Raw genomic sequence first — 57,671 nt, 5'->3', positions numbered from 1 at the left:
TCGGAAGCTCGAACGGACGACCACGTCCGTCAAGAATTATCCCGGTGACGCCGCCCGGAAGTTCGGTTTCGACCTTATTTCCCTTACCCTTCCCCAGGTCCAGGCCGCGAAGCGGTACCAGCTCCGCTTTGGCTTTAAACGGCAGACCGTTATCTGCCACGCCCAGAGGGATGAGTTTCATCTGACCGAATTCGAGTGTGCCCGCCTCCACTTTTCCATCAAGAAGAGTGATTTTATATTCCATGACCGGACCAGGCTTTTTCACTTCACCGGCCGGAGCGACACATGTGCCCAAATGAATCAAACAGTCCTTGTTGAATACTTCGGTGGCGGCTTGTTTATGTATCGTGGAAAGGATCCCCAACTGAGGCATCATGAAGATGGAATCCACGGCAAGGCGGGTGATTCCTTCAGGCAGAAAAGCATCAATCAGCATCAGGGCCGATTGCTGTCGTCGCGGGGCATGGGAGAGAACGCCTCCGGAACCGACCAGGATATCGAGTGTCATCATATTAACCAGCGTGGCTCCTGAGGCGGTCTGCTCGAAAGCATCGGCGATTGTCCTCTGCTGCTGTACGCCTTTGAGCACGGTGGCGAAATTCTTATGTTGAATGAAAGCCAGGCGGAGCGCCTCTTTGGCGATAGCCTGCTCGAAGATCAGTTCCTCCATCGATTGCGGTATGGTCGTGGGCCGGATCATTTTGTTCTTGACCCGGTTGCGCAAATCGCGCTCATCCATATGGAACGGAACCCAACGCATTACCATCGGCAGGGTGGCCTCGGCAAAGACGTTGGAGATAGAATAACTCATGCCAAGATTGGCCGATACGGTTCGGTTAAAAACACCCTCGGCGCCTCCTGGCCGAAAGACCGAGAAAACGTCGGTGGTGGCGCCGCCGATATCGACACCAACCGCCTCGATTCCCTCCATATCGGCGATGGTCTTGATAATCAATCCCACGGCGCCAGGCGTCGGCATGATAGGGGCATCGGTCCAAGTCATCAGGGTTCGGTAGCCGGGGGCCTGCGCCATCACATGCTCCATAAACAACTCATGGATTTCCTCGCGGGCCGGGCCGAGATTCTCCCGTTCCAGTACCGGACGAATATTCTCAACGGTGCGCAAATCAACCTTCTTGGAAAGGGTCTCCTCCACCGCCTTAGCGGCTTCCTTGTTACCCGCATAGATCACGGGCAGGTGATAACCTGACCCAAGACGGGGCTTCGGGTCGGCGGCCGAAATCAATTCCGCTATCTCCACAACGTGGGTTGTGGTGCCACCGTCAATGCCGCCGGATAGAAGAATCATGTCGGGGCGGAGGTGACGAATACGTTCTATTTGCTGATGGGGAAGACGTTTATCGTTGGAAGCGATGACATCCATAACAATCGCTCCCGCGCCCAGCGCGGCACGCTCGGCCGATTCGGCGGTCATGGAACGAACCACTCCTGCCACCATCATCTGAAGACCGCCTCCGGCGGAGGATGTCGAGATATAAATATCGGTGCCCACATTTCCTTTGGCGGGCGATATAATTCTGCCTTCCTCGTCCAGTAATTTGCGGTTGGATAATTCCTCAACCTCGCCCACCGCATTGAGCACGCCCTTGGTAACATCCTCAAAGGGGGCCTCGACCGTTGTGGGAGCCTCACCGCGGACAATCAGCCGGAATTCACCGTCACGTTTCTCAATCAGAATTGCCTTCGTAGTCGTAGAGCCGCAGTCGGTTGCCAGGATTACCTGGATATCTTCAGGATTCATCTTTGCCATATCGTACCTGCTCTATTTGCATTAGTCATTTTTTAATTTGCTGCGGAAGGAAGCCGCACGAGGGAATTCCCTGGATGTCGACTATAAACTTCCGGATTTTCCAAAGATAAATATTATAATTAAAATTACTTCCAATGTAAATCGGTTTTTTTGACAGAGGTGAAACCGATCCATTTGAGTGGTTTTTTCTTTTCCTCTTCGCCAACCCCCGGGAGGTCAGATGACGTTGGTCTCTTCGTGAACCATTCCCTTCATAAACCTCTGCGGCGAGAGGGGGGAGATGTCAATTGAGGGCTCTTTTCCACATATCACTTCGGCCGCGACAATCCCGGCCGCCGGGGCGTGCATCAGCCCATGGCCGGAAAAACCAGCTACCAGAAACATCCCTTCAACATCATTACCATAACCGATTATTGCATGATGGTCAGGGGTTGTTTCATACAGGCCTGCCCAACTTCGGGATACTTCCGCCGTCTCCAGCTTGGGCACTCGGTCGAGAGCTTTCATCAAAATGGTATCGGTATAATCCGGGTCGACCGAGATATCGAATCCCGGCTTCACAGTCTTGTCGGCCCAGCCGAGCAGGAGGCCGGGGGATTCTCTGTGGAAATAAAGGCCGGATTTAAAATCAACGACCATGGGGAAAGTCGGTGGAATATAATCCAGAGCACCGGTCGTAACAATCTGCCGGCGGATGGGATCAATCGGGACATCTGTCCCGGCCATCTTGCCTATCAAACCGGCGAAAGGTCCAGCAGCGTTGATCACCAGCGGGGTTTCAATTTCACCCTTGTTGGTGATGACGCCGGTAATTCTGTTGCCCTTCATCGTAAAGCCGGTTACTTCAGTCTCAACCAGCATTTCGACCCCCAGCCTGCGGCCGGCGGTCGCATAACCCTGAATCAGGTCGCTGGGATCCGCCAGACCGTCATCCTTACAGTAGGTAGCCTTGATAATGTCGTCAGTCCTGACCGGGGGAGCAATCTTATTGATTTCCGATGGTTCAATAAGCTCGACTTTCAGCCCCAGAGAACGCTGGAGCTCCATCGCTCTGGTGAAATCGGCCAGCTCCCTTTCATCGGCTAAGAGAAACATATATCCGACCTGGTCATAGAGAGCATGATAGCCGGTTTCCTCCTCAAAATGAGCCAGGATTTCTTCCGATTTCATCGACATTTGAATATTTATCTTGGTTGAGAACTGGGCCCGGATTCCGCCGGCGCATTTGCTGGTGGCTCCGGCGCCAAGAAACAGCTCCTTTTCCAGCACTACGATCTTGCCATATTTCCGCTTGGCCAAATTGAAGGCAGCCGCCAGACCAATAATCCCGCCGCCAATTATGACAACATCAGCATTCTTTGTCATTTCTCAATCCTGCATCATAAAGTTGACACAAACCAAATAGTGAAACTTTTCACTTTCTCAATGTATCCAGAACCCGGCATAAGTCAAGGAAAAAGGGACATTTTTCGAATGAAGGCAATGCCTCAGTGAGGGATAGGCTGACGAATAGATTCCGGGCTGCCCGGTATTGATATACCCTTCTCAGTTAGGATTTTAAACTTACTGACAGCAGTTTATGAGGTTGAGGATCAGCAGCTGAAACATGATATTCCTATCCAGTATTAAATAATCCAATAATTGAAATATTTTGCACAATATATTGGGGTTTAGGAATTTGTAGGGGCGACCTATGAGGCTTTCGGGAAAATTAATGAGAAAAAATAATAATTCTTGTTGATTTTGCTTGACTAATTTTTTTGATCTGTTTTATTAGAAATATAGGGACTAATTGCTAGCGGGAAATTGTTTCATTTGCTTTTGGTAAACAGATTTATTTAATTAAAAGAAGCCCGGAGTATCCGGGTAGTTGTAACACCAACTTCAGAGGAGGTGGAGAATGAAACTCACCATCGAAAGACTCGAGGAGAAAATCGCCCCTCTCGGCTTTAGCTTGGGCGGGCAATAAGCTCCTTTGAAAGTTGATGAGTCGGGCAGGCCCTGAAATGTTTCAGCGGCCTGCCCTTATTTTTTGGCCAGAAGTTGGCTGAGCTTTTTTACCTCGCCAGCGAGAGAGGCGATTTTTCGATCTGATAGAAAACTCTGCCGGAGCGAATCATCCTTTATATCATCAGCGATGGCTTTGACCCCATTTATGGCTTTTTTATAATAAGCGTAGGCGGTCTCATAATCATGCAGCACAGTATGAATTCTGCCCATCCCGACGGCCGCGCTTATCATTTCGGGCAGAAGAGCCGAATCGGAGGCGATACGATAACCCTTTTCAAGGAATGTGCGCGCTTCCTGAAGATTTCCCCGGCTTAGATAGTGATCGCCTAAGAAAATGAAATATCCCGCATTTTCGATATCGGGATTATCTTCCCGGAAAGTGGTGGTCAATCTGCTCAGTACTTGGAAAGCATTTTCATTATTCCCGGCTTGAAGCAGCAGCGCGCTCTTTTTCAATCTCACAAGGCTGATATCGCGCAAGACTTTGGTTTCCATGGCGATCGTCTCGGCTTTCTCCATCAATGAGAAATCATTATCGATAAGGGAAAGGATGGAATAGATGGATGTAAGCGCTCTTTTGTCACCACGCTCCTGTGCCAGCTTCAGCGCAGTTTCAATGGTATTTCGAGCGCGGCCCCGATCGTTCAGCCTATAATAAAGGTCGGCTAGATTGATACGACTGAGAATATGGTCGTTATTGGCATCAAGTTGCTCTCCGATTGCGACCGCCCGGGCGGCGCTCTCCATAGCTTTGCCGTAGTGCCCCATCCGCTTTTGAACCACCGCCATGTTACCAGTAAAAACCCCGGTGTGAGGCATATCGGCCAGTTCGGAGGCCAGATTCATGCCCTCTCTCAAGAACTGAAAAGATTCCTTAAGTCGCCCTGCGGAGATCATGACCTGAGTCAGGTTGTCGAGGTTAAACAGCAATTCCTTCTTGTTACCAATCTTGCGATTTATTTCCAAAGATTCCTGAAGATCTTCCAGCGCCTTGTCGAATCGCCCGATTTCATTATAAAAGAATCCTCGATTATTAAGAGCCCGGGCAATCTCCAATGCGTTGCCGATCTCGCGGTTCAAATTGAGTGACAGAGTTATGACCCTGATGACCCGATCAAGGCGACCCCGGACATAGAAAATGAAACTCATATTGTTGAGCGTCGAGGCGACATCGGATTTTGCCTCAAGCCGCCGCTGAATCCTGAAGGCCTGCCTGAAATAATTATAGGCTTTATCCATCTGGCCGCTGATAGAATGGATATTGCCGATATTGTTGAGCGTATGTGACAACTCCAATTGGTCTCCGATATCACTGTATATCAGCCGCGCTTTTTCGAGGGCCTCAACACCTGATTTATAGTCCTGCTTCATTTTGTAAAGGTCGCCCAGATCTTTGTATGTCTCGGCCAGCAGTTTATCGGAGGGCTGCCCCCGGTAAAGATCGATGATTTGCAGATAAGTTTCCTCGGCCCAATTCGCTTCGCCAATAGTCTTTTCCAGGTCGGCTCTTTTCATCAGGACGAGGCCGAGCTTGGCCGTCTCGTTCTTAATCCGACATGTTTTCTCCATGGCACTTAACAATTCCAGAGCCCCGGCATTTTCATTCCGATCGATTAAGGCATTTACCATATCCCAGGCAACGGCATACCCATCCTGCAAATCCTCGGCGCGCATGTAGAGATGGGCCGCCATCGGATTGGTCGGGGCCTTATGATGGGCCAGGTGGGCCAGCAAACCAGCGAAGCGCCTGACCGTACACCGGGATAGTTGTCCCGATATGGCATAAAAAAGGGGGCGAGTAAGAAACGCTTTTTCATTTGCCGAGATCAGAAGACCGATGGTTTCCGCCGCTTCCGCACTTCCCAGAATTGCGGCCATTACCGCTTTCTTTTTCGCTGAATAGCTGAGCCGGCGATAACCGTTACCCACCTGCACCTGCAGTCGGCGGGGGTAGATTATCTGCTCCGGCCCGCCTTTGACAATGATATAACCCTGATGCCAACTGATAAGGCCCAAAGAAAAGTTGATTTCCAGAATATTCCTTAGTTTGGACAAGTCCTCGCCGGAATAATCATATAGTCTCTCGACAATCGGCGACTCGAGTTTAAAAGGGGCCCTGTTTAATAAAGATAGACAATCATCCGCTTTCTTTAATTCGAGCAGATGTTTCGGCCTGATCGCCCTGCGAAAAGGATATCCGGCCCCAAGCTTTTCCAACATCACGCAGATAGCGAAGCCGCTTTCCGGCCGCTTTTGAGGCTCCTTGGCCAGCATCATCTTAACCAGATCGGAAAAACCGCCGGGGAGAGAGCTATTCAGAGTCTCGGGAGCAGGCGGATCATATTCTTTAACCCGGGCATTGATGCGAACCGGATCGATTTCATCTTCGAGAAAGGGATGATTTCCGGTCGCCAACCGATAGGCTATCACACCCAGGGAAAAAATATCGGAACGATAGTCGAGGAGGCCGCTATCGACTGTCTCCGGCGCCATATATCCAACAGTGCCAAGCCCCAGCCGGGCATCCTTTTCTTCCGTATCTCTTAAGGCCAATGAGAAATCAGAGATTTTGGAGTAGCTCAAATTTCCATTGATATATGATGTCAATTGATTATTAAGGAAAATATTTTGGGGTTTCAGATCCCCGTGACTGAGGCCGGCCAGCCTCAAAAAATAGAGATTGATACTTATTGATGAAATAATATTCAGGAGAAGCTCGCTGGTGTCAGGCTCTCCAATTTGATCAAGAGTCACTCCGGGGCAGAATTCCAGGGTCAGGAAGGGAAGAGTTGCCTCCATTTCATTTACCCCCCATACGCGGACCAGACCGGGATATCTCAATTGACCGATTAAATCATGCTCACGCCGAATAAGAGGCAAGAATTTTTCCCTTGATGGGGAGGTGTCATCGAGCGGTATCTTAAGAGCCTGGAGGTGCGAATCGGAGAGTCTTTGGGCCAGATAAACATGAGCCGTCCCGCCGCTTCCCAGGAAGCGGATGATTTCATATCCGCCGGGAGAGAAGGAATTTCTGGCCATCTACTTTATCTTATCAACCTGATCCCTGGGTAGGAAAATGGTAAAGATTGTCCCCTCATTGGCTTTGGAGATCAAAGTTATTTCGCCGCTATGATTCTTGACAATCTTGCGGCAATTGGCCAGGCCGAGGCCGTGCCCGGTCTCTTTGGTGGTGAAGTGCGGCTGGAATATTTTGGGTAACGAATCCTCGGGGATGCCACAGCCGTTGTCTGAGATGCAAACCTTTAAGGCCGCCTTGGCTTCATCATAGGAAGCCTGAATCCCGATCCGGTGGATAAACCCGGTGTTCCCCTGCGTTTCTTCCTGTTTGGCCCGCTGTTCCAGGGCGTCGGCCGCATTGTTCAGAAGATTCATGAGTACCTGCTGAATCTGCCCGACATCAATCTGGATATTGGGGAGATTATTGCCCAGGTCAACCGAGAAAACCACCCTCTTAAATCGGGACTGCGCCTTGAGGGAGAAAAGGAGATCTTCTATCAAATGCTTGATATCATAATTTATGACTTCCGTCTCGAGCTTCGAGAAATCCATCAGGCCGTCGGTGAAACGTTTCATCTTGGAGATGCTCTCTATGATCTGATGAGCATTATACCTTGCTTTGTCGGCCTGATTTTTCTGCAGATTCAGTGACAGGAGTTCGGCATTATTGGCGATAATGGCCAAATAGTTATTCAGCTCATGGCCGATAGAGGCCGCCATCTCGCCCCGTGCCACCAGCTTTTCGGAGAGAATTACATATTTCTCCATAATAATCTTCTCCGTGATATCCTCAATAATCAGAATCAGACCGTCGCCGCCATAAGGCAGCTTGTTAATGGGAGAAATCTTAACGGAGAAGACTTTTTCGGCATAGCCGGTGTTATGGAAATAGCGGGAATCCTCAAATGGCTGGTTGGTGGTCAAAGCGATATCAATCATCTGCCGCCATTTGGTGACTTCACTTTCGGGAACAAGCTCAAAGAATTTGTTCGGGGCCTGACCCGGGCTGAGCAGTTTGATCCCTTCTTTGTTCTTGTCCAGAACGGCCAGGGCAGCGTCGTTTATCGAAGCCAGATTGTAGAGGGAATCAATAACGACAATCCCGACCGGCGATTTGTTGACAACCTTTTCGTTGTACTGTTTCAGATCCAGCAGGTTGTAATAGAGATTGGCGTTGTGTATGGCATGTGCCGCCTGCTGGGCCAGAAGCTCAAAAAGATATAAATCTGATTTCAGAAATATCTTGGCCTGCGAGGAGTTGTCCAGGTAAATCACGCCTATGACATTGCTTTTTATTTTCAACGGAACGCACATGATGGAGCGGAGGTGCAGTTCCAGAACCGATTGCTGATTGGCATATCGCTCGTCCGACTGGGCATCCGAAGTATATACCGATTTTCCGGAGGAGGCAACTTTGTTGGCAATGGAATTGGAGATCTTGAAATCCTCTTCCATCAATGATTCTTTGCAGAGATTATACGCCGTCTTGAACTGTAGCTCCCCCTTGTCATCGAGAAGCATGATAAAGCCTCTTTCGGCGACAAGGAGTTCAATGGCTTTTTCCATGACAATCTGCAGAATATCTTCGAGAACCAGGGAGGAATTGATCGCCAGTGATACCTCCAGTAGGGCTCGCAAGTCCTCCTGGGATTTCGAAGTATTGCTGTCGTTTGATTCAATGCGCGGATTGGTATCGGCGATTTCATCAAGCGCCGCCTCCATCTCCGCCAGGACATTTCCGGTATCGCTTAATTTCAGCCTTTGTGTGTCTGATTCAATTTCGCGATCGGTATCATCCAGGGTATACCCGGTCAAAATTCTTATGGTTTTATCATCGTCTATTATGCTCATATAGTCCACCATAGAATGTTATTATCTCCTTATCATATCGGCAGATATGACCGCCCCTTTAGGAACCACCGGCGCCGCGACCGGGTCCGTGAAAACAAGATGATCAACTTGAAAGGGGGGCGGTTGAATTTACCACCCCAATAATTGCTATTAACTTATAGCGCAGTAAGGGATTGCCCGTAACAGGAGCTACCCTGAATGTCTTTAGAAAAGATGCTCCAGTCGAACATAGAATTTTGGTGAGGCTTCCGAACGATCCATTCGCTTGGACACGTTTATCCTGATATCCTCTTCGAACGATAGGCCGACACCAAGCGCATGTTTGACTTCGGCCTCGGCCAGACGACCCGGGCCATCGCCTATTTGCCCGACATTATAGAACAGCCAGCCGATCATGCCGGAATTGGGAAATTCGATTCCATATTCGATATCGCCCAGCCAAAATTCAGTCCCCATATATTCTTTTTGCTTGTAACCATAAAGCGTCCCCAGGCCGCCGATGAAAAATTTGCGTTGCAGCGGAAGATAACCATCGGAACCGCCGTATGCTCCTCGCAAAAGCAGGCCGGATTGCATTCCCAGGCTTTGATGGCGCGAGACCACAAACATATAGCGCGAGAAGACAAAGTCGCTGTTCCATTTGTCCGGCGCCCATTCTATTTCAGCCGCACCTTCCCAGAAGGAGCCTTCGAAGAGCCCCTCGTCTTTCCTGGTATCAAGCCTAATTTTCTGCATTAAGGAGGTAATATCGCGGCCCTCAATTTCGCCCTGGCCCAGTGCCCGCTCGGGACCTTCAAGGGAAAGAAAATTTTCCGAGAATCTCTTTGAGCCTCCGCCAAGCGACCAAAGATTGCGGTGCCCGTTCAGCCATTTATATTTTTCCGCCAAAACGCCCAGTTCATAGCTGATTTTTCCGAAAAGCTTGATTCGCGCGAATCCATAACCTCCTTCGGCCTCAAAGTAATCTTTGTTGTCTTCGGTTGCCAGAAGCGCAAAGATCGTATTTTCCGTCTCTGAAATCAGCAAATCGTCATTGGAGGCCAGCTTCCGGTAATAAGAGCCGCCGAAAGTAAAAGGATATTTCTCGAAAAAGGTCTGCTCAATGCCGATATGATAGCGCCATCGATCCGACGCGAAGGCGTATCCGGCGTAAACTCTTATTTCCGGCAGCACTGAGTCCTCGTCACGAAATTGCACTCCCAGTAACGGTGCGGCGCCATCAACTCGATTATAATTGAAGCTGAACATCGGAGAGAATGTCCGATCATGACGATACCAGCGCCGCCACTGGCCGAAATCGAATTTATTCTTGGTGTCGGCTGATTGAATGGCGCCGTAAATCGTAGCTTTCTTGGCAATACTTACACTCCCGCCGACGGTCGCCACATTTCCCCGGATGACGGCATTATCACCGATGTTAATCGTGCCAAAAACCGCCACGACCTCTTCGTTGACTTCCCCATCAACCCTGATATCCGACCAGAAACTGACCACGGCGCCGCGAATGAACTCCTCGCTGCCGATATTGATATCTTTAAGCAGCGATATTACATTTTTCTTGTGGCTGCGATAAGGCCGAGCTGTCTCGATCCCTTTCTTAAAGAAAAACAATTTTGTTTCGCCCTGGGGAGTGGTCTCGACTTCGACCCGGTCGATTATATCGGCCGGATAAACCTTTCCGGCCAGATGAAAACCGGCGGAGTCGACAAAGAGATTATTATTAATCAGGACCTCCTGTGCCGTTTTCCTGACATCGCCGCGGGTGAAGACCATTGTTTCGGTAGTATCATCTCCATTGATGGTCATGATTAATTGCTTTTTGACAAAGGCGATTTTCATGAAATAATCTTCCGACTGGGGCCGATCGTATTTTTTATATTCATCAGCACCGAAAAGATTTATGGCAAGCAGGAGACCGGCTGCTATCAATGATATTCTACGAAGCATACCATATCCTCCATTTCCATCCATTACGTTCCCTGTTTTTAACAACGATAATAATCTCAATCAATTTTGCCAAGCAACTATCTCAAATACCTTTGCCGATAGTCTTTCAGCGCCTGCCGATGCGAGAGAAAGGCGATGTTTTCCGGCAATTCCTCAAAGCCAAAGAATCTCACTTCCATGGCATCGTCAGCCGCCTTCGGTTCACCGTCGACTACTGAAGCAAGATAGAGTATCAAGAGAGCATTGGTTCTGGGATCATCGGTCCCGGAGTAAACCTCAAAAAGCGACTCCAATTTAATACGCAGGCCGGTTTCTTCGGCGATTTCCCGGACGGCTGTTTGCGAGGGATGCTCATCCCACTCCATGAACCCGGCAGGAAGGCACCACCAGCCGACACGGGGCGGGGCGGCTCTCTTCACCATGAGGATTTTCCCCTGCTCAAGAACCAGCGCCCCGGCGGCCGGGGTCGGATTATGGTAATAAATAAAATCACAGCCCTGATTGGAGCATTTAAGCCGAATGCGATGGTCAAGGTCCAATTGCTCCAGTGGCGCCCGGCAATAAGGACAGAACTTATATCCCGAGAATCTCTTTTTCCGTTCGAAAAGGAATGCCTCATCAAATTTCTTAATGTCCATCGGATGCTGTCCCCTTTACAATCTTGAGTACAATCAAAGTGGTATCATCGCGCGGCGGATCGGTCGGGTCGAAGCCGCGAACGTCGTTCAGAATGCCATCCGCAATGGTGTTAACATCAAGGTCGCGATTTCTGACTATATAATTGGTTATGCGCTCCTCGCCGTACTCCTCATCCCGTTCATTTTGCGCTTCCGAAAGACCATCGGTGTACAGGAAAAGAACATCGTTTTTATGAAATTTCACAAGCCCTTCCTGATATTCAGCTCCCGGGAAAGCCCCGAGCAAGATGCCGCCTTTTGAGAGGGGTTCATGGGTACCATCGGCACGCACCAGAATGGGATAATTGTGCCCGGCATTGGAATAGCGGAACTCAGAATTATTCTGATCAAATTCGCCATAAAAAAGGGTGGCAAATTTCTCTGATGAAGTTGACTGAACCACATATCTATTAATATTATACAAAATTCTGGAAATTTTGATGTTGTTTCCGACCTCGGAACGCAGCATCGCCTGTATCTGGGCCACCAGAAGCGCCGCCGGCATTCCCTTCCCGGAGGCATCGGCGATGACCATTCCGATGAGGCCATTTTCGCGATGAATAAAATCATAGAAATCCCCTCCGATCGTGCGCGAAGGAATGGAACTGGCGCAGATATGGAAAGTCTCGGCTCGAGGAGGGCATTTTGGAAGCAGATCGAGCTGAATCTGCCGCGCCATTGCCATTTCCTCGTCCAGACGCTGTTTTTCGAGCGAATCGATATAGAGACGGGCGTTGGTCAGCACCGTTACCAGTTGGTTGGATATAACCCCCAGCATCGTGATATCTTCCGCATTATAACGGAATCCGGAAATTTTCTCGGTCAGCGCCAAAAATCCCAGGAGATGGTTGGCGTCCTTTAAGGGAAGAATCAGCTGTACCCGGCGCTTGTCCACTTCGGCGGCAAGAGCGCTTCCCCTGCGATAGGCCGCCAGGCGGTCGATCATGGTCGGCGATTCCAGTTGGCCGATACCTCCCAAAAAGAGGTCTTCGCGGCTGATGATTATCTTCTCCGGGAAATCTTCGGAAGGAAGGACCGTATATTCATTCAGGCTGTCATCGAACAGAATAAAGTAAACTCTTTCCACCAGCAGTGTGGACTTGAACGTCACCTCAATCATATTGCGCAACTGCACCGGGTCAAAAACCGAAATCAGGCGCCGCGACAGAAGCTCCATGACATTCCGATAGTCGGCGCGATTTTTGATAAAAAGCCTCTTAATCAGATTGTCGAGTTGTACGTTGATGGGCTGGAAGAGGATCAGCGCTGCGACAATAAAGGCAATATTTACGATGGTTGTTTTGGTTCCGAAAAAGGCGGTGATTATCTTGTCCGCCTGATCAACCAGCAATATATATAAACCGACCAGTATTCCCGATGAGATCGTATAAACCAGCGACTGACGCACAATAACTCGGATATCGAGGAATTGGTGCCGGATAATCGACCAGGCAATAGCGCCCCCCCCGGTCATGAGGGCCAGAATCAGGATGCCGGTTTTCAGCGGTTCCGGCATCTCAAATGACAATATCACCGGCAACAGGAAGGAAATGGTATAAAGCCCCATGGCGGTCGACATACCCCAGATGATCACATTCGACTGATTCCGGAGCTGCCGATTTGTTATCTGAGCTTTCCCTCGCAAAATAAAATAAACCGCCAGCGCCACATAAATCAGATTGATCGTGGAAAACAACGTTCTCTGGGAACCCAATAAAACACTGAATCCGAGGACCACCCATTTCAGGATATAGGAGAGAGGTTCCAGAATCAAAGAGATGAATCCTTCGCCGGAGCCAACCTCAAGAAGATTGAGTATTTTTTCAGGATTGATGAATATCACGACCAGCAGGATATGGAATACATGGGGAAAGAATATCAGGTAACGCAACTTGGGGAATCGAAAATATGACAATCGGTCGACAGGGAAGACCCATGAGAAAAGAAGAAAAGCCGGGAAAAAGAGTTCCCAGATATATTGCAGGTTATAAACCAGCGATTCTTCAAAAGGGGCCCCGGCGGAGACATTCGGTTTGACAATACTCACCAGGGCGAGAAAAACCGGCCCCATGGCCGCGAAAAAGAAAGTCATTCCAGTGATCCGGTTAAGGCGATTGGAGACATGCTCGCGTACCACGGCAAAGGCCAGGAAGAGCAGCACTCCGCCAAAGATAAAATACAGCGCTGTTATGAAAGGCTGAATTGACTCCATAGAGTCGCCAAATCCCGAATTAGAGTAGACGTTTAGTCAGTGTCACCCGTGTTCCCCGATTCTCGTGAGAATCGATCACCACGGTGTCCATCAACGACCGGGCGATAAAAATCCCCCGGCCCGCTTCCCGCATCAAATTGCCGTCCTCAATGGGACTCCGCACACTGGCGGGGTCAAATCCGTTTCCCTGGTCGGAAATAGCTATCTCCAGGTCGGCATTCTTTTTCCGAATGGTAACCGTCACCTCTTTTTCAAGGTCCGAGCGGTTGCCATGAATAATGCCGTTATTGACAATTTCCGTTACCGAAATAGCGATATCGGCGATGGCCGATTCATCCACTCCGAATCCACGCAAAATTCCTTCGAGAAAACTGTCAACATCAACCAGGTACTCCTGAGACGAAGGGATTTTGATGGTGTTGTCAATGATCGTCGGCTTTTTCATCTTTGCTTCCCATTCTACTAAAAAGGGCAGGTTGGAGACACAACCTACCCTGACATTGTTCCTCTTCTCGTCTTCAATTTTCCCTAGAACGATTTTATAGCTTCCTCGACCGAATCGAAGGCTTCAAATACGGTGATCAATTTGGTAATGGTCAGAAGTGATTGAATCTTGCCGGTCACATTGGCCAGTCTCAAATCCCCCTGATTGTTGCGAATGGTGGTCAGACCGGAAATCAGAATCCCCAGACCGGTCGAATTCATCCATTCCACCTTCGACATATCAACAACAACCTTCTTCATCCCCTTTTCGATAAATTCATGGAGCTTATCATGAAGGATAGTTGCATCGGGGCCGCCCATGATTTTCCCTTTTGGCTCCAAGACAGCCACTCCATTCTTTTCAAAATCGCTTAGTTTCATCTGAGCCGACACCTCCGTAAAATTATTTGCAGAATTCTCATTTCAGTCTCTCTTTATCCTTTCCGTCTCAGCGAAAAGTGAACACTTCTTTGATTCCTTTAAAAAATCCGCAAATAATAGGGCTATGTCAAGGTATTTCTCTATGACTCTGAGTCCGGTGAGACAGGCGAAATGCTGCTCGATGCCATCAATGAAAACAACGAATTCTCCTGCTTCCAATACAGTTGCCAGAGCATAAGACCGACAATAGGCAGCGAATGTTGCAGCTTTCGCAGCGGGCTGCCAATTTATCCTGACAACCCGCTCTTATGGACGCTCCTTCGTAAGCTATGGATCTGCCTCAGGGCGGGATTAGTGCTGTTGATATCGGAGAAGGAAAATGGTCTGGCTCGTCAAAAATTGGGGATAATCATCAGACCATCAACAAGAAACACAAAGTAATGGTGACTCAAGATATTGCAATACAATATATTGTGATTTTTTTGCGACATTTCCCAAATTTTATATTGACAGCCTTCGTAAGTTTCCTTAGAGTGCCATCCGCTTTGGACATTCGCCGGACAATTACTGGGAGTCCGGTATGGATCTCTTAACTTATTGAAGGGTTGTATGTTACGGTGTCGCCCCTGGTGGCAGAGGGAGTTTTGTGCTCCAAGAAGAAAAAATGTGACACCATTGGAAAGAATAATGGTTAGATTATTATGGAAAGTATCACTCCCAGCCAGGTGAAAGATATGTCAGAAATTGTCGCCCGGCCGTCAGTGGAATTGATGGCCATTACGCCCAACGCAGAACAGGTGATTGAATTGGCTTGCCGCACCTGTTATTTGTCATTTCACAGGTATAATCCTCCCGCTTCGACCGAAGAATTAATTAAGAAAGTTATCAGGAAAAAGCATCACTCGGTTCTGGAGCATGCCCTGGCGACTTTTAGGATAAAGGGCGGATCCCGCGTCTTTACTCATGAGTTGGTGCGCCATCGCCTTATGTCGCCATCACAGGAATCGCAGCGATATGTGGAATATGGCAAAGTTCGGAATTTTGATGTCGTTCTGCCGCCGACGATTGAACAAAGCGAATTCAAAAGCCGATACTTGGAAATGGCAGCCTCCTGCGAGCGCCTTTATTCCGAGATGGTTAAAGCCGGCGTTCCCAAAGAGGATGCCCGATATATTCTGCCCAACGGGACGACCTCGGAGATAGTCATCTCGGCCAATTTCAGGGAGTACCGTCATATTTTTGCGGTGCGCTGTCATCCGCGAGCCCACTGGGAGATTCGGCAGATCTGTATGATCATGCTGGAGATTATGAAGAAAGAAGCACCAATCGTGTTCGATGATTTCACCATTGACAAAGAAACCAATTCCGCCATGCTGATAGATTACCCCGAGTCCTAGGAGAGCATCATGGAAGATGATAAAAAATTTGAATTGAGTGAAAACTCCATTAAGGTCTTGGAGCGTCGCTATCTCAAGAAAGATGACCAGGGAAAGGTTATCGAGACGCCCGAGGAGCTTTTCCGGCGCGTGGCGCAGGCCATTGTTGAGCCGGATAGAAAATTCGGCGTATCGGCCGAAGAGGTCAAAAGGCTCGAAAATAGCTTTTATGAGATGATGTATCGGCTGGAATTTATGCCGAACTCGCCGACCCTGATGAATGCCGGGCGTCCTCTGGGACAGCTTTCCGCCTGCTTCGTCCTGCCCATTGAAGATTCCATGGAGTCGATATTCGATGCCGTCAAGCAGACAGCGCTGATCCACAAGTCAGGCGGCGGTACCGGGTTTGCATTTTCGCGCCTGCGTCCGCGCCATGCCGTGGTCGCCTCCACCTCCGGGGTCGCCTCCGGGCCGATTTCATTCATGAGGGTTATTAATGCCGCTACCGAGGCAGTCAAGCAGGGGGGTACCAGACGGGGCGCCAATATGGGTATTCTCCGCGTTGACCACCCCGATATTCTCGATTTTATCTCCTGCAAAGATAATCTCGCCGAATTGACCAATTTCAATATTTCCGTGGCCATCACCGATGCCTTCATGCGGGCGGAGGAGGCAAATGCCCTTTATGAGTTGATCGACCCCCGCACCGACACGGTCTATGTCAAGGAAGGCAAACCGGTCTGTCTCAGTGCACGGGAAGTGCTTGATAAAATTATAGAGCATGCCCATCGCACCGGCGAACCGGGCTTGATGTTCATCGACCGGATGAACGAAGGGAATCCGGTTACCAAAGTCGGTCTGTATGAGTCAACCAATCCTTGTGGTGAACAGCCGCTATTGCCATATGAAAGCTGCAATCTTGGTTCGATAAATATGAGCCAGATGGTTCGGGCGGTGGTTGATTTCAATTCCCCGCATGAACTTTCCCGATATGAAATCGATTGGGAGAAACTGGACAAGACTGTCCGCCTCTCCGTCCATTTTCTGGATAATGTCATCGAGGCCAATCGCTACCCGCTTCCCGATATAGATATCCAGACCAAGGAAAATCGAAAAATCGGTCTGGGGCTAATGGGTTGGGCCGACCTCCTGATTCTTCTGGGAATTCCATATAGTTCCCAGGAAGCGCTCGACTTGGCGGAGAGGGTGATGTCCCGGGTGAATAATGTCGGACATGATGAATCCAGCCGTTTGGCCGAAACCAGAGGCGTTTTCCCCAACTGGGATAAATCATTCTATTATAAGAGCGGTACCGGGCCGAGACTGCGCAACTCTACGGTCACCACGGTTGCTCCCACAGGCACAATTTCGATTATTTCCGGGTGTTCTTCGGGCATTGAACCTCTTTTCGCCGTCTCCTATATTCGGAAGGTGATGGACGATACCAGACTGGTCGAGGTCAATCCCTATTTCGAGAGAGTGGCCCGAGTAAGAGGTTTTTATTCGCCGGAACTGATGGAGAGAATAGCACAAACAAATTCTCTTTCATCTCACAGCGAGATTCCCGATGATGTGAAGAGGATTTTCGTTACCTCTCATGATGTCAACCCGGAATGGCACGTAAGGATGCAGGCGGCTTTCCAGAAGCATACCGACAACGCCGTGTCGAAAACAATCAACCTGGCACACGACGCCACGATTGATGATGTGCGCACCGCCTATATGCTGGCTTACAAGCTGGGCTGCAAAGGTATTACCATTTATCGTGATGGCAGTCGGGCCGAGCAGGTCCTCTCCACCGGATCGGCCAAAGAACAGTCGGAGGCGGCGGCTCCGGCCGGTACGCCGCTGAAAGTCAAAGACCGACCTGAGGTTCTGGAAGGTGTCACGCAGAAAATCAAAACCGGATATGGCAATCTCTACGTCACTGTCAATACTTTGGACGGCAAGCCGTTTGAGGTTTTCGCTCAGATCGGAAAATCGGGATATTCCACCATGGCCGATACCGAGGCTATCTGCCGCTTGATTTCGCTGGCCTTTCGTTCCGGAGTCCCGGTGGAAATGGTGATTGAGCAGCTGAAAGGAATCGGCGGCGCTTCCCCGGTTTTCGGCAGCGGCGGACTCATTTCCTCTATACCCGATGCCATCGCCCATGTGTTGCATAAGCAATTCGGAAACGGAAAGAAGATGGAAAAGGAGTTTGACCTGGCCCAGGAATTCTGCCCGGATTGCCATTCCCGGATTGAGCATGAGGGGGGATGTTTGGTCTGTCGCAGTTGTGGTTATTCAAAATGCTGATTCTGCCGATATAACTTCGTGGCGGGATATTTCATAATCCCGCTGGAAGTTATTATGGCTATAGCAGATTACATACCCGCCGGAAGAACCTCACGGATTGTTCGGGGGGCGGCGGAAATACAAATACAAACAGAGTACGCTTATCGTCCCAATCCCAGACTGACGACGACCGTTTTTTCCAAAGGGCGGGTGCTGCATAAAGTTGAAAAAGAACTGGCCGCACCCATTTCTTCTAATGAGGACAAGATAAGGATCGAAGGGCTTCTGCGTAAACAGCATATGGACGTGATGGAAATCATCAATACCCGGAATTTCCTCACCAATCTGCCGCCCGAGAAAAAGCCGCTCGAAAGCCCTCAAAATCCCTCACTTGTAAAACGACTGAGTGAAATACCCGGAGTGGAAAGAATTTATCGACTGGATAATGAGGGGAATTTTGATTCCGATTCTGTTTCCTCAGAATTCAAGAAGAAATATTCCGTCATATTCAAAAACCTCGGCGAACTTCTCGAGATTTTCCGCCATCTTCCCGGGGGTAAGAGGGAAGAGGGAGTTTATGAAGTGGAGCGGAATCGCCTTTATCTGGTTTCCACCGGATATGAATGCTATTTTATTCTGGCCCGCCATGTCTCGGCCGATGCGGACCTGGAAGTTGAACTTCACACCATTTTCAATATCTGAAATTTCTCGATTTTTCTCCAAAAAGGCATAAAAAAATGGAGAGGGAAAATTTGATTTGAAAAAACTCCTCAATTCCTTACGGTAAAGGGTTTTTACAGCCACTTCCAGCATTTTGCTTTCGCTACCACCCATAAGGTGGGTCACGGCGTACGCGCAGCCATGAAGAGACAACCTTCATTATTGAGTTGTTAGAGATTTTTCAAAAATCAACCCTCTCCAACTCATTTTGTCTTGCTTAATTTACGCTCTTCAAACTCTCAATGCAAATGATTTTTTCAACCTGTTGCAAAAAAAGAATTCATCCTTTATCTTCCACTAAATTTATTGTCGGAAGGAGAGGAAATAATCTTGATATGATTTATTCCATAGGCATTGATTTAATCCAGACCAAGCGAGTTAAAAGGGCGCTGGAAATGTGGGGAGACAAGTTCGCCTCCAAGGTTTTGGGCGAGGAGGAGATGGAACTGTTCAAAGATAAATTGAATAAGGTCCAGTTCCTGGCCGGCCGCTTTGCCGCCAAGGAAGCGGTCATCAAGACTCTGGGAGTCATTCTCAACCAGCGGGTTTTCGCCCGTCAGATTCAGGTCCTCAACGACCTCTACGGCAAACCGTACGTTCATCTCGATGATGCGGTCAGAGAGAAGATTTTCGACAAGGAAATCAAAGTCTCTATTACGCATGAGCGGGATATGGCGGCGGCGGTGGCCGTGCTGACCGGAGACTGAAATGAACGGAAATAATATCCTCGGTATTTTCAGGGAGACGGATGCACTCCTTGAGGGACATTTTAAACTAACTTCAGGCAAACACAGTGATATCTATTACGAGAAATTCATGATTCTCAAACGGCCGCGGCTCTGTGAGAAAGTCTGCATAGAAATGGCCAGGCTTTTTGAGAAGGACGAAGTGGAACTGGTGGTCGGCCCAACCACCGGCGGCGTGATTATCGCCTATGAGGTTGCCAAATACCTTGGTGTCGACGCAATCTATGCCGAGCCGGGAGAAGGTATAACCGGACGGATATTCAAGCGGGGATTCAATATCAAGCCGGGCACACGGGTGCTAATTGTTGATGATGTTCTGACAACCGGCACTTCCGTTTTAGAGCTGCTGGATCTGGTTGAAACTTATGACGCCACCATTGTCGGTATCGGCGAGTTTCTCGACCGTTCCGGCGGAAAAATAAAATTCAGATATCCTCTCAAAGCGCTGGCCACGGTTTCGGCCAACGCCTGGGAGCTGGAGGATTGCCCGCTCTGCAAGCAGGGCGTGCCGATTACGCAGCGAGGCAGCCGAAAATCATAATTTTGCACTTAAAATTATCCGATAGGTGGCACCCCCAAACTTATTTGGGGGGAATGACCATGAAATATTCCGTGGGTTTGATTTATCAAACCCCTACATATTCCGGATATCAATCTGCTTTTAATACAATATCTTCAAAATCACCGTTATCGTTTGGCCATTGTGTGACATTAGATCGAATATACTCTCGAATCTTGCCCAATTCAAAATCATTCCTGACTATATGCTCATAGTAATTCCTTTGCCATCGGAAATTAATGTGCCCCCTTTCTTGCAGAACTTTGGAGGTCTTGGCCTTGAAGAATCTGATAATTTTACCCAACGTAAGTTTTTGATTTTCGGATAGAATCCATGAATTTTTGGTAGGGGTTTGATTTATCAAACCCTTCTTTGTTTCATGTTCCTGGAGCATAATTATGCCATGGATGTGATCGGGCATAATGACATAATCGCCCAACACTATATGGGCAAATCGACTCGATATTCCTTGCCAGTGGTCTTTTAATATAAGCCCGATATCCGATAAAATCATTCTATTGCCGGATATCTTGCCTAATACTTGTTCTCGATTGGCCGTACAAATTGTGCTAAAATAATAACCGGCCCGAGAATAGTCGTATTCCTTCATCTTGATTGAATGTCGATGATATCTTTGATTGCTGCCCAAATTACCCCCCATGAAAAAAACAGTCAATGGCTGAAAGAAACCATACTGACAAATATTGACTGAAAACCACTCATAATCCCAACTTCTTGACAATTCGCGATGTTGATCGGCCGGGAATGACTCTAATTCTCTTGACAACTCCGCCGTATGATTTGACAAACGCCGCTCCGACAATCTCCGCAATTCTATAATCGGCCCCCTTGACCAGTACATCAGGTTTGACCAGATTAATCAATCGCTCCGGGGTTGTTTCGCCGAAAAGAATGACATAATCGACCGGCTTGAGCGCGGCCAGAATCCGGGCCCGGTCTTTCTCATTCTGTATCGGGCGACCTTTCGCTTTGAATTTTCGGACCGAGCTATCGGTGTTAAGTCCGACAACCATGAAATCCCCGAGTTTACGGGCTTTGGTGAGATAGTCGATATGGCCGTAGTGCAGGATATCGAATACGCCGTTGGTGAAAACGATTTTCTTGTTTCGCTTTCGAAGATTGGCGACCAGGGTTTCGATCTTCTTTGGCGAGATTTTCCAGAGAATGTTATTCACTTTTTTCATAAATATCCCATGTCAGTGTTTATTTGGCGGCGATTCACCCTTTCGGCTGATTGAGCATTATTATACTCTTCCGAATATTTTGGCGAAGAAACGGTGCACGGCATGAATGCTATTCACCGGTGGTACATACATCAGGATACACTTCTTTGTCACGGTCTCGATGCCGGCCGCTTTTGCTTTCTCGACCGCCAGTTTGAAATTTGCTCCCTGCTGGAACCAGATCCGTTTTGTTCCGTGTGCCACGGCATCATCAACCGCCTCCAGGGCCTTATCCGGGGAGATGGCAAAAACGGCCGCCGTGACCTCAGCCGGGAGAGTCTTGAGGCTATTATAAGCCCGGTCGTTTTCGATACTCTCGGCGGTCGGATGCACCGGATAGACCTGATACCCCTTGCTCTTCAATTCCCGGTAAATGGCATTGCCGAATTTCTTGCCTGAGGGTGAAGCTCCGAGTACGGCAATATTTTTCTGGTTGATGAAATTTTCTATTTCTCTCGTCATATCTTTCCTTGGAATCTAACGCTTCATGCATACTTGCTGAAGGAAGCACTTTCAGCCACCGTTGACGAAATTGCGTTTCAATTCCTCCACTAACTGCGGCAGGGTCACAGTCGCGGTGCCGATTTCACCTACCACTACTCCCGCCGCGCAGTTGGAAATGACGGCCGCCTCTTTGAGCGTCGCGCCCGCCGCCACCGCCGAAACAAACGAGGCAATCACGGTGTCGCCCGCGCCGGTGACATCAAACACTTTCTTCGCCACCGTTGGAAAATAATCTACCTCGCCATTGGCGTTGAACAAAGCCATCCCTTTCTCGCCGCGCGTGATCAAAATCGAATCGGTCTGAAGTTTATCCAATAACAGTTTGCCGACCGCGTTGAGATCCTCATCAGTCTTTATCCGTTTTCCAGCCGCGAATCCCGCCTCGTGGTGATTGGGCGTGATGAGCGAGACTTTCTTATAATTTAGAAAATGCGTTTCTTTGGGATCAACCGCGACAAAGATTCCTTTATTCCGGCAGGCCGGAATAATCTTTTCCAGCAATGAGGCGGTGATTACCCCTTTCCCGTAATCGGAAATGATTACCGCCTTAATTCTATCCGTCACCATATTGAATTTGTCCAGAATTCTTTTTTCCAGGTCGCCGGATATTTCGCGGGTATCCTCGCGGTCGGCTCGCACTACCTGTTGCGAATGGGCGATAATCCTGGTTTTTATCGTTGTCGGTCGTTCCGAATCGTTTACCAGATAGTCCCGCGAAATTCCTTTTTCCTTCAGAAGCTGTGAAAGTTTAATGGAGGCTTCATCCTCACCGACCACGCCGACCAGATAAGGCTCATCCCCAAGACTACGGATATTATTGGCGACATTGGCGGCGCCGCCGAGACGCACTTGCTCGTTATTTATCTCGACCACCGGCACCGGCGCCTCGGGCGATATTCGGGTGACCGCGCCGTAGAGATACTCATCGAGCATGATATCGCCAAGGATTAATATTGTTGCTTTTCCGAAATTTGACGATATCTTACTAATTCTGTCAATCTTTATTGGCATAAAGAATTACCCAATTGTCTAAATTTGACTTTTGGATCAATATAAAAAAACTGTCTGGAAATGACAAGTTGAATAGAGGTGACCATATGGAAATCAAACCCCAGCAGGTCAATATTGAAATCGGCGAGAAGGAAGCCGAGGGGATTTACAGCAATTTGGTGATGATTGCTCATTCGGCGACCGAAATCGTTTTTGATTTTGCCCGTATTATGCCGGGTGCTCCGAAAACCCGCGTGCAAGCGCGGATTATTATGACCCCCACGCATGCGAAGCTGCTTCAGAAAACGCTCGAAGAGAACCTGAAAAAGTACGAAAAGCAATTCGGGGAAATAAAGATCTATGGCGGGCAGGAGGGCATGCACGCCAAAAATATCGGATTCGGAATGCCGGAGACCGAAGAAGGGAAATAGAGCCGGAGTGGTTTGGCCGGGTGGAGTATCCGGCGTAAGGAGGCTTCATTAAAAGTGAAATATTCGGCGGGAATTACCCCCAAGGCGTAACCTTGCAGGTGAACCCGCCATTTGTATTTATGGCCGCCGCAATTCCCTGCTCTTTTTTGTTGCCAATCCCATATAAACATGCCCATCTTGGTTTCTGTGAAGAATCAGAGATCGACCGAGAAATGTCCGTTTTGCAGAGAGGAGATCGCTCCCGGGGCGCTGATCTGCAAGCACTGTCATTCGATTATCAAGCTCCCGGCCAAGAAGAAGAATGTCCCTACCTGGCGGAATAGCTTCATGCTCGGCTTCTATTGCGGCATTATTTTTATGCTGATTCTCATTTATTTATATGTGAAAGTGCTTTAAGTCGCGACCCGGAATTGCTCCAGAATTCTTTTGACTATCATCAATATCCCTCTTATCATTAGTCCAGAGTCATATTGAATTTCAGGCAGAGAATGGATACGACGCCCAAAATCAGGGATGATCTGATAACCAAAGAGAATGTCATCGGCGATGGCTCCAAGTATTATGTCATCAAAGATCCCATAACCAACGCCTTTTTCAAGGTCGGTGAACCGGAATATTTCATCATATCGAACTTTGACGGGATCAAGACCATCCCCGAGATAGCGGCCATTTTCAAATCGAAATTTCAGGTCGAACTTGATGATGAAACCGTCAATGCCTTCATCGGAGAATTGCAGCGGCTCTGCTTTCTCGATAATGAACTGACCCGGAAGGAGCTTCTCAGGCAGCAACATCTGGCCTCACGCGATAGAAACCAGACGCTTTTCCGAAGGCTCCTCTTTATCAAACTGAAAGCGATCAATCCCGGACGCTTATTCACCCGCCTATCACGACCGGTGCATTTCTTTTTCACCCGACAGTTCGTCTGGATCGCAATTATCCTGATGTTTTTTTCGCTATTGATTACTCTTTATAATACCAGAGAACTGGCTGAAGATTTCGCCGGGCTGTTCAATTTCGGCGGAATAGTCGTGTTCTATATAACCATGTTCAGCATTGTCGTCTTGCATGAATTCGCCCACGGCCTGACCTGCACCTATTACGGCGGCGAGGTGCGGGATATAGGTTTCCTGCTTCTTTATTTCCAGCCCGCCTTCTACTGCAATGTCAGTGACGCCTGGCTATTCACGGAAAAAGCCAAAAAACTATGGGTCTCCTTTTCCGGCGGCTTTTTTCAGCTCTTCATCTGGGCTCTGGCGGTTATTGCCTGGAGGGTGACGGCCTCGGATACTCTGATAAACCAAATCTCCCTGGCCGCGCTTTCCTTTGCCGGGATTGCCTCCCTTTTCAATTTCAACCCCCTCTTGCGGTACGACGGGTATTATCTCCTCAGCGATTATCTCGAAATCCCCAATTTGCGCAAGAAGGCGGGGAAATATTGGCGGGATAAATTCAGGCGCTTATTCCTGGGTTCCCACGCCGACTCGGAAAATTTTTCCTACCGGGAACGCAGAATCTATTTTTATTATGGCCTTTTATCATTTATATACATTGTCTTTGTATTGGGATACTTCTTCCTGCTGGTGGGGAAGTTTCTGGTGTCCCGGCTGGGCGGCACCGGCTTTTTGATATTCGCCGCCATTTTGGTTTTTCTGTTCAGGAATATTATTATGGATGCAGCAAAAGGTACCGGCGAACTGGTAAGAGCAAAATCTGGAATCTTCAGAAGATGGCCGGTGAGGATCGGAATCCTGGCGTTTCTGGTTATTATAATCCTGTTCATTTTTCTGGGTCGATGGCAACTGCGGGTAAAAGGGGAGCTGGTTCTGAACCCTTTGCAGTCTTTGCTTCTTAAATACAATAGCGCCGGCTATGCCGAGTTGATTCATTATGATGTCGATAATCGCTTCGCCGGTCAGCAGAGAGAAATCAGTTCCTTTACCGGAGATTACGCCACCACTCGTCTCTTGCCTCTTGTGACGAGTGGAGATACGGTGATAGCCGGTCAGGTTGTAGCCCGCCTGGTCAACACCCAGACCGCGCAATTGGTGAATGAATATTCCGCCCTTTTTAAAGAAGCTGAAGAGCAATTGTCCCTTCTAAAACAGGGGCCGCGCCCGCAGGAAATTGAGCAAGCGCGCAATAATTTCAATGAAATGGAAGCGCAATTGAGACTTTCCACTCAGAACCTTCAGCGGATGAATGAAATGCTGGATAAAAACCTCATATCAAAACAGGCCTGGGAGGACGCTCAGGCCGATTCGATGATCTGGGATGCCCGCCATAAGGCAGCCCGAAGCAAGCTCTGGATGCTCAAAGCCGGCTCCCGTCCGGAAGAGATAAAAGCTAAGGAGGCTGAAATTGTTCGCCTCAAAAGCCAGATGGAGTTTCATTCGCAGAGACAGCAATCTTCGGAGATAAAGACCAGCATCAATGGTATCATCATCAGGGTCGATACCGGCGAGACAGTTTGCGAGATCGCCAATCTGGATACCATGGAAGCACGCATCACCCTCTCCGAAAAAGAACTGGCCGACATCACCGTGGGGCAAAAGGTGAAATTCAAAGTCCGCAGTTTCCCCGCGCTTAATTTTTATGGCGAGATATCTCGTATCAACAGCAAAGTGGAAATCGATGCCAAGGGCAACCGGATAGTGCAGGTTTCCTGCCGCATTCCCAATCAGGGTCACACGCTCAAGCCGGGAATGACCGGTGTGGCCAATGTCTATTGTGGTCAGCGGCCGATAAGTTACCATATTTACCGAAAATTCCTTCGGACCATTCGAACCGAGTTCTGGGACTGGTTTGATTGGCTCTAAATTTACTCCTAGAGTTGCGAATGTTTGGTCTCGCGGCATTGACTTCAGGTTCCGCATCAGCCGCTTACTTGACTTAACGGCTCCAGCGATATATTCTTGTTCAAAGATGTGGAAGATTTTGATGGACTTATGAGCAATAATCTCGTTCTCGAACTGGCCTCCAAGGGATATTGGCCGGCTGTTGCCAGAGAATACCTGGAACAGAAGAAATATTCGCGTGTTGTAGAGTTGTGTCAATTAAGGCTGAAAGAGAATCCCAACCTTCTTTCGGGGAGAATTATCCTTGCCAGGGCTTTTTATCATTCGGGGCAATATGAACAGGCCGAAGAGCAATTCTATCGGATTTTGCAGGTTGACTTCTCCAATCTGGTTGCCCTGAAGTATCTCGGGGACTTAAAATTCCGCGCCGCCGATGAGCCGACGGCCTTCTCCTACTATGAGCGGGTATGGAAGATAGATCCCCATACAAAGGGGCTGTGCTCATTTATTGAGGATGGCAGGGTCGAAGCGACTCGTGTTCTCCTCCTGAGAAAAGAGCCCGAGAAATCTGAAACTATCCGGGAACATTTGCGTCAAATTCCGTTTATAACGGAGACATTGGGGGATCTATTGCTGGCTCAGGGACATCCGCGTCTGGCAATGGAAGTATTCCGTGATCTGACCATGAGAACCGAAAATCCACGTTTGAGAGAGAAGCTGGATAAATCGCAGGAGCTTCTCAAGCATAAGGAAAAACAGGATGCATAAAGAAAGAATAGCAAAATTACAGGCTTACTTGAAAAAGGAAAATCTTGACGGTTTCATTGTCAACCGAGTGATTAATATCCGCTACTTGTGCGGTTTCAGCGGCTCCGCGGGTCTGATGATAATCAAGCCTCATCGGGCTTATTTCATAACTGACTTCCGCTACAAAGATCAATCCGCCCAGCAGGTTAAAGGGGCGAAAGTCACTATCTCCAAGGGCGATTGCATTTCCGCCCTAAAGGATTTGACAGAATTCCATGGCAAAAATCTTCGCTATGGCTATGAGGCTGATCATTTGATCTGCCATGACTTGAAGAGGATTCAGGATGGTTTGAAGGGGGTTCTGCTGATACCGACTACTGAGGCGGTCGAACAATTTTCCGTCGTCAAGGACAAGACCGAAATTGCCCTGATCCGAAAAGCAATTGAGATAACCGACACCGCTTTTGAACGGATTCTGGGATATCTGCGGCCAGGCCTGCGAGAGAACGAGGTATGTGCGGAGCTGGAATACCAAATGATGACTTTTGGTTCGGACAAGCCGGCCTTTGAAACTATCGTGGCCTCGGGATATCGCTCGGCACTGCCTCACGGAGTGGCCTCGGGTAAGAAAATTGCGAGGGGCGATTTCGTTACTTTCGACTTTGGCGCGTCTTACCGGGGGTATGTGGCCGATATGACCCGAACCGTGGTTGTCGGCAAAGCCACTTCACGCCAGAAAAAGATATATGGCCTCGTTTCCAGGGCTCAAGCCGCAGCGGTGAAGAAGGTTCGAGCCGGAGTTGAGGGAAAAGTTGTCGATAAGGCCGCCCGGGATATTATTGATAGAGCCGGGTATAATAAATATTTCGGTCATGGGATTGGGCATGGAATTGGGATTTATGTCCATTCTAAGCCCAATATGGGATCAAAAAGCAAGGAAACATTGAAAAAGGGGATGGTTGTTACGATCGAACCGGGTATTTATCTACCCGGCTGGGGTGGCGTTCGGATTGAGGATGACGTTCTGGTAACCACAACCGGTTGTATAGTCCTCAACAAGACCACAAAAAAGTTGTTGGAAGTATAATTTAAAGTGTTATCTTTTCGGGGTTATAAGCCCGACGAGGTTTGCTATGCGTGAGAAAACAATTAAGAGATTAATACGACTGGTTGAAGAGTCTGATATCGACCAGCTTGAAGTTACCGGGTGGGGAAGGACAGTTCGGATCACTCGCCGGCTGGGGAGCCGCAACGGCCACTCGGATCAATCCGCCGTTTTACAGACGTATGCCCCGCCTGCGCCTGCCCAGCAGGTTCCGGCGCCTGCGCCCTTACCGGCAGTGGAATCCAAGCCTCCTGATGCCGAAAAGAAATATGTAGAGATTAAGTCGCCTATGGTCGGGACATTCTATGCCTCCCCGGCGCCGGATGCCCCTCCCTATGTGAAGCTTAATCAGAAAATCTCGGTCGGTCAAGTGGTCTGCATTGTGGAAGCCATGAAGCTGATGAATGAGATTGAGTCTGAAGTTGCCGGAACCGTGACCAAGATTCTGATCGAAAATGCTCAGCCGGTGGAATTCGGACAAGTCCTCTTCCTGATCGACCCGGTAGGTTGATTATTTATTTTTTGCATCATAAGGAGGCAGGATTATGAACCTCAAGCAAATGCTGGTTGACATGCTGAACCGGAATGCGTCCGATCTTCACATCCGGGTCGGTATCCGTCCTCATACGATGAAATGGAAAATGTTGTCGGCCAGGTGCTCAACGAACAGCAGTTGGATCGTTTCCGCAAGAAAAATGAAATGGATTTGGCCTTATCGGTGGCCAAGCTGGGTCGTTTTCGTATCAATCTCTTTCGTCAGCGCGGGACAACCGGTATCGCCATCCGTGCCGTCAATACCAATGTGCCTACCTTTGAGGAACTCAATTTGCCGGATACGATCCGCAAGCTTTCTTTGGAGAGGCGCGGTCTGATCATCATTACCGGGACCACCGGTTCGGGAAAATCCACAACTCTGGCGGCCATGATTGAATATATGAACTCTAACCGTGATGATAACATTCTGACCATCGAAGACCCCATCGAATATATCTATCGGGATAAGAAATCCATTATCAGTCAAAGAGAGGTGGGAGCCGATACGGAGAGTTTCTCCAACGCTTTGCGCCATGCCTTTCGTCAGGATCCTGATGTCATTCTTCTGGGCGAGATACGCGATCTCGATACGATGTCGATTGCGCTTACAGCCGCCGACACCGGGCATTTGGTCCTGAGCACTTTGCATACTCTGAATGCCGTGGAAACTATCTCCCGCATTATCTCTTTCTTCCCGCCGCACCAGCATCAGCAGATCCGGCTTCTTCTTGGGGGAACCCTGAAAGCGATCGTCTGCCAGAGGTTGTTGGCCCGATGTGATATGGCCGGACGCGTTCCCGCACTGGAAGTACTGATTTCCACGGGGGCTGTCAAAGATTATATCATTAATCCCGAGAAAACGGCTGGAATACATGATTTGGTCGAACAGGGTGGGCAGTACGGGATGATTACTTTCGATCAATCGATTATGAATTTGTATAAATCCGGCATGATATCATTTGAAGAAGCCATGAACCAGTGCACTAATCCGGATGACTTCGACCTGCGCGTCAAGGGCATCACGGGAGCCTCGGAACGCTGGCAGTCTGCCGGCGCCGAAGAGGAGAGTGACGTTCAGAAGTTTTAGTGTGTTGTATAATGTGATTTATTATGAAAAGGATTATTCTTGTTCAATAAGATATTAATAGCCAACCGGGGCGAAATAGCCCTTCGAGTGATACGCGCCTGCCGCGAACTGGGCATAAAAACGGTCGCCGTTTATAGCGAGGCCGATCGAGCCTCCCTGCATGTCCGTTTTGCCGATGAGGATGTCTGTATCGGTCCGGCGCCGTCGGCTTCAAGTTATCTTGATGCCAAGCGGATTATTTCCGCCGCCGAAGTAACCAATGCCGATGCCATTCATCCGGGATACGGCTTTCTGGCGGAAAATGCCGATTTTGCGGAAATCTGCGAATCCTGCGGTATAACTTTTATCGGGCCGAAACCGGAGATGATCCGGAAAATGGGTAATAAGAATATCGCCAAACAGATGATGCGGAATGCAGGTATTCCGGTTATCCCCGGTTCCGAAGGAATTGTAAAAGATATCGATGAAGCACGTTCTGTGTCCGCCGAAATCGGCTATCCGGTTATGGTCAAGGCGGTGGCAGGCGGCGGCGGGCGGGGAATGCGCTACTGTCTCGATGAGACCGAATTGGAAACCAATTTCTCCATGGCCCGGGCTGAAGCCGAAGTGGCTTTCAAAAATCCTGATGTCTATATCGAGAAAGCTATTGTCCGACCCCATCATGTGGAAATACAGCTAATGGGGGATTCCTTCGGAAATATCATTCATTTCGGCGAGCGTGATTGCAGTATTCAGAGAAGACATCAAAAACTGGTTGAGGAATGCCCGTCACCCATCATTACTCCTGAAATGCGGGCTATCATGGGACGCACGGCTGTCTTGGGCGCCGCCAACATTCAATATCTGGGCGCCGGGACAATCGAGTTTCTGGTCGATGCCGATCTCAATTTCTATTTCATGGAGATGAACACCCGCATTCAGGTAGAGCATCCGATTACCGAAGAAGCCACCGATATTGACCTGGTGAAAGAACAGATCCGGGTGGCGGCCGGCGAAAAGCTGAGCTATCGTCAGGAGGATGTCATATTAAAATGGCATGCCATCGAATGCCGCATAAATGCCGAGGACCCGGAAAAGGATTTCCGCCCGACTCCGGGTGAGATTACATCGTTTCATGTACCCGGCGGACATGGTATCAGAGTTGATACCGCGGCCTATGCCAAATATATCATTCCTCCTTTCTATGATTCGATGATCGCCAAACTGATCGTTCGCGCTCAAACCCGCCGCCAGGCAATTGAGAAAATGAAATATGCGCTGGAGGAATTTATTATAGAGGGTATCCCCACCACTATCGGATATCATAAAAGGATTTTCAATCATCCTGATTTCATCGCCGGCAATTTCGACACCTCGTTTATTCAGAAGCTGAGCGAGGAAAAGAAAGAAGCCTTATCAGAGTCAACTAGGGCTGTCAATGGAGATAAATAACATTGGAGGTGCAGTTTGAATTTTCCTTCCGAATTAAAATACACCGCTGAACATGAGTGGGTTAAAGTAGAAGGCAAAGTCGCCGCAGTCGGGGTCACCGAGTACGCCCAGGGAGAGTTGGGGGATGTCGTTTTTGTCGAGCTTCCCGCGGTCGGTACTGTGGTCAAAGCGATGCAGCCTTTTGGAACCATTGAAGCGGTCAAGGCCGTCTCCGAGCTTTTTTCGCCTGTCTCGGGGAAAGTCGTCGAAATTAACGCCGAACTGGAAAATGATCCAATGGCGGTCAACCGTGACCCATACGGCGGCGGCTGGATGATCAAAATCGAAATGAACGACCCCGGCGAATTGGATAAACTTCTGCCCGTCTCGGAATACCGCAAACTAGTCGAATAGGATTCTGCTCCAAGATTAATATGCCATACATACCCAATACCGACGACGATCGTCGGATTATGCTGGATAGGGTCGGGGCCAAAAATATCGATGATTTATTCGCGCCGATTCCCGAGAATCTTCGCGTGAAAAGGCCTCTGAATCTTCCCGAGCCGCTTTCCGAAATGGAATTGGTTCGCGAAATTGAGGCCATCTCGATTAAGAATCGTTCCGACCTGGTCATTTTTGCCGGCGGCGGTGTTTATGATCATTTCATTCCTGCCGCAGTCGATACTATAATCAATCGTCCCGAATTCGTGACGGCGTACACCCCCTATCAGGCCGAAGTTGCCCAGGGGACGCTGCAGGTGATTTATGAGTTTCAGACTCATATCTGCCGCCTGACCGGAATGGATGTGGCCAATGCCTCGATGTATGACGGCGCCAGCGCCGCCGCCGAAGCGGTCCACCTCGTTCTGGCCCGTACCAAGAGAAATCGTATCATTATATCCGAGACAATCAGCCCCTTCTTCCGCGAAGTGATTAAAACCTACCTTTCCGGCCAGAACGCCGAGATAGTACTTATTCCTCAAAGCGGTGGGGTAACTGATTTCAATCGTCTGAAAGATGCTATCACCGGGCAAACCGCCGGAGTTCTTCTGGCTCAGCCGAATTTTTTAGGAATGCTTGAGGATATTGAAGCGGCCGCGGAGATGATTCATAAAGCCGGCGGATATCTGATTGCCGCCGCCGATCCGATCGCCGCCGCGCTTCTCAAGACCCCGGCGGCATGCGGAGCCGATATCGTCATCGGCGAGGGACAGCCTCTGGGGATTCCTCTCAATTTCGGCGGTCCGCTGTTGGGATTTTTCGCCGTCAAGAAGGAATTGGTGCGTTCCATTCCCGGGCGTCTTGCCGCCAGGACGCTCGACGAAGAAGGCAAGACCGGTTTTGTTCTGACTCTGCAGACACGCGAGCAGCATATCCGGCGCGACAAAGCGACATCAAATATCTGTACCAATCAGGCTCTTTGCGCCACAACCGCCACCGTTTACCTGTCGCTCATGGGGAAGACGGGCCTGAAAAAAGTCGCCCTTCTTTCCATGGATAAAACCCATCGCGTGGCTGATATGCTTTCCGCCATTCCCGGTTACGCTCCCTATTTCAAGGGAAGTTTCATCAGGGAACTGGCCGTAAAGACACCCGTTCCGGCCAAAGAGGTGGTTGAAAAAGCCATTGATAAATATGGTGTCCTGCCCGGCATCGATCTCGGAAGATATTATCCGGGTTTGACTGACGGTTTGCTGATTGCTGTGACCGAAAAGAGAACCGATGAGGAAATAGAGTTGCTTGTGAAAGCTCTGCGCGAGCTTTGAGGCATAAGTCGTCCATCTAAAGACTGCCGCTCGCAGGGATAAGTATAATAAGGATATTTAATATTCATTAAATGATTGGAGAGGAAATGAGGAAGAGTTTGAGAATTCTGACCGCTTTAGCCGGGGCATTGATCATAATGAGTTTGGTTACGCTTTCCGGTTGCGGCAAGAAAGAGGCCCCGGTTCCGATTGGCCCGGCGAAAATTGATTTTGCCACCAGTTATGACCAGGCGCTAAAACTTGCCCAGGAGAAAAATCAGAAGATCCTGATCGATTTCTATACCGACTGGTGCACCTGGTGCAAGAAGCTGGATACCGAGACTTATGTTGATACGATGGTTGTCGCCATGTCGGGGAATATCGTTTTCACCAGGATAAATGCCGAGGTGGATACAGCCACTGCGCGGAAGCATTCGGTCAAAGCATATCCTACAATAGTCCTCCTCAATAGCGATGGCACCGAAATCGACCGCATTGCCGGATTCCTGCCCGGGCCCGATTTTGTTGAAACCGTTAATAATTACTTGAATGATATTCAGACGCTGAACTACTATTTGAGGATGGCAGCGGCCGGGGAAACCACGGAACTCAATTTCCGCATCGGCGAAAAATATCAGTACCGCGGAATGGTTGCGGAAGCTGAAAATTATTATGGCAAAGTCATTGCCGCCGATCCCGACAATAAGGAAGGGCGGAGCGACAGCGCCATGATGGCTCTGGCAGAAATGAAAATGCAGGCCAAAATGTATGAAGAAGCAATCGCCCGCTTCGCCGAGGTGATGAAGAAATTCCCCGGCCAGAGCATCGCATCCGACGCCGAAATCATGACCGCCATCGTTTATCGCGAGAAGGGCGATACCGCCATGGCCATTAAGTCTTTTGAGGGGTTTATTAAGAATAATCCGGCCAGCCCAGACACCGCTTACGCCCAGAAACAGATATTGAAGCTCAAAAACCCCGCCCCTGTCGAGGGAGGCAAATAACCGGATAGAACGCTGATATAATATGGACAACAAGGTTTTGATTTATGAAAAGTCTCGGCCGGGACGAGAGGGATCGCCTTTGCCTCCGACCGGCCGTGATGAAAAGGATCTTCTCAATCTGATTCCCGCCAAATATCGTCGGGAGCAGGATGCCCCGCTTCCCGAGGTGACGGAAGGCGAGATGGTGCGCCATTATATCGGGCTCTCCATAAAGAACCATCATATCGATAAGGGATTTTACCCCCTTGGGTCGTGTACTATGAAGTATAATCCCAAGGTGAATGATAAAATGGCTTCGCTGCCCGGATTTGTAAATCAGCATCCGCTGGCCCCGTGCCGCACTGCCGCAGGTTCGCTCCAAATCATGTATGAGTTGGAGCAATATCTTATGGAAATCTCCGGATTTGATGCCGTTTCCTTGCAGCCGGTGGCCGGCGCTCAGGGAGAATTCACCGGGCTTTTGATTGTCCGGGCTTATCATCGGGACCAGGGGAATATCAGAAAGAAGGTTCTTATCCCTGATTCCGCCCATGGAACCAACCCCGCCTCGGTAACGATGGTCGGATATGAAACGGTGCAAATTAAATCGAACGAGAACGGCATAATTTCTCCGGAAACAGTGGCCGCCGCGATTGACAGCGATACGGCCGCTCTGATGCTGACCAATCCCAATACTCTCGGGCTGTTTGAATCGGAAATCGAAAAGATTGCCGAGATCGTTCACAAGGCGGGCGCTCTCCTCTATATGGATGGCGCAAATCTCAACGCCCAGTTGGGAATTGTCAGGCCGGGGAAGATCGGCTTCGATATCCTGCACTTCAATCTCCATAAAACTTTCTCCACTCCGCACGGTGGCGGTGGGCCGGGAGCGGGAGGAGTCGGAGTTGTGGCCAAACTGGCGCCATTTCTGCCGGTGCCCGTCATTGGAAAAAATCCGCAGGAGAATGACCGCCTCTTTCTCGATTATAATCGCCCCAAATCGATCGGCCGGGTGCATACCTTCTATGGGAATTTTGCCAACTGCATTCGAGCCTATACCTATATCAGAGCGCTTGGAGCCGGAGGATTGCGGCGGGTTTCCGACAACGCCGTCTTGAATGCCAACTATCTTAAGGCCCTTCTTAGGAATGACTTTGACATTCCCTATGACCGAACCTGCCAGCATGAATTTGTTCTTTCCTGCAATCGGCAGAAGAAGGCAGGCGCCAGGGCCCTTGACTTGGCCAAGCGATTATTGGATTACGGCTTCCACGCTCCCACGGTCTATTTCCCGCTGATTGTACCGGAAGCATTTATGATTGAACCGACTGAAACCGAAAGCCGCGAGACTCTCGAGGCTTTTGCCAGGGCTTTGATCGCCATCGCCGGAGAAGCCCAATCCGATCCCGAAAAACTGCATCATGCGCCCTTTACCACGCCGGTTCGGCGGCTCGATGAAGTAAAAGCCGCGCGGGAGCTTGATGTCTGCCATAAGGGATGACCGAACGAATTGACTTGATTATTGCCGCCGATGGCTTTTATTAAGCCGTCGGCGGATTTTTTTATGATAAAGTTCGACCATGTGACATATATCTACCCTGACGGTACAAAGGCAATTGATGATTTGACTCTCACCATTGCTTCCGGCGAGAGAGTCGCCCTTATCGGCAACAATGGCTCCGGGAAAACCACTTTTGCCCTGCTGATCAACGGTATTTTGAAACCGACCTCGGGTGAAATCAGAGTGTGCGGGCTGGATCCATCTGTTGAGCAGGACAGCCGGCATCTTAAGCAGATTGTCGGTATGGTTTTTCAGAATCCGGACAATCAGCTCGTATCCACCACCGTGGAACGCGAGGTTGCTTTCTCCCTGGAGAATCTGAATGTCGAACAACCGAAAATTGCCGAGAGGGTCGACCGGTCGCTGGAGTTTTTTGGATTGTCGCATATGCACCGCTGGCTCACCTCGGGACTCTCCGGCGGAGAAAAGCAGAAACTGGCTTTAGCCGCGGTCATGATTTCTGAGCCGGAGATTCTGGTGCTTGATGAACCGGGCTCCTATCTGGATGAATCGGGGAAGAAACTCCTCGGCGCCGCAGTTAGAAAGCTTCTCGAACATAAGTCAGACCTGACTGTTCTCCGCATAACACAATACGATTATGTAGCTGAGGAATACGGTAGGGTCATTGTCTTCAGGGAAGGCGGAGTCTTGGCGGATGGAAGCCCACAGGAAATATTCTCACAGGTCGCGCTCTGCCTGTCCGTCGGGCTTGATGTCCCCTTGAGGTACCGAATAAAAGCCGAGATCGGTTTTCCGAAAGACAAACCTATGGTTGAAAGCATCAACCAGGGGCTTGCGGAAAAGCCTAAAGGAATCTCGCTCAAATCGGTCTGGTTTACCTATGGTAATCGAAAAGACAATGCTCTATTCCAGGGAATTAATCTTTCTATTGAGAGCAATTGCATCTATGGTCTGGTCGGCTGTTCCGGAAGCGGCAAGTCAACCCTTATCCAGCTTCTGGCCGGTCTTCTCAAGCCGGATAAGGGAACGGTGCAATACAGCAACTTTAAGCCTGGTCCCGGCGCGGTGGCGATTTCGTTCCAGCACCCTGAAAGACAGTTTTTTCTTCCCACCGTTGACAGGGAGATAAAATTTGCGGCGGAAAATCTGCACCTTCCGGAAATAGATGCGCTGGCCGATGACAGTTACCGGCTGATCGGGCTGACCAGGGAAAAATTCGCCGGGCGTGATCCGTTCACTCTTTCGGGCGGGGAGAAACGGCGGCTGGCCTTCGGCACCATCCTCTCTTTGACACCCGCATTTATCTTCTTCGATGAGCCGACGTGCGGCCTTGATGCTGATGGCGTCGCGCGTTTTGTGGAAATGGTCGGAAAATTGCGGAGCAAAGGAATCGGTATAATAATCATATCCCATTATGGGAATATTATCCTCCAGCTGACCGACAGGATTATCGCCCTGAAAGACGGAGCCATAGAATGCATGACAGGCAAAAAGGATTTTTTTCGCTGGCATGATTATTCCGCTTATCTCTCTTGTCCTGAAATAATCTCATATCAGAACGAGCAACTGGGCAAATGGCGCTTTTTAACCGAATCCGAACTGGCCTCTATCATCACATAAGCACAAACCTTATCAACTTCAGCGACAAAGGCTTAAGGCATAAGGCTGACAATTTGCTTTATCTCCGAAAATATCGCTTGACGAAACCCCGAATTTGAATATTATCGCATTGATTTTAACCTTTTAAGGCCGCACGAGAGGCGGCTAAAGGAAAAAATGAAAGTCCTCGCTCAGTCATCATCTTGGGCTTCTCAAGAGTACAGAAGTTTCATTTTCTCCTTTAATTCTGCGGTTGACACTATTTTGCTTTATAGGAGGTAATTTGACCAAAGAGAAAATCGAAACCTTGATGGATGAAAAGGATATCGCCCGCGCTATTATCCGCATCTCCCATGAGATTCTGGAAAAAAACAGCGGCGCTGAGACGCTGGTTTTGATCGGTATCCTGAACCGCGGGGCCGATATTGCCAAACGGGTAGCCGATAGGATTAAGGAAATCGAAGGAATAGAGATTCCGGTCGGCCTTATGGATATTAACCTTTATCGTGATGATGTCCATTCCAAGCTCGATCAGCCGGTGATTCAGCGAACCGAAATCCTCTTCGATGTGGTTGACCGTAATGTCATTCTGGTGGACGATGTTCTTTTCACCGGCCGCACCATCCGTGCCGCTCTCGACCAGATCATTGATTTCGGCCGTCCCCGCTCGATACAGCTGGCCGTTCTCATCGACCGCGGCCATCGCGAACTTCCCATCCGGCCCGATTTTGTCGGCAAGAATATCCCGACCTCAAAAGATGACCGGGTCCTGGTCCGCCTCATGGAAAAGGATGGTCAGGAAATAGTAGTAGTGGCCAAATCCGGTATGAAAAAGAGCCCTTCCGAAATCAAGAAAGCCTTGAAATCGGGCAAGAAAGGGGGTAAGAAGTAATGCAATTGCGTTCACGCCATCTTCTGGGGTTGGAGGACGCGACAGCCGAGGAGATCACTCTGATTCTCGACACGGCCGAAACATTTCGCGAAATCATCGAGCGCCCCATAAAGAAAGTCCCCACCCTGCGCGGCATCACGGTTCTTAATCTCTTCTATGAGCCATCCACCCGCACCCGGATTTCATTCGAACTGGCGGAAAAACGGCTCTCGGCTGATACGGTCAGCTTCACGCCGGGGACCTCCTCGGTCAAAAAGGGCGAAAGCCTGCGGGATACGGTGCAAAATATCGAAGCGATGAAAATCGACATGGTTGTTGTCAGGCATTCTTCATCCGGCGTCCCATATTTCCTGACACAGTGCACCCAATCAAATATCATTAATGCCGGCGATGGCGCACATGAGCATCCTACTCAGGCCCTGCTGGATATGTTTACCATCCGTCGCAAATATAAAAAACTAAAAGACCTGCGCGTTGTCCTCGTCGGCGATATCAAGCATTCCCGTGTGGTTCGCTCTAATATCTGGGGATTGAAGACGATGGGAGCGTCCGTGGCCGTCTGCGGTCCATCCACACTCCTTCCTTTTGAGGTGGAAAAATTCGGGGTCGATATTTTTACCGATCTGGATAAGGCGATTGACGGCGCTGATGTTGTTAACATCATGCGGATTCAACTGGAGCGGCAGCAGGCAGGTTTATTCCCTTCCCAGCGGGAGTATACGAATCTATTCGGAATGACCAGAGAACGTCTGCAACTTCTCAACAAGAACTATACTATCATGCACCCCGGGCCGATAAACCGCGGCGTGGAAATCACCAACGAGGTGGCCGACGGCGATTCCTCGGTTATTCTCGAACAGGTAACCAACGGACAGGCGGTTCGTATGGCCGTGCTCTTTCTGCTCTCGGGAAAAAAGGAGGAGGAATAAATGAAAACTCCCATATATGATATGTTAATAAAGGGGGGACTGGTAATCGACCCGGCGCTCGGTTTCGGTCAGGAGGCGGCCATTTTTGTGAAGGATGGCAAAATAGCTGCGATTGTTAAAGAATCGGATGTCTCCCCAAAAGATATGGCTTCAATACCCGTTGAAAATGTTGTTGATGCCTCCGGAAAACTGGTGGTCCCGGGCTTGATCGACATGCACGTGCATTTGCGGGAACCGGGGCGTGAAGATGAAGAGACGATTATTACCGGCTGTCAGGCGGCGGCCGCTGGAGGCTTCACCTCCATCTGCTGTATGCCCAACACCAACCCGACCATCGATCATCAGGAAACGGTCAAATTTGTCCTTTCGCGGGCGGAGCAGGCTGATGCCCATGTCTATGTCGTCGGCGCTATCACCAAGATGCTCAAAGGAGAGGAACTGGCTGAAATCGGCGATCTGGTCAACGCCGGCGCGGTGGCCATCTCGGATGACGGCAACTATGTGCAGAATCCCGAAATCATGCGCCGGGCGCTGGAATACGCTCGGATGTTTGGTATCCCGATTATCTCTCATGCCGAGGACTATTTCCTCTGTGCCAATGGCGTGATGAATGAATCATATCAATCGACCCGCCTGGGAATGAAAGGCCGCCCGGGGGTTGCCGAAGAGATCGCTGTCTTACGCGATATCAAACTGTGTGGCTTTACCGGCGGTCGGCTTCATATCGCTCATATCACTACGGCTGGCGCGGTCAAGGCTGTCAGGCAGGCCAAGGCCGATGGCATTGATATTACCGCGGAGGCTTGCCCGCATCATTTCACACTGACCGACGAGGAAATCGGCAAGGAGTTCAACACCAATCTGCGGGTCAACCCGCCCATACGGACGCAAAAAGACGTTGAGGCGGTTATCGAAGGATTGATCGACGGGACCATCGATTGCATCGCCTCCGACCATGCCCCGCACGCCGATGAGGAAAAGGATGTTGAATTCGACCAGGCTCCTTCGGGAATGATTGGGTTGGAAACAACCCTCGGACTCGTGAAAATCGCTCTGATTGACAAAGGATATCTTTCCTGGGCCGATGCCGTCAGGAAAATGACCTACAATCCGGCCCGGATCCTCGGTCTGCCGGCTGGTACGCTGGAAGTCGGCACCGCCGCCGATATTACCGTAATAGACCCCGAGAAAAAATGGACGGTCAAGAAAGAGAATTTCCGCTCCAAGTCGAAAAATTCTCCTTTCATCGGCTGGAAATTATCCGGCAAAATCGATATCACTATACTGGGCGGACGAATCGTTTATCGGAATAAATAATACCGGCCCGGAATGCTGAATCCTCTTTTCGATGGAGCATCATTCCGGGTTTACTATTATTCCCGTGAAGAGAATTGCGCCGGTGCGATCGTCACGAATGGCGCAGAAAAACGGACGGTCAACCACCATCCGGAATTTCTGAGACTCGTCGCCATAAGCTGATGTCATTTCCATGCGGACGGAGGTGACCGCCGCGGCTTCAGTCCCCTCTTCATTCACTTCAACAAAGGTTTTTTGCAGCACCTCGCTGATAAATACCCTTTCCTCAGATGATATATTATACATCGCGGAAAAGTCGGCTCTATCCGGATCGAAGGCTACTCCCATCCCCATCAATTTAAGAATGTCATTCAGGTTTTTCCCATATTCCAGTTTGAATCGCGGCAGAATAATTTCCCCTTCCCGCAAATAAAGCCGACTGAGCCAGTCTTGCCACTTTTCAGCGGAAAGATCGTTGACAAAAGCTCGGAAATCTGTGTCGCCGCTCGGAAGGAAAATATACATTGCCAGGCGGTCATTGCCGTAGGGGAGACGGATGCCCTGAAAATCCCCGTCTTCATAATATTGAAATTCACCCTCCTGGGACATCATCGGGATTTTTTTAGATCCTTTATTCAGAAGATAGAAATCCCGTTCAGCGGTATTGGCACGGTCGAACTTATATTTCCACATCCCCTTAAAATAGATAGCATTGATAAGGAACATGATGTCATCAGGTTTCACCTCTTGCACTATCTCTTTGATTTTATCATTGGTTTTCTCGGAAACCCAATTGTTAATAGCGGGGGCGTCAGTCAAGGGCCGAAGCTCGGCATCATATGTTTTTCTAACCAGATCAAAGAAATCCTGCCTGAATTTCAATCCTGCCCTGGCCCAGATAGAATTGGCGATACTTAGTTGCACCGTCGGGTCGGAATCTTTCATTGATGATGTCAAATCCTGAATGCTTTTATTCGTGGCCGCCCGGTCAAGTCCTTCGAAAGCCAGAACCTTTTCCATGGCCGTCCGGGTTTCGCCGCTCGCGCCATTGTAAGTCATGGCCAGGGCCAGCATGGCGCTCAACGGTGACACAAAAATGTTCTTCCCAAAATCGCCCTTTGTGATTTCTGAGATGAAATTGAACGAGAAGTTCAGTTGCCGCTCCATGAAAAGAGTGTCGTTAGCGGCGGCCTTGGACATATTCGACGGGCGACCAGATTGGGCCTGCAAAGCTGGCCCCGGCACAAACATCAGCAAAATGCCGATCGCCGCCATAGTGATTTTTCCGTTCATTCTATTCCTCCTGATAAATGGCTACTGCTTTGACATTATTACAAAGAGGCAGCCATTTTCTTCCCGATTGCAGCAAGAAAGGGACTTCCTAAAGAAGTTTATAGGTCAATCCAAGCGCAAGCGTCTCTTTGAGCCGTCCCCTGAGGCTTATCTGCTTGTCATACTGCAGCTGAGTATAGAAAGTCATTTGCAGATATTTCGAAAGGGATGCCGTCAGGCTATTCTCCCAGTTAATGTCGATTGCTTTCCAATAATCCGCTTCCGGTGTCCCTATAAAATCATTTTTCTTTGAGAAGAAGACCGCCTTGTAAAGCGACAATTTCCCCACGTATCCTACCTTGTCGCTCAAAACCAGCCTGACATCGGTAACCGATTCTATGCCGCCATCGGTGGTGGTTCTGGCTTTGGTTGTCGAGGAGTCGGGGAGCTGAAGCACTCGATCGATATTCTGTTTGAAGGCAAAACCAAGACGGCTCAAAATATCATCCTTGTCCTTCTTTAATATTTGCCGTGCCAGACCGGCCGATTCGGTCAGCAGCATCGGGTTGATATATCGTTTGTGGGCGTCAACGGAAGCGTCAAGGAATTGGCTTTCAAATCGCACTGCGGCATAGGGGTTGACAAACGCCTTGATGGTGAATAGCCCGACTGATTCCAGATCGAATTTGTCGGTCGACTTGGTCGGTTTGGCCCATTTCTTCGTGTCTTTGTCCTGGCTCAGGGTTTGCCCGAAGGCCAGCTTGATCGTATTCTTGAGATTGAAAATCGACGACATCTGCCGGTTGAAAATTCCGTTGGCGTTGGCCGTCCAGCTGACATTGCTCGCCTCGCCCCCGGTCCAACTGTCGGAATAACTGCTCTGAGTCGTGTTCAGATTCAAATCAAGCGACTTCTCCCATCCGGCTGCTGCTCCGGTGCTCGTCACTAGAAGAAAGGTGCACATGGTGAACAGAAATGATGTCATAACTACTTTCATAGAAAACCTCCTGCATATTTTGCTTAACCTACGCAATTGAATTTCCATATTGCAACGAATATATTTCGGCCGGCGCTTCCCGTCAAATGTTATTGACATTCTCCTTCCAAAAAAGTAAGCTGATTCGATGGCAGAAATGAGACTCGATTCCGATATTCAGTATCTGAAGGGGGTTGGACCTCGTCGGGCGGCTGCTCTATCCCGGGTGGGCATTATTTCACTTCGAGATCTGCTTCATTTCCTCCCCCGCCGCTATATCGATCGCACCACGATAACCTCCGTCGGGGCTCTGAAAGCAAATATGAATGCCACGATTGTGGGCAAAATACTGGGGAAAGGGATACTGAAAGGAAAGCGATCCCGGCTCGAAGTTGTCATTGGCGATGAGACCGGGTATGTGGCCATGATCTGGTTCGCGGGGTACCACTACCTTGAAAAGGCTTTCAATAAGGGGGAAATCTATGCTGTGACCGGGCCGGTGACTTATTTCCAGCAGTTGCAATTTGTACACCCCGAAGTGGAGCGGATTGAGGATGAGGAAGGAGAGTTGATTCATACCGGGAGAATCGTTCCGGTTTATCCCTCAACGGCGGAACTGAAGGAAGCTGGTCTATCCGGACGGGTAATGCGGCAGATTATAAATCGCGCGCTGGAGCTTATGGCCGATAAGTTGCCCGATTTCCTCCCTGAAGTATATTGCAGCAGGTATCAGCTTATGCCGATAGCCTCCGCCCTTCGGCAGATCCATTATCCCGATGCCATCGAGAAGGCTGAGAGCGCCCGCAGGCGGCTCGCTTTTGATGAGATTCTGGAATTGCAGTATCTGATTTTGAATGCCCGGAAGCATTACACCGCTGTCAAGAAGAAACAGAAATGCGGCGGCGCCGGGAAAAAGGTTGCGACTTTTCTATCAGGACTGCCGTTTCGACCGACGTCTGATCAGGAGGCCGCCGTCCAAGAAATTTTTCACGATATGGAATCGGAGCGCCCGATGCATCGCCTGCTTCAGGGGGATGTCGGCTGCGGGAAGACCGTCGTGGCGCTTCTGGCCGCGATACATGCCGCCGAGTACAACATGCAGACCGCTTTTATGGCCCCCACCGAATTACTGGCGGAACAGCATTACCGTAACTGGCGGGAGCCTCTTCAAAAGATGGGAATTAACTCGACTCTTATTATTGGTGGATTGAACAAAAAGCAAAGACAGGAGAGTGAGGAGGAAATTCTGAGCGGTCGGGCCGCGGTTGCTTTCGGCACCCACGCCGTTCTTGCGGAGCCGGTCAGGTTCGATAATCTGGGGCTGGTTATAATTGATGAGCAGCATCGCTTCGGTGTCATGCAAAGAGGAAAATTGATTGGAAAGGGGGCGCATCCCGATGTTCTGGTGATGACGGCGACCCCCATCCCGCGCACGCTGGCCCTGACTCTCTATGGAGATCTGGATATAACTTCGATAAAGACCATGCCGCCGGGGCGAAAACCGTGCAAGACATTCTGGCGTACGGCTGCCTCCCGCCCGGAAATTTACACTTTTCTCCGTACCAAATTGGCTGAGAATGAACAGATATTTGTCATCTATCCGCTGGTGGAGAAATCGGAGAAACTCGATCTACAGGCCGCCGAAGAGGAATACAAGCGGCTCAAGGATGAAGTATTCACGGATGTTGGGGTAGGGCTTGTCCACGGACGTTTGAAAAAAGATGTCAGGGAAAAGACTATCAAGGAATTTCGCGAAGGCAAAATCAAGATTCTGGTGGCTACCACGGTCATAGAAGTAGGCATTGATATTCCCGCCGCGTCCATTATGGTGATTGAACATGCCGAACGATTCGGTCTCTCCCAGCTCCACCAACTGCGCGGCCGGGTCGGCAGGGGAGAGAAACGCGGGATGACCATCGCCGTTGCAACTCCCCCCTTGAGTGAACTGGCCCGTCAGCGGCTGGAAATGTTTCAGGAATCGAGTGATGGCTTCCGGATTGCGGAAGCCGATTTAAAATTACGCGGTCCGGGGGAATTCTTCGGCACCCGACAGCATGGCCTTCCGGAGCTGAAAATCGCCGATCTGGCGGTTGACACCGACCTGCTTCCCGTTACCCGTAAAATCGCCATTCATCTTTTGGCTGACGACAAAAAGCTTGACATAAGCGAGAGGAACCTGTTAACCTATCTGGCGGAGAAAGGCGGTTTTCGCCAGACTCTTACCCGATTCGGGTAGAAGAACTGTAACCAGGGAGCATGGAATGACTGATTCCGACTCAAAGATCAATGTCAATTTCTTTCAATTGGTGCTTTCGCTCCAGATTGCCGCCGTGCAACAGATGGGCAAAATCGTTTCACCGATTACCGGCAAAATCGAGCGTAATCTGGACCAGGCCAGGACCAGTATTGATATGCTCGAAATGCTCTCGGAAAAAACCAGAAACAACCTCAGTAAAGAAGAAGAGCAATTTCTCTCTAATATTCTCTTTGAGTTGCGGATGAATTATGTGGATGAGTGCCGCAAGCCGGAGCCGTCCCCCGAAAAACAGAGCGATAACAAACCCGAAGAGAAGAACTAAGTTATATATTCGGGGTGGTCCTGACTCTTTCTTCCGAACCTTTTGCCTTGAATTTTCAGCGAAAACAGCTATATTGTATTAATGAGCATGTCCGACCGTCTCGCCATATTGCCGGAAGCTGCTATCGCGCTCTTGAAAGAGAAATTTGGAGAAGCCATCAAGATCGATTGGCCGCTTCACAGCTACAGTACCTTTGGGACTGGTGGTCGCGCCGGATTATTTATGGAGGTGGAAACTCCCGATCAGTTATCTCTTCTTCTGCATACCGTCCGGGAACTCAACATCCCCCATTTTATGCTGGGCGGAGGTTCAAATATTCTCATCTCGGATAAGGGATACCGCGGTCTTATCATAAGGAATTTGATTAAAGGATTGAAAGTCGAGGGAGCGACTATCAGCTCAGGGGCCGGGGAGAGCCTTAATGACCTGGTCAGTTTTGCCGCCGAGTGTGGTCTGACCGGCCTTGAATTTGCTACTGGAATATGGGGTACTGTAGGCGGAGCTATTTATGGCAACGCCGGTGCCTATGGAGCCGAGATAGGGACTTGTCTTGATTCGGCACAAGTTATTGACAAACAAGGTAATATGAGAACTGAGACAGCCTCATATTTTGAATTCAGCTATCGCATTTCGAAATTGAAAAGTACCGGAGAGTTTATTGCGAGCGCAAAGTTTGCACTGAAAAAAGGCGATAAGGCACTCATTCTGAGCCGGATCAACGAAATAATGGAGACCCGAAAGGCCAAACTGCCGCTTGACAAAAGGTCGGCCGGGTGTTTTTTTAAGAATGTCGTGGATAAGAACCGTCCTTATGGTAAGATACCGGCGGGACAGCTTTTGGAAGAGATTGGCGCTAAAGAGATTACTGTCGGCGGCGCCCGGGTCTCGGAAGAGCATGCCAATATTCTTATTAATGAAGGCACCGCAACCTCTGAAGAAATTTGGCGTCTGGCCGAAATATTAAAAAGACATGTTAAGGATAAATTCGGTATAGTGTTGCAGGAAGAAATCGTTTTTCTTGGAGAATTTCAGGAGGAAAGTTTATAGAGTAATTTCTAAAGATGTAAAATTGACCGTTAAGTTTTTGGTCCTGTTACGCTCAAGCGATTCACATATTTAGCGCTTCTTGCCCTGCTTCTCTGGCCGAACCTTTCTCATTCGACCCAGCCGGGATTTTATTTCAATCTTAATTATCCCCAATCATATATTTCGGGTTTTCCGGGTGCGGAACCAAAATTCATTGCCAGCATGAGTGAGCGACCTTTACCGAAATTCGCCCGCCCTTATTCGACCCCGTTGCGCGTCGCCCGCTCTGATTTTGAAAATAACACTCTCACTTTCACCGGCCATTACTATAAATCCGGAGAGTATGCTTACGAATATACCCCGCGGTCGGTTGATGCCCGGGCTTTTCTGGATTACCGCCGGCAACTGACCCTGAGCCAGAAACTGCAGGAGAGCAGCTCTCGAGCCTTATCCAAGGAACAGAGGCAGAAAGAGGGCGGGCTTCTTTCCCTTAATATTCCGCTGAAATCAAAAGCGATTGAATCTCTTTTTGGTGAGGGGGGCGCGGGGCTTAAGGTTTCGGGATATCACCTCATTTCTTTTTCCGGACGATCCACATGGGATGATCGGGCTTCCAGCGGTGGCTTTCGCCAGAATAAATTCCCTTCACTGAATATGGAGCAGATATCCCGTTTTGATATCAATGGAACTATCGGCACCAAGATTTCGGTTTCTGTCTCTCAGGATTCCAAAACCGATATCCCTCTGGCCAACCGCATTATTCTAAGATACAAAGGCGATGAGGATGATGTCATTAAGAGCATCGAGGCCGGCAATACGACTCTCTCCCTGCCCAATACTCAATTCGTGGGGTATTCCTCTCGTATTCAGGGATTATTCGGCATTAAGACCGCCGCCCAGCTGGGAAATCTTACCCTGACGGCCATCGCCAGCCAGGAAAAAGGAACCACCGAGCGAAACTCCCTGACCGCCGGCGCCAGTGCCAAAAAGGAATATATCCGCGACTATCAATATGCCAACGGCAAAATTTATGATCTGGGCCTGGCCCAGGATTTCAGAACGGGAGACAGCATCCTAAAACTCGATATCTATGCCGCGGTTAATAATCCCTATAGCGAACCCGACGGCACCTCGGCTCGGATGTATGGTAATATCAAGGATACCCTGGATGATAGTCTTGAAAACTGCATCGCTTTAGTCAAGAGGGTTGATCCCGAAACTTATGAAGCTTTCATGTTGAAAGTCCCTCCCCTGCTGGAGGGAGGGAAAGTACCTTATGTTATATTTGATGTTCCCAACGCCGGAACCAACTATGAAATCGGCGTCTGGATGATAATCAGGCACAGCGATAACACCGTCGATACGATTGGCGATATTTCGTCCACCACTTACAGGCTCAAACTGCTCAGGAGCCGGAAGTTCGATTCAAGTCTCAGAACATGGGAATACTTGTGGCGGAATGTGTACTACCTCGGAATGGTTAATATTCCGCTTGAAGGTCTGGAAATAAAAATCTTCAAAGGACCGGCCAACACCGAAGGATCTGATGCGAATTTGGAACATCAGGAGGGTCCTTTGTATGTGAGGATTTTCGGCCTCGATAAATCCACGAGGGCAGGTGATACCTTGGCGGATGGCCTGGTTGATGTCTACAACAACGAATTGATAAATCAGAAGCACGGGCTTCTTATCTTCCCCGATCGCCGTCCCTTTGCCCCTGAAACTGCTTATTCTCCGCCTCTGGCTGTAACTGTTCCGGATATCTACAATTATGCCAGCGCAACCGAGAAACCGGTAACGGCAAGTACTTATTATATCGAGGTCTCGAGTCGTAGCCGGGCAACCCAGATCAATTTGGGCAAGCCGAATATAATCGAGGGTTCCGAGAGAATCACGGTTGATGGCCAGCAGCTTATTCGAGACCAGGACTACGAAATTCAATATGATTTCGGCGTGGTGACTTTTAAGAAGCCGGAGCAAATTGACCCCAATGCCAATGTAAATATCGATTATGAATATTCACCCTTTATTTCGGCCGAAAAGAAAACCCTTTTCGGAATTCGCGGCGAATATGAAGTCAGCGACGATCTGAGAATCGGTTCGACTTTCCTCTATAAGTCCGATAAGGCTACCGACCGAAAACCGAAAATAGGCCAGGAGACGGCCCGCATGATGGTTTGGGATGCCGACGCCAGTTTCCGGCTGAAACCGAATTTCCTGACCAAGGCCGCCAACCTGCTCCCGCTCTATTATTCCGAGGCCGGTTCAAGTATGGCCATTTCGGGCGAGGTTGCCCAATCCTATCCGAATCCCAATGTCGATGGGGTGGCTTATCTTGATGATTTTGAAGGAAGTCGCGATTCCTATTCGTTGGGGCTTATGCGCCAGATCTGGACCCTGGCGTCAAAACCGATTGGCCTGGGAACATACAATGTTCGGGCCAAATTGATCTGGTACAATCCCTACAAAGAGATTGCGACGACCGATATTTGGAAACGGGACAGGGACCCCAATCAGCAGGGGACCCAGACTCTCTGGCTTGTCTTCGAACCGCATACATACGATCGTCGCGCCGGCGGCGATTTTTCCGATTCGGTCTCCCATGATCCCAATGCCGCCTGGGGGGGAGTCATGCGTTATATGCCATCCGGTTCCGCCAACCAGGAACGGGCTCAATTGCTCGAGCTGCGAGTATTTGGCCAGCGGGGAGTCCTGCATATTGATCTGGGAGAAATCTCCGAGGATGTCAATGGAAATGGCGTGCTCGACACCGAGGATAGCACGCGTAGCGGACAAAGGAATAATATTCTCGATGACGGCGAGGATATTGGGCTTGACGGTCAGCCCGATCGGTCCGAAGACGGGTATAGGCCCGATAATCTTGATCCCAATGGGGACAATTGGTACTATAATTCCACCGACGCCCCCGATGATTATCGTTTCATCAACGGAACCGAAGGAAACGGCAGTCTGGAACAGACCGATAACGGCAAACCGGACGCCGAAGATCTCAATCTCAACCAAACTGCTGATAGGTACAATCGATATTTCTCTTATAGGATTAATCTGGCTGACACCGCTTTCCTGGTTGACAGCACCGAGCATAACGGCTGGCGCACCTTCCGCATCCCGATCAAGGATACCGCATCAATCGACGATTTGGTCGGCAATCCTTCCTGGACCAGCATTACTTATGCCCGACTCTGGGTTGAATCTCTGACGGGCGACAGTGTGAAGATCGGGCTGGCGGCCGCCGATCTGATTCAGTCCAATTGGGATGACACACTGCTCAGAGCCGACAAGACCTCCCCTACTTCCAGCCGGTTCAACGTAGCGGTCATCAACACCGAAAATGATAATTATTTCCCTCCCTCGGGGGTCAGTGGCAATTATAACAAGAGCACCGGCTATCAGGAACCGGAACAGTCGCTTCTGCTGCATTACGACAGTCTGAAAGTAAATGACACCGGTTTGGTTCACCGGCTGCTGTACGATACTCCCAGTCTGGTGGGGTACCGGACATTGGAAATGTACGTTCACGGTGCCTCGGATGTCAGAAATCTCTTCTTTTTCTTCCGGGTCGGGCAGGACAGCGCCAACTTCTATGAGTATCGTACCATGCTTGAACCCGGCTGGAGCCCCCTGAACGCCGTGAAAATTGATTTCAATGAGATTACCGGTCTTAAGGAATACTATAATCAGAATCACCCCGGCACAAATCCTCGGGTGGATACGGTCGCCGGCAAATATCGGATTTATGGCCTCCCCAGACTGACGCAGGTTAAATATGTGGCCATGGGGGTGATTAACCTGGATTCCATGGCCGCACCCACCGGCGATGTCTGGGTCGATGAATTGCGCCTGACCGGCGTCAGACGCGATGTCGGTTTCGCCGGCCGGATCTCCGTCAGCGGCAATGTGGCCGACTTGTTTACTTACAGTGCCGGCTATACTTATAAAAACAGCTTTTTCCGGGGGCTGTCCACCTCGACCCGCGGCGGGTCGTCCGATAACCTGGGAAGCGGTCGCACCAATACTGGTTATAACTTCAGTATCAATTTCGGTCTGGACAAATTCCTCCCTCGTTCATTGGGAGCCAGCCTGCCGGTCTCCCTGAGATATAGTAAGAACGTCGATGTTCCTCTTCTGCGCTTCGGAACCGATATCATCCTTCCCAAGGAACTACGCGACGCCGAGAGTTCTATAAGCGTGAGCAAGGGATTTACTCTGTCGGAGAGCTTCAATAAAAAGACCTGGAATCCCCTGTTTACTCTTATCCTCAATAAAGTCAAGGCTAATTTCTCATATAACCGGACCGAATCTACTTCTCCTTCCACTCCCGTATCTTTGATGGAGAACTACCACATCGGCGGCCGGGCCGATTACAGTATCGCTAAAGTGCCTTATATTAAGCCATTTTTCTGGACCAAACCGGTTCCACTTCTGAGTAAATTGCGCGACAACCGCTTCTATTTTTTCCCCAACTCCTATAATTTCTCGGCGGACCTGGATCGAACTTTCCGGCTTTCCGAAAACTCCAGCGGTTCCCGAACCGATAATCTTACACGCGATTTTCGCGGCACTTTCCGGGGAAGCTACAAGATTGCCGATAATTTATCGGCCAATTATGGCATGGATACGCGACGGGATATGAGCGATCCGGAGACGGTGGCTTTCAGTTTCAATCCCATGAAGTTGAAACTGGGCCGCGAGACCAGTTTCAACGAAAGCTTCGGGAGCAGTTATACACCGAATATTGTTCCATTTTTTACGCATAAGTTCAATTATTCGGCCGCCTATCGTGAAGACATCGGGGCGAATGATTCTACTCGTAATGTCGCCGCCTCCAAGTCCTATGGTGTCAGCGGAGACCTGAATCTGCAAAAACTCTTTGGCCAGTCTTCCCGGAAGAAATCTTCACCGATCGGCTCGCAGGGGACAAAAGGGAAGGTGATAAAAGTCGAGAAGAAGAATCCCCTGGGCGGGATTATTAATCCCTTTACCCGGATTATGGGTTTCCTGACCGGCTGGATAAATCCGATAAGCTATGAATTCAATGAGAGGTACAATTACTCTTTTATTGGTTTGCGGCAAAGAGCACAACTCAAGTTCCGGTTCGGCCTCACCGATCAGGTAGGCGTACCGATCAATTCCGGGGCCGCCGGAACAGGACAGTCGGCTTTCAGCAACAAAAGCACCGGGTATTCATTTGGTTCAGGAACCGAGCTTTTTGGCGGTCTCAAAGCTGATGTCAGCTTCAACCGTAAAATAGATCAGGACCTCGTCAAAGCCATGAATCCGCAGAAGTCGGTGAGCACGACTTTTCCCGATATCCGCTTCAACATCCGAACGATGACCACTTTCAGGCTATTCAATCCGATTATCAGCCGCTTCTCGCCGCGCACCGGTTACAGTCGTTCCAGGTCTGAAAACATCAACCTTCAGACCGGATTCAAATCAATGGACCGGACTTCTACCGCCTACCGGCCGTTGATTTCATTCACCTTTGACATCATGAGGGGAATGCAGGTTAATGTTAATACCGATAAGCAGATTACCGATGAGAAAGTAATTAATTCCCAGACCGGGACATTGACCACACGCAGAAGAAATACTTCCACTTCGCTGTCGGCTTCCACCAAGTACTCCTTTACCTCGCCGTCCGGTATCAGATTTCCGCTGCTTGGCCGGCTGAAATTCAATTCCACGATGACCATCTCCGTCAGTGTTTCGCTGCGCAAGGACAGAGACCAGAGCGCCAGCGGCGATAATCCGCTCGTATCCTCGGGCGAGCGTTCCGAATTTCAGGTGACACCGGATATACAGTATACCTTCTCATCCCAGATCAAAGGCGGCTTGAGCGCCCGCTGGCAGGATAGCAAGGACGCTGCCAATCGGAGAAACTCGCATCTCAGGGAACTCCGCATCTGGGTCGAGATCCGTTTCTAAAATATTTCCGCAAAGTAGTAATGTCCTCTTTGAGCAAGATAGAAATGTCCTATTGAGAGGCTATAATGCTCCCCAAAAAGTTGGGGAGGTTTATGGTCGGAGAGGACGTTATCAGGATGAGTTTGAGGGAGTTGAGACGGTTGAAGGTGGTTCATGATATTTTAGACAGGCGCATGACGCAGAGAATGGCGTCGTCGACGTTGTCTCTGAGTGAGCGGCATGTCAGAAGACTTGTGAAGTTGGTGCGTGAGTTTGGGGATGGCGGTATTGTTCATCGGGGTCGTGGTCGTCCATCCAACCGGAGATTTCCGGAGAAGATAAAGGAAAGAGTGCTAAGTGTGTATGGGAAGAAGTATGGTGATTTTGGCCCGACTCTGGCGGCGGAAAAGCTTGTGGCGATGGAGGGGATACGGGTGAGCCGAGAGACTGTCAGGCAGTGGCTGGTGGCGGCTGGTCTTTGGGAGAAGAGGCGCCGGAAGCGTGGGCACCGGCAGTGGCGGGAGCGGAAGGGGTGTTTTGGGGAGATGGTTCAGATGGACGGTTCCCATCACGCCTGGCTTGAAGACCGGGGTCCGGAATTGGTTTTGATGGGTTACATAGACGACGCCACCAACACGGTCTATGGCCGGTTCTATGACTATGAGGGGACGATGCCGGCGATGGACAGTTTCAAAGGCTACGTGAGGAAGTATGGTCTTCCCTTGAGCGTCTATCTTGACAAGCACACGACGTATAAATCTCAGAGGAAGCTTACGGCGGAGGAGGAGCTGGAGGGGGTGTGTGAACCGATGAGTCAGTTTGAGAGGGCTTTGGATGAACTGGGGGTGAAGGTGATCCATGCGCATTCGCCTCAGGCCAAGGGTCGCATCGAGAGGTTGTTCGGGGTGTTTCAGGATCGGCTGGTCAAGGAGATGCGACTTCGGGGAATCAAGACCAAGGCGGAAGCCAATGCCTTTCTCCAGGAGTATCTTCCCACATTCAACCAGAGGTTCCGGGTAACGCCGGCAAACCAGAGCGATGTTCATATAAGGCCGGAGCGATACTTCAATCTGGAACGATCCCTCTGCCTCAAGACCAACCGCACGGTGAGGAATGACAACACCGTCGCCCACGACAAAAAGCTCTACCAGATCAAGGAAAAGGTTATCTCCAGGAAGGTGATCGTGGAAGAGAGGCTTAACGGCTCGTTACATGTCATCAGCCGTAGCGGGGTTAATTTGAAGTATCGTGAAATCACTGAGCGACCTCAAAAAGCGACCCCGCCTGAACGGCCCGGCCACCCTCCCAAGCCCACTCTCCCTTCTAAAGATCATCCCTGGAAACGGTCACCATTGAAGGTTGTGATGAGAAAGAAGATGTATACTCAATTAACCAAATAGGACATTTCTACTTTGCTAAAAATAGGACATTTCTACTTTGCGTTGACACCATTATGATATGCCTGGTAATTCAATCTGAAGGAAAAAGACAGCGGACGCAGGGAAAACCGGACTATTCCAAAATTGTGTGCAGATTGTCAAACAACTTTCCGATAAATACAATATGCGCTTCTTATATATGCCCCCCAGACCCGGCGTTATTATTCCGATTATTCTTGCTCTGGGGCTCGCGATCGAATTTTTCCCCGCCCGGACCGGCCCGAACGGCACTCCCGGTCACGCGCAAATCGCCTGCGCCGGTTGCCATGAAATGCTGGCACAGGTCAATGATGAAGGATATTCGTTTGGAATTATTGAGCAACGCTGCCGTTCCTGCCATATGATTATTGACGAGAAAAATGAAAATTTCCGCCTTTCCTTCCATAGCAATCGGGCTCGCCGCTGTCTTGATTGCCATATCTTCCACAATTCTGCAGAATTGAAAGCTGCGGGAAAAGAATTCACATTTCAATACACCAACACCAATCTTCAAAATATCTGCGGCACCTGTCACGGCGCCGACAAGAATCTCTCCAACCTTTCGGCGGGGCATCGCGAAGCGGCCAAGTTGTATCACTCCGATTATCAATATTTGTCGTTCCTGTCGCCGTCCGAAGCCTGTCTTTTGTGTCATGCCAAAGGTGCCATGGTCGATCGGAATTTGACTAATATTTCCGAGGTGCCCAGTTTTGGCCGGCATCAGGGGCATCCCCTGGGGGTGCCGGTCGTGGCGAATGCCGGAGACGGTGGGTACACCGTTCGCGCTGAGATCGATCCTCGTCTGCAGCTATTTAACGGACGTATTGAATGCCAGACCTGCCATTCCCTGACCTCTTCCAATCAAGCTCTTACCGCCGCCTTTAATGATGCTTCCGAACTCTGCACCGGCTGCCATATGCGCTCCCGGCAAGGCCGATAAAAAAGGCGACCGAGCCTCGTCGCTCCGTCGCCTTTCAATCACAGCCGATACTGCTTCCTATTTTTTATGGCACTGGAGACACAACTCGCGCGCCGGATTCAGGGGCAAATATGGTTTGAAATCAGCCCCGTGAAGCTCATGACAACCGGTGCAGACCAGAGTGGTATTGGTTCGCGGATCGATAACATCGCCGCCCATTGGATGCGACCCTTTATGTGCACTCGGATGACAGCCGCGGCATAGATCCTCGCCGACACTCTTGAGATATTTGGCATTATCGCCGCCGTGAGGGGTGTGGCAATTCGAGCAATCCATACCGCTGTGTGTAACATACTGCTCGCGGCTTTTGTCTTTATAATTCTCACCCTTGAAATGGCAGCGAAAACACAGGTCTTTTTGCCCGGCCGCCAGAAGGGGAGAAGCCGGCGCGGCGTGCGGATTATGGCAATTAAGACAGGAGCGCTCGTCGGTCAAATTGTGACGGTAGGGAAGATCCATATTTTCCTGAATCTGCTTGTGGCATTTCAGACACAGTGTTTTCAACTCACTCACCAATGCAAAGGCCGAACCGGCGCCGGCGGTGTGACAGCTGACACATTGTCCCGCCTTGAAAGGTGCGTGCTGATTGGCCATCAGAAGTTTCGGTCGCTCCGATGAATGAGGATCGTGACAGGTTATACAATTGGCCTTCGAAAGATCATATCCTTTATGGGCGGCAGCAAAGGGAGCATCCTGTTTATGGCAGGAGAAACAGAGGTTGGGTACGGCATGAGTCAGCAAATTCTCGTTGTCGGAACCATGCGGAGAGTGGCAAATCTGGCAATTCTCTGCTTTGACCGGCGAATGAACCACCGCCTGAGTCGCCCACCCGGCGACCGCGGTATGGCACTGGGTGCATAGCGAAAGCATCTTCTGCTTCAACTGATTTTTCTGTTCCGAGGCATGCGGGTCATGGCAGGTCGTGCAGTCGCCGTCAAGCGCCGGTTGATGAACTGATGCTTTATGCACCTCCTGTTTGACATTCTCATGGCAGGAAAGACAGAGTGTCTTAATATCGTCGTTTATCAGAGCGGCATGTTTGGAGGCATGCGGATTGTGACAGGCCGAGCAGATCCCCTGCTTAAACGCTGTATGCAGATGTCTCATCTTATTTAAAGCCTCAATCGTGTCATGACAGGCAAAACAGACACTCGGCTCATTGACTTTAACTGGTGACGTGCCCGCCCGGCCTGCCGGAAGAAGCGCCAGAGTCAATAAAATTATTACTCGCATCTTCATGGCTTCTTCTCCTGCGGCACCGGTTCGTGGCAGGCGTCGCACATGCCGTCCTTGAATGGCGCATGTACCTGTGATTGAATCAAGCCGGCGGTGACAGAAACATGCGGATTATGACACTTACGGCAATCGATCCGGCTGCCGCTCAAATTCAGATGCTTTTCTTTAAACGCCTGATCTTCTCCTTCGTGGCAGGCCAGACACTGCTGAGGAATATTTTCTGTCAGAAGAGAGGCAAAAGTACTTGAATGTGGCTTGTGGCATCCCAGACATTCGCCTTCTTTGGCCGGGGGATGAACAATCCCCGAAGCCATCTGTTTTTGCAAATCCACATGGCATGAGAGACATAGGCGATCCGGTCTGTCGAGCAGAAGTCCTTTCAACTGCGACATATGCGGCTGATGACACGCGGTGCATTTCCCCTCTGCAACGGGTTGATGCTTACTTACCATAGTCGTGGTATCTCCGGGGATGCCGTCATGGCAAGCGCCGCAGATATTCGCCTGTTGCTCGCTCAGCAGACCGGGAACATCAGAGGCATGCGGTACATGACAGGGATCACAGGTATGTTCACTGAAAGGTGGATGAAGTTTCATATCGGCGGCGACATTAAGCATGGTTGAATGGCAGGTCAGACACAGGGCGTTTCGTTCCTCCTTCAGAAGTGATTTCTGGGTCGATGCATGGGGCAGGTGACAATCATTGCATTTGCCGGCTTTGAGCGGAAGATGCACATTCTTCTGCGCCAGCCATTCTCTTGATTTCTCATGACATATTCCGCACAGGTCACTGCGGTTGGTTTTTGTCAGCTTGTCATAAGCTGAACCGTGCGGAACATGGCAGGTCATACAGAGGCCCTCGGCGAAAGGAGGATGCGAATCGGGCAACGCCAGCATATCCTTTTCTTTCTGATGGCAATCAAGGCAAAGCGTCTTCTCATCCTTAACGATCAGCCCGGTCTTGACCTGCCCGTGGCCGCTGTGGCAGAGCGTGCAATTCTCTCCGGCTGGTTTGTGACGCGACGCCATGGCCAACTGGGGCCTGATATCATCATGGCAACCCAGACATAGTTCATTGGGAGGCTGCGCCAGAAGCGCCTTTTGTTTGGAACCGTGGGGATCATGACAGGTCAGGCATTCGCCCGCCGATACCGGAGCATGTATATCGGACCCGGTCATATTGGCACCATCGTGACATGTCAGGCATAATTTGCTGCCCGCTTCCATGGTCGCGAACGGTTTGTCGCTTCCCGGGGAATTATGACAGCTCTCACAGCCGCCGCCGAGCATCGGTTGGTGCACCGATGCCGTCAGGAGACCCTTCTGATTGGATGAATGGGCCGTATGGCAGCGCAGGCAGGAAGATGGCTGGATCGGATAGCCGGCATGTGCCTTCGTAAAATTGCCAGCTTTGGAATCATGGCAGTCGCTGCAGAGCGTCTGTTCATCTTTCTTCAATAAATATTTGTAGTCGCTGCCGTGAATTTCGTGGCAGGAAAAACATCCCTTTTCCATGGGCTTATGCAAGTGATTCTGTTCAAACTCGATTCGATTATGACAGGTAAAACAGAGCTCCGGTGAAACGGAAGACAGCATCCCTTTTCCCTCGCCGGCATGAGGATTATGGCAGACAGTACATTTGCCTTTGTGGGCCGGCTGATGAATATTGCTTTTCCCCATTCCGAGGGCTGTCGAATCATGGCATGTGTAACAGAGTTCGGCCCCTTCCTTGACCAGACGCAGCATCCCCACCAGACCGTGAGGCTTATGACAGGACAGGCATTCTTCGCGCTGAAACGGCCGATGCTTGTCGGTACCCTTGAATTCATCGACCGGATGACAATCAACGCAGTTGCTTTTCGAGGAGAACCGTTTGCCCTTTTGCACCTGCGCGCCGGCCGGGGAAACCAGACAGATCACCAGATAGACTGCCAATAAATAAACAGACAGAGCCGTGGGATATCTTCGCGTCTTTATAGCTCCCTCACCTCTGATGAAGAGAGGTCGCACTGCCTTTACTGAACGGATGGTACTAATAATCATTCTATTCTTTGCCGAAGTACTTCGTGACAGCCTTTTCATTGTATTCTACAGTCGCGTCGGCCTTCAATGTGTTCAAAACCTTGTCCAGAGCATCATTGAATTTGCTTTGAAACATGACCTCGCGGATCTCTGTCTCCACGTTGGCCAGGGGTTTCAAATTGCCGGCACGCCGGCCCTTTATGCGGAAAAACATCCATCCTTCAGTGGTCCGATATGACTTTGATGTCTGGCCGATTGTCAATTTGCGGATATCCGAAGATACCGCCGAAGGAAATATCGACAACGGCGCCCATCCGTTTTCCTGTTCGGCTTTGACCACTTTGACCTGCTCTCCATATTGCCTTGCAAGATATTCAAAATCGGCGCCA

General features: G+C 49.8%; 45 protein-coding genes (1 of these 45 running past the window's edge). 27 read left to right on the top strand and 18 right to left on the bottom strand.

From position 1 onward, the window contains the following. The 9 genes from NT002_06375 to NT002_06335 all read right to left on the bottom strand — a co-directional run. On the bottom strand, positions 1–1,771 hold the 5' portion of the coding sequence (locus tag NT002_06375; protein MCX6828894.1) for a glutamate mutase L. 86 nt of this gene lie to the left of the window's left edge; only the first 1,771 of its 1,857 coding nucleotides appear in the window; it begins with the start codon at positions 1,769–1,771; the stop codon falls past the left edge of the window. Between the two features lie 216 nt (positions 1,772–1,987). Further along, positions 1,988–3,136, bottom strand: coding sequence for an FAD-binding oxidoreductase (locus NT002_06370; protein MCX6828893.1), 1,149 nt, complete (start codon positions 3,134–3,136; stop codon positions 1,988–1,990). A gap of 660 nt (positions 3,137–3,796) precedes the next feature. After that, entirely contained in the window at positions 3,797–6,820 is a 3,024-nt protein-coding gene (locus tag NT002_06365) for a tetratricopeptide repeat protein (GenBank protein MCX6828892.1), read from the bottom strand. Then, complete coding sequence (locus NT002_06360) at positions 6,821–8,650, bottom strand: ATP-binding protein (protein MCX6828891.1); 1,830 nt, start codon at positions 8,648–8,650, stop codon at positions 6,821–6,823. Between the two features lie 204 nt (positions 8,651–8,854). Then, on the bottom strand, positions 8,855–10,597 hold the full coding sequence (locus NT002_06355) for a hypothetical protein (protein MCX6828890.1): 1,743 nt from the start codon (positions 10,595–10,597) through the stop codon (positions 8,855–8,857). A gap of 77 nt (positions 10,598–10,674) precedes the next feature. Further along, entirely contained in the window at positions 10,675–11,235 is a 561-nt protein-coding gene (locus tag NT002_06350; GenBank protein ID MCX6828889.1) for an NUDIX domain-containing protein, read from the bottom strand. Further along, complete coding sequence (locus tag NT002_06345; GenBank protein ID MCX6828888.1) at positions 11,225–13,486, bottom strand: SpoIIE family protein phosphatase; 2,262 nt, start codon at positions 13,484–13,486, stop codon at positions 11,225–11,227. The genes NT002_06350 and NT002_06345 overlap by 11 nt, the downstream gene beginning before the upstream one ends. 19 nt (positions 13,487–13,505) lie before the next feature. Then, the gene (locus tag NT002_06340) at positions 13,506–13,931 is read right to left on the bottom strand and encodes an ATP-binding protein (GenBank protein MCX6828887.1); all 426 of its coding nucleotides are present in this window, start codon (positions 13,929–13,931) and stop codon (positions 13,506–13,508) included. 83 nt (positions 13,932–14,014) lie between these two features. Then, complete coding sequence (locus NT002_06335) at positions 14,015–14,350, bottom strand: STAS domain-containing protein (protein ID MCX6828886.1); 336 nt, start codon at positions 14,348–14,350, stop codon at positions 14,015–14,017. A 734-nt stretch (positions 14,351–15,084) separates the two neighbouring features. On the opposite strand from NT002_06335, the gene thyX reads away from it, so the two are divergent. The 5 genes from thyX to pyrE all read left to right on the top strand — a co-directional run bounded on the left by thyX (position 15,085) and on the right by pyrE (position 20,010). Next, on the top strand, positions 15,085–15,747 hold the full coding sequence (thyX, locus tag NT002_06330; protein MCX6828885.1) for an FAD-dependent thymidylate synthase: 663 nt from the start codon (positions 15,085–15,087) through the stop codon (positions 15,745–15,747). Positions 15,748–15,756: 9 nt separating this feature from the next. Continuing rightward, positions 15,757–18,024 carry a vitamin B12-dependent ribonucleotide reductase gene (locus tag NT002_06325; GenBank protein ID MCX6828884.1) on the top strand — a complete coding sequence of 756 codons (2,268 nt, stop codon included), beginning with the start codon at positions 15,757–15,759 and terminating at the stop codon, positions 18,022–18,024. 54 nt (positions 18,025–18,078) lie between these two features. Then, on the top strand, positions 18,079–18,705 hold the full coding sequence (locus tag NT002_06320) for a hypothetical protein (protein ID MCX6828883.1): 627 nt from the start codon (positions 18,079–18,081) through the stop codon (positions 18,703–18,705). Positions 18,706–19,058: 353 nt separating this feature from the next. Then, positions 19,059–19,430 carry a holo-ACP synthase gene (acpS, locus tag NT002_06315; GenBank protein MCX6828882.1) on the top strand — a complete coding sequence of 124 codons (372 nt, stop codon included), beginning with the start codon at positions 19,059–19,061 and terminating at the stop codon, positions 19,428–19,430. A gap of 1 nt (position 19,431) precedes the next feature. Further along, entirely contained in the window at positions 19,432–20,010 is a 579-nt protein-coding gene (gene pyrE / locus NT002_06310) for an orotate phosphoribosyltransferase (GenBank protein ID MCX6828881.1), read from the top strand. 109 nt (positions 20,011–20,119) lie between these two features. On the opposite strand, the gene NT002_06305 is transcribed toward pyrE, so the two are convergent. The 4 genes from NT002_06305 to rfaE1 are packed head-to-tail and all read right to left on the bottom strand — an operon-like array spanning position 20,120 to position 22,787. Next, positions 20,120–20,815, bottom strand: a complete 696-nt coding sequence (locus NT002_06305) for a hypothetical protein (GenBank protein MCX6828880.1) — start codon at positions 20,813–20,815, stop codon at positions 20,120–20,122. Then, positions 20,748–21,233, bottom strand: a complete 486-nt coding sequence (gene rfaE2 / locus NT002_06300) for a D-glycero-beta-D-manno-heptose 1-phosphate adenylyltransferase (GenBank protein MCX6828879.1) — start codon at positions 21,231–21,233, stop codon at positions 20,748–20,750. The genes NT002_06305 and rfaE2 overlap by 68 nt, the downstream gene beginning before the upstream one ends. A 60-nt stretch (positions 21,234–21,293) precedes the next feature. After that, positions 21,294–21,734 carry a CoA-binding protein gene (locus NT002_06295; GenBank protein ID MCX6828878.1) on the bottom strand — a complete coding sequence of 147 codons (441 nt, stop codon included), beginning with the start codon at positions 21,732–21,734 and terminating at the stop codon, positions 21,294–21,296. A 51-nt stretch (positions 21,735–21,785) separates the two neighbouring features. After that, positions 21,786–22,787 carry a D-glycero-beta-D-manno-heptose-7-phosphate kinase gene (rfaE1, locus tag NT002_06290; protein ID MCX6828877.1) on the bottom strand — a complete coding sequence of 334 codons (1,002 nt, stop codon included), beginning with the start codon at positions 22,785–22,787 and terminating at the stop codon, positions 21,786–21,788. An 86-nt stretch (positions 22,788–22,873) separates the two neighbouring features. Here rfaE1 and NT002_06285 point away from each other — a divergent pair, with 86 nt between their 5' ends. The 16 genes from NT002_06285 (at position 22,874) to NT002_06210 (ending at position 39,868) form a co-directional block, all read left to right on the top strand. Further along, on the top strand, positions 22,874–23,197 hold the full coding sequence (locus NT002_06285) for a DUF3467 domain-containing protein (GenBank protein MCX6828876.1): 324 nt from the start codon (positions 22,874–22,876) through the stop codon (positions 23,195–23,197). A 186-nt stretch (positions 23,198–23,383) separates the two neighbouring features. Beyond that, on the top strand, positions 23,384–23,593 hold the full coding sequence (locus NT002_06280) for a hypothetical protein (protein MCX6828875.1): 210 nt from the start codon (positions 23,384–23,386) through the stop codon (positions 23,591–23,593). Positions 23,594–23,685: 92 nt separating this feature from the next. Continuing rightward, the gene (locus tag NT002_06275) at positions 23,686–26,016 is read left to right on the top strand and encodes an efflux RND transporter periplasmic adaptor subunit (GenBank protein ID MCX6828874.1); all 2,331 of its coding nucleotides are present in this window, start codon (positions 23,686–23,688) and stop codon (positions 26,014–26,016) included. Between the two features lie 129 nt (positions 26,017–26,145). Further along, a complete protein-coding gene (locus NT002_06270) occupies positions 26,146–26,763 on the top strand; it encodes a hypothetical protein (protein MCX6828873.1) in 618 nt (205 codons plus the stop codon). Continuing rightward, positions 26,756–27,829 (top strand): Xaa-Pro peptidase family protein, encoded by a 1,074-nt coding sequence (locus tag NT002_06265; GenBank protein MCX6828872.1) that lies wholly within the window; start codon positions 26,756–26,758, stop codon positions 27,827–27,829. Before NT002_06270 ends, NT002_06265 begins: the two co-directional genes overlap by 8 nt. Positions 27,830–27,875: 46 nt before the next feature. Next, complete coding sequence (accB, locus tag NT002_06260; GenBank protein MCX6828871.1) at positions 27,876–28,358, top strand: acetyl-CoA carboxylase biotin carboxyl carrier protein; 483 nt, start codon at positions 27,876–27,878, stop codon at positions 28,356–28,358. Between the two features lie 123 nt (positions 28,359–28,481). Next, positions 28,482–29,468 carry a PilT/PilU family type 4a pilus ATPase gene (locus NT002_06255; GenBank protein MCX6828870.1) on the top strand — a complete coding sequence of 329 codons (987 nt, stop codon included), beginning with the start codon at positions 28,482–28,484 and terminating at the stop codon, positions 29,466–29,468. A 39-nt stretch (positions 29,469–29,507) separates the two neighbouring features. After that, positions 29,508–30,899, top strand: a complete 1,392-nt coding sequence (gene accC / locus NT002_06250) for an acetyl-CoA carboxylase biotin carboxylase subunit (GenBank protein MCX6828869.1) — start codon at positions 29,508–29,510, stop codon at positions 30,897–30,899. Between the two features lie 15 nt (positions 30,900–30,914). Beyond that, positions 30,915–31,292: a glycine cleavage system protein GcvH gene (gcvH, locus tag NT002_06245; protein ID MCX6828868.1), complete on the top strand. Its 378-nt coding sequence runs from the start codon at positions 30,915–30,917 to the stop codon at positions 31,290–31,292. A 20-nt stretch (positions 31,293–31,312) separates the two neighbouring features. Continuing rightward, positions 31,313–32,647 (top strand): aminomethyl-transferring glycine dehydrogenase subunit GcvPA, encoded by a 1,335-nt coding sequence (gene gcvPA / locus NT002_06240; protein ID MCX6828867.1) that lies wholly within the window; start codon positions 31,313–31,315, stop codon positions 32,645–32,647. A gap of 86 nt (positions 32,648–32,733) precedes the next feature. Then, complete coding sequence (locus tag NT002_06235; GenBank protein ID MCX6828866.1) at positions 32,734–33,630, top strand: thioredoxin domain-containing protein; 897 nt, start codon at positions 32,734–32,736, stop codon at positions 33,628–33,630. 22 nt (positions 33,631–33,652) lie between these two features. Further along, positions 33,653–35,110 carry an aminomethyl-transferring glycine dehydrogenase subunit GcvPB gene (gene gcvPB / locus NT002_06230; GenBank protein MCX6828865.1) on the top strand — a complete coding sequence of 486 codons (1,458 nt, stop codon included), beginning with the start codon at positions 33,653–33,655 and terminating at the stop codon, positions 35,108–35,110. Positions 35,111–35,173: 63 nt separating this feature from the next. Next, positions 35,174–36,751 carry an energy-coupling factor transporter ATPase gene (locus NT002_06225; protein ID MCX6828864.1) on the top strand — a complete coding sequence of 526 codons (1,578 nt, stop codon included), beginning with the start codon at positions 35,174–35,176 and terminating at the stop codon, positions 36,749–36,751. A 262-nt stretch (positions 36,752–37,013) separates the two neighbouring features. Then, on the top strand, positions 37,014–37,622 hold the full coding sequence (gene pyrR, locus NT002_06220) for a bifunctional pyr operon transcriptional regulator/uracil phosphoribosyltransferase PyrR (GenBank protein ID MCX6828863.1): 609 nt from the start codon (positions 37,014–37,016) through the stop codon (positions 37,620–37,622). Beyond that, on the top strand, positions 37,622–38,551 hold the full coding sequence (locus NT002_06215; protein MCX6828862.1) for an aspartate carbamoyltransferase catalytic subunit: 930 nt from the start codon (positions 37,622–37,624) through the stop codon (positions 38,549–38,551). The genes pyrR and NT002_06215 overlap by 1 nt, the downstream gene beginning before the upstream one ends. Continuing rightward, positions 38,552–39,868, top strand: coding sequence for a dihydroorotase (locus NT002_06210; protein MCX6828861.1), 1,317 nt, complete (start codon positions 38,552–38,554; stop codon positions 39,866–39,868). It abuts the gene before it with no gap. A gap of 39 nt (positions 39,869–39,907) precedes the next feature. Here NT002_06210 and NT002_06205 read toward each other — a convergent pair whose 3' ends face one another. Both NT002_06205 and NT002_06200 read right to left on the bottom strand, forming a co-directional pair. Continuing rightward, positions 39,908–41,140, bottom strand: coding sequence for a serpin family protein (locus tag NT002_06205; GenBank protein MCX6828860.1), 1,233 nt, complete (start codon positions 41,138–41,140; stop codon positions 39,908–39,910). Between the two features lie 88 nt (positions 41,141–41,228). Then, positions 41,229–42,116, bottom strand: a complete 888-nt coding sequence (locus NT002_06200) for a DUF3078 domain-containing protein (GenBank protein ID MCX6828859.1) — start codon at positions 42,114–42,116, stop codon at positions 41,229–41,231. A 127-nt stretch (positions 42,117–42,243) separates the two neighbouring features. Between NT002_06200 and recG the strand changes: the two genes are divergently transcribed. From recG to NT002_06170, 6 genes are all read left to right on the top strand, one after another. Next, the gene (recG, locus tag NT002_06195) at positions 42,244–44,331 is read left to right on the top strand and encodes an ATP-dependent DNA helicase RecG (protein ID MCX6828858.1); all 2,088 of its coding nucleotides are present in this window, start codon (positions 42,244–42,246) and stop codon (positions 44,329–44,331) included. Positions 44,332–44,356: 25 nt separating this feature from the next. Then, the gene (locus NT002_06190) at positions 44,357–44,674 is read left to right on the top strand and encodes a DUF1844 domain-containing protein (GenBank protein MCX6828857.1); all 318 of its coding nucleotides are present in this window, start codon (positions 44,357–44,359) and stop codon (positions 44,672–44,674) included. Between the two features lie 87 nt (positions 44,675–44,761). Further along, positions 44,762–45,721 (top strand): UDP-N-acetylmuramate dehydrogenase, encoded by a 960-nt coding sequence (murB, locus tag NT002_06185; protein MCX6828856.1) that lies wholly within the window; start codon positions 44,762–44,764, stop codon positions 45,719–45,721. A 201-nt stretch (positions 45,722–45,922) separates the two neighbouring features. Further along, a complete protein-coding gene (gene sprA, locus NT002_06180; GenBank protein ID MCX6828855.1) occupies positions 45,923–51,649 on the top strand; it encodes a cell surface protein SprA in 5,727 nt (1,908 codons plus the stop codon). Positions 51,650–51,780: 131 nt separating this feature from the next. Next, positions 51,781–53,028, top strand: a complete 1,248-nt coding sequence (locus NT002_06175) for an ISNCY family transposase (protein ID MCX6828854.1) — start codon at positions 51,781–51,783, stop codon at positions 53,026–53,028. Between the two features lie 178 nt (positions 53,029–53,206). Next, positions 53,207–53,986 carry a cytochrome c3 family protein gene (locus NT002_06170; protein ID MCX6828853.1) on the top strand — a complete coding sequence of 260 codons (780 nt, stop codon included), beginning with the start codon at positions 53,207–53,209 and terminating at the stop codon, positions 53,984–53,986. 57 nt (positions 53,987–54,043) lie between these two features. On the opposite strand, the gene NT002_06165 is transcribed toward NT002_06170, so the two are convergent. The 3 genes from NT002_06165 to NT002_06155 form a co-directional block, all read right to left on the bottom strand. Next, entirely contained in the window at positions 54,044–55,264 is a 1,221-nt protein-coding gene (locus NT002_06165; GenBank protein MCX6828852.1) for a cytochrome c3 family protein, read from the bottom strand. Beyond that, positions 55,261–57,303, bottom strand: coding sequence for a cytochrome c3 family protein (locus NT002_06160; GenBank protein MCX6828851.1), 2,043 nt, complete (start codon positions 57,301–57,303; stop codon positions 55,261–55,263). Before NT002_06160 ends, NT002_06165 begins: the two co-directional genes overlap by 4 nt. A gap of 1 nt (position 57,304) precedes the next feature. After that, positions 57,305–57,671 (bottom strand): hypothetical protein (locus tag NT002_06155; GenBank protein MCX6828850.1); only part of this gene is annotated, 367 nt, incomplete at its 5' end.

It is taken from the genome of Candidatus Zixiibacteriota bacterium, assembly GCA_026397505.1.
Classification (GTDB): domain Bacteria; phylum Zixibacteria; class MSB-5A5; order GN15; family PGXB01; genus JAPLUR01.
Note: the sequence above shows the minus strand (reverse complement) of the source record. Positions and strands in the feature narration are given on the sequence as shown.

What these genes read in the sequence shown, in the direction of transcription:
- NT002_06370 (MCX6828893.1), bottom strand. Translation starts at nt 3,136, where the DNA reads ATGACAAAGAATGCTGATGTTGTCATAATTGGCGGCGGGATTATTGGT.
- NT002_06365 (MCX6828892.1), bottom strand. Translation starts at nt 6,820, where the DNA reads ATGGCCAGAAATTCCTTCTCTCCCGGCGGATATGAAATCATCCGCTTC.
- NT002_06360 (MCX6828891.1), bottom strand. Translation starts at nt 8,650, where the DNA reads ATGAGCATAATAGACGATGATAAAACCATAAGAATTTTGACCGGGTAT.
- NT002_06355 (MCX6828890.1), bottom strand. Translation starts at nt 10,597, where the DNA reads ATGCTTCGTAGAATATCATTGATAGCAGCCGGTCTCCTGCTTGCCATA.
- NT002_06350 (MCX6828889.1), bottom strand. Translation starts at nt 11,235, where the DNA reads ATGGACATTAAGAAATTTGATGAGGCATTCCTTTTCGAACGGAAAAAG.
- NT002_06345 (MCX6828888.1), bottom strand. Translation starts at nt 13,486, where the DNA reads ATGGAGTCAATTCAGCCTTTCATAACAGCGCTGTATTTTATCTTTGGC.
- NT002_06340 (MCX6828887.1), bottom strand. Translation starts at nt 13,931, where the DNA reads ATGAAAAAGCCGACGATCATTGACAACACCATCAAAATCCCTTCGTCT.
- NT002_06335 (MCX6828886.1), bottom strand. Translation starts at nt 14,350, where the DNA reads ATGAAACTAAGCGATTTTGAAAAGAATGGAGTGGCTGTCTTGGAGCCA.
- thyX (MCX6828885.1), top strand. Translation starts at nt 15,085, where the DNA reads ATGTCAGAAATTGTCGCCCGGCCGTCAGTGGAATTGATGGCCATTACG.
- NT002_06325 (MCX6828884.1), top strand. Translation starts at nt 15,757, where the DNA reads ATGGAAGATGATAAAAAATTTGAATTGAGTGAAAACTCCATTAAGGTC.
- NT002_06320 (MCX6828883.1), top strand. Translation starts at nt 18,079, where the DNA reads ATGGCTATAGCAGATTACATACCCGCCGGAAGAACCTCACGGATTGTT.
- acpS (MCX6828882.1), top strand. Translation starts at nt 19,059, where the DNA reads ATGATTTATTCCATAGGCATTGATTTAATCCAGACCAAGCGAGTTAAA.
- pyrE (MCX6828881.1), top strand. Translation starts at nt 19,432, where the DNA reads ATGAACGGAAATAATATCCTCGGTATTTTCAGGGAGACGGATGCACTC.
- rfaE2 (MCX6828879.1), bottom strand. Translation starts at nt 21,233, where the DNA reads ATGAAAAAAGTGAATAACATTCTCTGGAAAATCTCGCCAAAGAAGATC.
- NT002_06295 (MCX6828878.1), bottom strand. Translation starts at nt 21,734, where the DNA reads ATGACGAGAGAAATAGAAAATTTCATCAACCAGAAAAATATTGCCGTA.
- rfaE1 (MCX6828877.1), bottom strand. Translation starts at nt 22,787, where the DNA reads ATGCCAATAAAGATTGACAGAATTAGTAAGATATCGTCAAATTTCGGA.
- NT002_06285 (MCX6828876.1), top strand. Translation starts at nt 22,874, where the DNA reads ATGGAAATCAAACCCCAGCAGGTCAATATTGAAATCGGCGAGAAGGAA.
- NT002_06275 (MCX6828874.1), top strand. Translation starts at nt 23,686, where the DNA reads ATGGATACGACGCCCAAAATCAGGGATGATCTGATAACCAAAGAGAAT.
- NT002_06270 (MCX6828873.1), top strand. Translation starts at nt 26,146, where the DNA reads ATGAGCAATAATCTCGTTCTCGAACTGGCCTCCAAGGGATATTGGCCG.
- NT002_06265 (MCX6828872.1), top strand. Translation starts at nt 26,756, where the DNA reads ATGCATAAAGAAAGAATAGCAAAATTACAGGCTTACTTGAAAAAGGAA.
- accB (MCX6828871.1), top strand. Translation starts at nt 27,876, where the DNA reads ATGCGTGAGAAAACAATTAAGAGATTAATACGACTGGTTGAAGAGTCT.
- NT002_06255 (MCX6828870.1), top strand. Translation starts at nt 28,482, where the DNA reads ATGGAAAATGTTGTCGGCCAGGTGCTCAACGAACAGCAGTTGGATCGT.
- gcvPA (MCX6828867.1), top strand. Translation starts at nt 31,313, where the DNA reads ATGCCATACATACCCAATACCGACGACGATCGTCGGATTATGCTGGAT.
- NT002_06235 (MCX6828866.1), top strand. Translation starts at nt 32,734, where the DNA reads ATGAGGAAGAGTTTGAGAATTCTGACCGCTTTAGCCGGGGCATTGATC.
- gcvPB (MCX6828865.1), top strand. Translation starts at nt 33,653, where the DNA reads ATGGACAACAAGGTTTTGATTTATGAAAAGTCTCGGCCGGGACGAGAG.
- NT002_06225 (MCX6828864.1), top strand. Translation starts at nt 35,174, where the DNA reads ATGATAAAGTTCGACCATGTGACATATATCTACCCTGACGGTACAAAG.
- NT002_06215 (MCX6828862.1), top strand. Translation starts at nt 37,622, where the DNA reads ATGCAATTGCGTTCACGCCATCTTCTGGGGTTGGAGGACGCGACAGCC.
- NT002_06210 (MCX6828861.1), top strand. Translation starts at nt 38,552, where the DNA reads ATGAAAACTCCCATATATGATATGTTAATAAAGGGGGGACTGGTAATC.
- NT002_06205 (MCX6828860.1), bottom strand. Translation starts at nt 41,140, where the DNA reads ATGAACGGAAAAATCACTATGGCGGCGATCGGCATTTTGCTGATGTTT.
- NT002_06200 (MCX6828859.1), bottom strand. Translation starts at nt 42,116, where the DNA reads ATGAAAGTAGTTATGACATCATTTCTGTTCACCATGTGCACCTTTCTT.
- recG (MCX6828858.1), top strand. Translation starts at nt 42,244, where the DNA reads ATGGCAGAAATGAGACTCGATTCCGATATTCAGTATCTGAAGGGGGTT.
- NT002_06190 (MCX6828857.1), top strand. Translation starts at nt 44,357, where the DNA reads ATGACTGATTCCGACTCAAAGATCAATGTCAATTTCTTTCAATTGGTG.
- murB (MCX6828856.1), top strand. Translation starts at nt 44,762, where the DNA reads ATGTCCGACCGTCTCGCCATATTGCCGGAAGCTGCTATCGCGCTCTTG.
- sprA (MCX6828855.1), top strand. Translation starts at nt 45,923, where the DNA reads ATGAGTGAGCGACCTTTACCGAAATTCGCCCGCCCTTATTCGACCCCG.
- NT002_06170 (MCX6828853.1), top strand. Translation starts at nt 53,207, where the DNA reads ATGCCCCCCAGACCCGGCGTTATTATTCCGATTATTCTTGCTCTGGGG.
- NT002_06165 (MCX6828852.1), bottom strand. Translation starts at nt 55,264, where the DNA reads ATGAAGATGCGAGTAATAATTTTATTGACTCTGGCGCTTCTTCCGGCA.
- NT002_06160 (MCX6828851.1), bottom strand. Translation starts at nt 57,303, where the DNA reads ATGATTATTAGTACCATCCGTTCAGTAAAGGCAGTGCGACCTCTCTTC.